General features: G+C 44.6%; 53 protein-coding genes and 1 other annotated feature (2 of these 54 running past the window's edge). Of the genes, 39 read left to right on the plus strand and 14 right to left on the minus strand.

Annotated elements, in window-relative coordinates:
* The 8 genes from ytrC to bceB form a co-directional block, all read left to right on the plus strand.
* On the plus strand, positions 1-940 hold the 3' portion of the coding sequence (gene ytrC / locus BLL41_RS04800) for an ABC transporter permease YtrC (protein WP_071576970.1). It extends 44 nt beyond the left edge of the window; the window shows 940 of its 984 coding nt (coding positions 45-984); its start codon lies beyond the left edge, outside the window; its stop codon occupies positions 938-940.
* Positions 941-969: 29 nt separating this feature from the next.
* Positions 970-1947, plus strand: coding sequence for an ABC transporter permease YtrD (gene ytrD / locus BLL41_RS04805; protein ID WP_071576971.1), 978 nt, complete (start codon positions 970-972; stop codon positions 1945-1947).
* A 14-nt stretch (positions 1948-1961) separates the two neighbouring features.
* Positions 1962-2657 (plus strand): ABC transporter ATP-binding protein YtrE, encoded by a 696-nt coding sequence (gene ytrE, locus BLL41_RS04810; RefSeq protein ID WP_047183063.1) that lies wholly within the window; start codon positions 1962-1964, stop codon positions 2655-2657.
* Positions 2647-3957 carry an ABC transporter permease YtrF gene (ytrF, locus tag BLL41_RS04815; RefSeq protein ID WP_015251399.1) on the plus strand — a complete coding sequence of 437 codons (1311 nt, stop codon included), beginning with the start codon at positions 2647-2649 and terminating at the stop codon, positions 3955-3957. The genes ytrE and ytrF overlap by 11 nt, the downstream gene beginning before the upstream one ends.
* A gap of 96 nt (positions 3958-4053) precedes the next feature.
* On the plus strand, positions 4054-4749 hold the full coding sequence (gene bceR / locus BLL41_RS04820; RefSeq protein WP_071576972.1) for a two-component response regulator BceR: 696 nt from the start codon (positions 4054-4056) through the stop codon (positions 4747-4749).
* Positions 4742-5746: a two-component sensor histidine kinase BceS gene (gene bceS, locus BLL41_RS04825; protein ID WP_071576973.1), complete on the plus strand. Its 1005-nt coding sequence runs from the start codon at positions 4742-4744 to the stop codon at positions 5744-5746. The genes bceR and bceS overlap by 8 nt, the downstream gene beginning before the upstream one ends.
* A gap of 101 nt (positions 5747-5847) precedes the next feature.
* Positions 5848-6609, plus strand: a complete 762-nt coding sequence (bceA, locus tag BLL41_RS04830) for a bacitracin ABC transporter ATP-binding protein BceA (RefSeq protein WP_003229137.1) — start codon at positions 5848-5850, stop codon at positions 6607-6609.
* Entirely contained in the window at positions 6599-8539 is a 1941-nt protein-coding gene (bceB, locus tag BLL41_RS04835) for a bacitracin ABC transporter permease BceB (protein ID WP_071576974.1), read from the plus strand. Before bceA ends, bceB begins: the two co-directional genes overlap by 11 nt.
* 36 nt (positions 8540-8575) lie before the next feature.
* Here bceB and BLL41_RS04840 read toward each other — a convergent pair whose 3' ends face one another.
* Entirely contained in the window at positions 8576-9322 is a 747-nt protein-coding gene (locus tag BLL41_RS04840) for an LMBR1 domain-containing protein (RefSeq protein ID WP_071576975.1), read from the minus strand.
* Positions 9323-9510: 188 nt separating this feature from the next.
* Between BLL41_RS04840 and BLL41_RS04845 the strand changes: the two genes are divergently transcribed.
* On the plus strand, positions 9511-10704 hold the full coding sequence (locus BLL41_RS04845) for an MDR family MFS transporter (protein WP_071576976.1): 1194 nt from the start codon (positions 9511-9513) through the stop codon (positions 10702-10704).
* Positions 10705-10735: 31 nt separating this feature from the next.
* On the opposite strand, the gene ytvA is transcribed toward BLL41_RS04845, so the two are convergent.
* Positions 10736-11521: a YtvA family blue-light photoreceptor gene (ytvA, locus tag BLL41_RS04850; protein WP_071576977.1), complete on the minus strand. Its 786-nt coding sequence runs from the start codon at positions 11519-11521 to the stop codon at positions 10736-10738.
* Between the two features lie 402 nt (positions 11522-11923).
* Here ytvA and BLL41_RS04855 point away from each other — a divergent pair, with 402 nt between their 5' ends.
* From BLL41_RS04855 to BLL41_RS04865, 3 genes are all read left to right on the plus strand, one after another.
* Entirely contained in the window at positions 11924-12259 is a 336-nt protein-coding gene (locus BLL41_RS04855; RefSeq protein ID WP_003246114.1) for a DUF4257 domain-containing protein, read from the plus strand.
* A 102-nt stretch (positions 12260-12361) separates the two neighbouring features.
* Positions 12362-12576 (plus strand) — a binding site (T-box leader).
* Between the two features lie 109 nt (positions 12577-12685).
* Positions 12686-15100, plus strand: a complete 2415-nt coding sequence (gene leuS / locus BLL41_RS04860; protein WP_071576978.1) for a leucine--tRNA ligase — start codon at positions 12686-12688, stop codon at positions 15098-15100.
* 116 nt (positions 15101-15216) lie between these two features.
* The gene (locus tag BLL41_RS04865) at positions 15217-15528 is read left to right on the plus strand and encodes a rhodanese-like domain-containing protein (RefSeq protein ID WP_071576979.1); all 312 of its coding nucleotides are present in this window, start codon (positions 15217-15219) and stop codon (positions 15526-15528) included.
* A gap of 21 nt (positions 15529-15549) precedes the next feature.
* Here the strand turns inward: BLL41_RS04865 and melA are convergent, their stop codons facing one another.
* Genes melA through BLL41_RS04890 form a run of 5 tightly spaced genes read right to left on the minus strand, consistent with a single transcriptional unit; the run spans position 15550 to position 20947 of the window.
* A complete protein-coding gene (melA, locus tag BLL41_RS04870) occupies positions 15550-16848 on the minus strand; it encodes an alpha-galactosidase MelA (protein ID WP_071576980.1) in 1299 nt (432 codons plus the stop codon).
* 19 nt (positions 16849-16867) lie between these two features.
* Entirely contained in the window at positions 16868-17698 is an 831-nt protein-coding gene (locus BLL41_RS04875; RefSeq protein WP_071576981.1) for a carbohydrate ABC transporter permease, read from the minus strand.
* On the minus strand, positions 17695-18606 hold the full coding sequence (locus BLL41_RS04880) for a carbohydrate ABC transporter permease (RefSeq protein WP_071576982.1): 912 nt from the start codon (positions 18604-18606) through the stop codon (positions 17695-17697). Before BLL41_RS04880 ends, BLL41_RS04875 begins: the two co-directional genes overlap by 4 nt.
* Positions 18599-19879 carry an ABC transporter substrate-binding protein gene (locus BLL41_RS04885; protein WP_071576983.1) on the minus strand — a complete coding sequence of 427 codons (1281 nt, stop codon included), beginning with the start codon at positions 19877-19879 and terminating at the stop codon, positions 18599-18601. The genes BLL41_RS04880 and BLL41_RS04885 overlap by 8 nt, the downstream gene beginning before the upstream one ends.
* Before the next feature lie 33 nt (positions 19880-19912).
* A complete protein-coding gene (locus tag BLL41_RS04890) occupies positions 19913-20947 on the minus strand; it encodes a LacI family DNA-binding transcriptional regulator (protein ID WP_071576984.1) in 1035 nt (344 codons plus the stop codon).
* Positions 20948-21164: 217 nt separating this feature from the next.
* Here BLL41_RS04890 and BLL41_RS04895 point away from each other — a divergent pair, with 217 nt between their 5' ends.
* The 10 genes from BLL41_RS04895 (at position 21165) to BLL41_RS04940 (ending at position 31925) form a co-directional block, all read left to right on the plus strand.
* On the plus strand, positions 21165-22064 hold the full coding sequence (locus tag BLL41_RS04895; protein ID WP_071576985.1) for a dienelactone hydrolase family protein: 900 nt from the start codon (positions 21165-21167) through the stop codon (positions 22062-22064).
* A gap of 205 nt (positions 22065-22269) precedes the next feature.
* Positions 22270-23046, plus strand: coding sequence for a 6-carboxyhexanoate--CoA ligase (gene bioW / locus BLL41_RS04900; protein WP_071576986.1), 777 nt, complete (start codon positions 22270-22272; stop codon positions 23044-23046).
* Positions 23036-24382 carry an adenosylmethionine--8-amino-7-oxononanoate transaminase gene (gene bioA / locus BLL41_RS04905; RefSeq protein WP_071576987.1) on the plus strand — a complete coding sequence of 449 codons (1347 nt, stop codon included), beginning with the start codon at positions 23036-23038 and terminating at the stop codon, positions 24380-24382. The genes bioW and bioA overlap by 11 nt, the downstream gene beginning before the upstream one ends.
* Entirely contained in the window at positions 24372-25541 is a 1170-nt protein-coding gene (gene bioF, locus BLL41_RS04910; protein WP_071576988.1) for an 8-amino-7-oxononanoate synthase, read from the plus strand. Before bioA ends, bioF begins: the two co-directional genes overlap by 11 nt.
* The gene (bioD, locus tag BLL41_RS04915) at positions 25538-26233 is read left to right on the plus strand and encodes a dethiobiotin synthase (RefSeq protein WP_071576989.1); all 696 of its coding nucleotides are present in this window, start codon (positions 25538-25540) and stop codon (positions 26231-26233) included. Before bioF ends, bioD begins: the two co-directional genes overlap by 4 nt.
* Positions 26234-26235: 2 nt before the next feature.
* A complete protein-coding gene (gene bioB, locus BLL41_RS04920; RefSeq protein ID WP_071576990.1) occupies positions 26236-27243 on the plus strand; it encodes a biotin synthase BioB in 1008 nt (335 codons plus the stop codon).
* A 68-nt stretch (positions 27244-27311) separates the two neighbouring features.
* A complete protein-coding gene (gene bioI / locus BLL41_RS04925; protein ID WP_071576991.1) occupies positions 27312-28499 on the plus strand; it encodes a biotin biosynthesis cytochrome P450 in 1188 nt (395 codons plus the stop codon).
* A 77-nt stretch (positions 28500-28576) separates the two neighbouring features.
* Positions 28577-29338 carry an NAD-dependent epimerase/dehydratase family protein gene (locus BLL41_RS04930; RefSeq protein ID WP_071576992.1) on the plus strand — a complete coding sequence of 254 codons (762 nt, stop codon included), beginning with the start codon at positions 28577-28579 and terminating at the stop codon, positions 29336-29338.
* A gap of 206 nt (positions 29339-29544) precedes the next feature.
* Entirely contained in the window at positions 29545-30405 is an 861-nt protein-coding gene (locus tag BLL41_RS04935) for a carbohydrate ABC transporter permease (protein WP_083427948.1), read from the plus strand.
* A 23-nt stretch (positions 30406-30428) separates the two neighbouring features.
* On the plus strand, positions 30429-31925 hold the full coding sequence (locus tag BLL41_RS04940; protein WP_071576994.1) for an extracellular solute-binding protein: 1497 nt from the start codon (positions 30429-30431) through the stop codon (positions 31923-31925).
* A 40-nt stretch (positions 31926-31965) separates the two neighbouring features.
* On the opposite strand, the gene BLL41_RS04945 is transcribed toward BLL41_RS04940, so the two are convergent.
* Positions 31966-34281 carry a helix-turn-helix domain-containing protein gene (locus tag BLL41_RS04945; RefSeq protein WP_071576995.1) on the minus strand — a complete coding sequence of 772 codons (2316 nt, stop codon included), beginning with the start codon at positions 34279-34281 and terminating at the stop codon, positions 31966-31968.
* 214 nt (positions 34282-34495) lie between these two features.
* Between BLL41_RS04945 and rmgP the strand changes: the two genes are divergently transcribed.
* From rmgP to BLL41_RS04975, 6 genes are all read left to right on the plus strand, one after another.
* Positions 34496-35461 (plus strand): polygalacturonan/rhamnogalacturonan ABC transporter permease, encoded by a 966-nt coding sequence (gene rmgP, locus BLL41_RS04950; RefSeq protein WP_014665041.1) that lies wholly within the window; start codon positions 34496-34498, stop codon positions 35459-35461.
* Positions 35462-35468: 7 nt separating this feature from the next.
* Positions 35469-36590 carry an unsaturated rhamnogalacturonyl hydrolase gene (gene rmgQ / locus BLL41_RS04955; RefSeq protein ID WP_141770188.1) on the plus strand — a complete coding sequence of 374 codons (1122 nt, stop codon included), beginning with the start codon at positions 35469-35471 and terminating at the stop codon, positions 36588-36590.
* Complete coding sequence (gene rmgS / locus BLL41_RS04960; protein ID WP_083427937.1) at positions 36587-37090, plus strand: rhamnogalaturonan transport/degradation protein RmgS; 504 nt, start codon at positions 36587-36589, stop codon at positions 37088-37090. The genes rmgQ and rmgS overlap by 4 nt, the downstream gene beginning before the upstream one ends.
* A 14-nt stretch (positions 37091-37104) precedes the next feature.
* Complete coding sequence (locus BLL41_RS04965; RefSeq protein WP_071576998.1) at positions 37105-38391, plus strand: Gfo/Idh/MocA family protein; 1287 nt, start codon at positions 37105-37107, stop codon at positions 38389-38391.
* Between the two features lie 20 nt (positions 38392-38411).
* Positions 38412-39080 carry a YesL family protein gene (locus tag BLL41_RS04970; protein WP_071576999.1) on the plus strand — a complete coding sequence of 223 codons (669 nt, stop codon included), beginning with the start codon at positions 38412-38414 and terminating at the stop codon, positions 39078-39080.
* A gap of 66 nt (positions 39081-39146) precedes the next feature.
* Positions 39147-39329 (plus strand): sporulation protein Cse60, encoded by a 183-nt coding sequence (locus tag BLL41_RS04975; protein WP_003223398.1) that lies wholly within the window; start codon positions 39147-39149, stop codon positions 39327-39329.
* Positions 39330-39367: 38 nt separating this feature from the next.
* On the opposite strand, the gene opuD is transcribed toward BLL41_RS04975, so the two are convergent.
* A complete protein-coding gene (gene opuD / locus BLL41_RS04980; RefSeq protein WP_014665036.1) occupies positions 39368-40903 on the minus strand; it encodes a glycine betaine transporter OpuD in 1536 nt (511 codons plus the stop codon).
* Between the two features lie 189 nt (positions 40904-41092).
* A complete protein-coding gene (locus BLL41_RS04985; protein ID WP_071577000.1) occupies positions 41093-42355 on the minus strand; it encodes a BaiN/RdsA family NAD(P)/FAD-dependent oxidoreductase in 1263 nt (420 codons plus the stop codon).
* A gap of 200 nt (positions 42356-42555) precedes the next feature.
* Here BLL41_RS04985 and murJ point away from each other — a divergent pair, with 200 nt between their 5' ends.
* Together murJ and BLL41_RS04995 are read left to right on the plus strand one after the other, a co-directional pair.
* Complete coding sequence (murJ, locus tag BLL41_RS04990; protein WP_071577001.1) at positions 42556-44190, plus strand: lipid II flippase MurJ; 1635 nt, start codon at positions 42556-42558, stop codon at positions 44188-44190.
* A 67-nt stretch (positions 44191-44257) separates the two neighbouring features.
* On the plus strand, positions 44258-44977 hold the full coding sequence (locus BLL41_RS04995) for a pseudouridine synthase (protein ID WP_071577002.1): 720 nt from the start codon (positions 44258-44260) through the stop codon (positions 44975-44977).
* Positions 44978-45096: 119 nt separating this feature from the next.
* On the opposite strand, the gene BLL41_RS05000 is transcribed toward BLL41_RS04995, so the two are convergent.
* Positions 45097-45318, minus strand: coding sequence for a DeoR family transcriptional regulator (locus BLL41_RS05000; protein ID WP_003152337.1), 222 nt, complete (start codon positions 45316-45318; stop codon positions 45097-45099).
* Between the two features lie 289 nt (positions 45319-45607).
* Between BLL41_RS05000 and BLL41_RS05005 the strand changes: the two genes are divergently transcribed.
* Positions 45608-46318: an ABC transporter ATP-binding protein gene (locus BLL41_RS05005; protein ID WP_071577003.1), complete on the plus strand. Its 711-nt coding sequence runs from the start codon at positions 45608-45610 to the stop codon at positions 46316-46318.
* Entirely contained in the window at positions 46315-47472 is a 1158-nt protein-coding gene (locus BLL41_RS05010; protein ID WP_071577004.1) for an ABC transporter permease, read from the plus strand. Before BLL41_RS05005 ends, BLL41_RS05010 begins: the two co-directional genes overlap by 4 nt.
* A gap of 39 nt (positions 47473-47511) precedes the next feature.
* Here the strand turns inward: BLL41_RS05010 and pbuO are convergent, their stop codons facing one another.
* Complete coding sequence (gene pbuO / locus BLL41_RS05015) at positions 47512-48810, minus strand: hypoxanthine/guanine permease PbuO (RefSeq protein ID WP_071577005.1); 1299 nt, start codon at positions 48808-48810, stop codon at positions 47512-47514.
* A 96-nt stretch (positions 48811-48906) separates the two neighbouring features.
* Here pbuO and pepV point away from each other — a divergent pair, with 96 nt between their 5' ends.
* Positions 48907-50298, plus strand: a complete 1392-nt coding sequence (gene pepV / locus BLL41_RS05020) for a dipeptidase PepV (RefSeq protein ID WP_071577006.1) — start codon at positions 48907-48909, stop codon at positions 50296-50298.
* A 33-nt stretch (positions 50299-50331) separates the two neighbouring features.
* On the opposite strand, the gene cysK is transcribed toward pepV, so the two are convergent.
* The gene (cysK, locus tag BLL41_RS05025) at positions 50332-51267 is read right to left on the minus strand and encodes a cysteine synthase A (RefSeq protein ID WP_014477688.1); all 936 of its coding nucleotides are present in this window, start codon (positions 51265-51267) and stop codon (positions 50332-50334) included.
* 148 nt (positions 51268-51415) lie between these two features.
* Between cysK and thpR the strand changes: the two genes are divergently transcribed.
* The 5 genes from thpR (at position 51416) to BLL41_RS05050 (ending at position 57044) form a co-directional block, all read left to right on the plus strand.
* Entirely contained in the window at positions 51416-51967 is a 552-nt protein-coding gene (gene thpR / locus BLL41_RS05030) for an RNA 2',3'-cyclic phosphodiesterase (protein WP_071577007.1), read from the plus strand.
* 25 nt (positions 51968-51992) lie between these two features.
* Entirely contained in the window at positions 51993-52907 is a 915-nt protein-coding gene (locus BLL41_RS05035) for a hypothetical protein (protein WP_071577008.1), read from the plus strand.
* A 48-nt stretch (positions 52908-52955) separates the two neighbouring features.
* Entirely contained in the window at positions 52956-53885 is a 930-nt protein-coding gene (locus BLL41_RS05040; RefSeq protein ID WP_071577009.1) for a YegS/Rv2252/BmrU family lipid kinase, read from the plus strand.
* Between the two features lie 25 nt (positions 53886-53910).
* Complete coding sequence (gene pulA / locus BLL41_RS05045) at positions 53911-56067, plus strand: type I pullulanase (RefSeq protein ID WP_071577010.1); 2157 nt, start codon at positions 53911-53913, stop codon at positions 56065-56067.
* Between the two features lie 179 nt (positions 56068-56246).
* The gene (locus BLL41_RS05050) at positions 56247-57044 is read left to right on the plus strand and encodes a phosphotransferase family protein (protein WP_071577267.1); all 798 of its coding nucleotides are present in this window, start codon (positions 56247-56249) and stop codon (positions 57042-57044) included.
* Here BLL41_RS05050 and BLL41_RS05055 read toward each other — a convergent pair whose 3' ends face one another.
* Positions 57045-57323 carry a YtzH-like family protein gene (locus tag BLL41_RS05055; RefSeq protein WP_003237926.1) on the minus strand — a complete coding sequence of 93 codons (279 nt, stop codon included), beginning with the start codon at positions 57321-57323 and terminating at the stop codon, positions 57045-57047.
* A 206-nt stretch (positions 57324-57529) separates the two neighbouring features.
* On the opposite strand from BLL41_RS05055, the gene trmB reads away from it, so the two are divergent.
* Positions 57530-57671, plus strand: partial view of a tRNA (guanosine(46)-N7)-methyltransferase TrmB gene (gene trmB, locus BLL41_RS05060; RefSeq protein WP_071577011.1) — the beginning only. Its footprint extends 500 nt past the window's final position; only the first 142 of its 642 coding nucleotides appear in the window; its start codon is at positions 57530-57532; its stop codon lies beyond the right edge, outside the window.

Here is a 57671-nt window from a genome sequence, read left to right on the forward strand (position 1 = left end):
AGTGGTGATTTTGTTAAGTATTGCATTTTTAGTGCTGGCCAATCCGCTTTCTATTGTTAATACGTATTTGTCTTATCAAGGGTGTCTGGCTCAAGAGACGCAATATTGTGAGTTTATTGTGAATTTTCATAGGAGCAATCTAATAGATATCAACTGGGTGCCGGGGGTCATTTTGGCGGTCTGCTTCCTGGGAATGGAGCGTTCGAAAGGCACGATGGATTTTATATTAAGCCTCCCGTATAACAGAAGCCAAATTTTCCAGACGAAATTTTGGTTAGGCGGTTTTGTGATTGTGTTGTCACAACTGATTGGTTTTTTACTTGCTTGGCTGCTGATTCTTGTTTACCAACCTGAGCATGTCTACTATTTTGAGCACAGCAGTGTTGGAGTAATCGTGATTAGCTTTATGGCTTACTCACTTGTGATGGCCGCCGGAGCGTTAACTGGAAATGCTTTTGCCCAGTTATTAACGGCATTTGCTACTGCGGTATTGCCATATTTAATTGTTGCATTGCCGGTTGGTAACATGGAAGTTATTTTTGGTGTGAATTTATGGGAAATGTTCCCTTCAGCTGAGGGTTATTTTAAACTGACAAACAATTTATACTATCTTGTTCCCCTTGTTTATGTTGCAAATGATTGGCTTATCGATAGTAAATATATTTTATTGATTCCAGCCGCTATGAGCATTCTGTTTTACTTTATTGGCTTTATAAGCTTTAAAAAGCACCCAAGTGAACGAAACGGATCCTTTTTCCTGTGGAACAGATTAGATCGTCCGGTACAAATTCTGGTTATCGCTTTTGGTATTCTTGGATTTGGTTTGTTTGGATATTCTGCCGGCCAATCCATTATTGGTTATATTTTAGGAATGATTATTGGGGCAGTTGTTGGATTCTTTGTGAGCTACTTCGCTATTTATAAGAAAACAAAAGTGTAAGAAATGCCTTAGGTTTGGAGGGAAGTGAGTTGCCGGATTCCGGACTGTTTTATAAAGAGTGGAAGCAAAATAAAGCTCTGCTAACCACCGTTTTTTTCGTATTAATGCTCAGCAATCCTTTTACAGTTTTAAATACGTACATCTCATATCAAGGCTGCGTCGATCATCAGAACGATTGGGTCGGAAACTGCGTATTTTCGATTAACTATTTAAACGGCACATTTATCTCATTTTTTTGGATTTGGGGAGTCGTTTTGGCAGTCAGCCAGCTTGGAATTGAACGTAGCAAGAGCTTCTTTGATTTTACATTAAGCCTTCCATATACACGAGGGCAGATATTTCATGCGAAGTTCCTTATTGGCGGAATGGTGATTGTGGTGCCGCAGCTCATAGGTTATGTTTTGTCTGTTTTGCTGATCATGCTTTTGAAGCCAGATCAGGCCGTTTATTTTCACAATTACAGCCTTGGAATGATCATTGTCAGCATGCTGGCTTATTCGCTTGTTATGGCAGGAGGAGCTCTGACAGGCAATATTTTTGCACAGCTTTTGGTCTCATTTACCGTGGCCATTTCGCCATTTTTACTCATCAGCCTGCCTGCGATCAACCTCGAGATCCTTTTTGGCGGATCAATTGATTTTATCCATGGTCCAATACCTAAATGGGTGCAGTATTTCATTCCGATAATCTATGTAGACTCGAAATGGGCTGAGAATTCACCATATTATTTAGTGATTCCGGCTATCATGACTATCATCTTCTACATCATCGGCTATGTTAGTTTTGTCAAACTGTCTAATGAAAGAAACGGGTACTTCTTCTTATGGAAGCCGCTTGACCGTCCGGTGCAGATCATCGTTATTATCATAGGAATCATGGGCTTTGGGTACTTTGGATTTTCTGCCAGCGAGAGCTTTGCAGGCTATCTCATTGGCATGGCTGCAGGCGCGGTAATCGGTTTCTTGATTAGTTATTTTGCGATTTATAAAAAAACGAAACTTTTGTAAGGGAGAGAGAACATATGATAGATGTTCAGCATATCGACCATTCTTTCAAGATCGGAAAAAAGGGCCGTGAGAATGAAGTTCCAGTATTGAAGGATGTTTCATTACGTGTGGCAAAAGGGGAAATCGCCTGTATTGTCGGACGAAGCGGATCAGGAAAATCAACGCTTCTGAATTTAATATCCGGCTACATATCACCGACAAAAGGGCGGATTGTCATTAATGGCACTGATGTGACGGGGTTTAATGAAAAGGAATGGGCGCAATTTCGGCTTGACCATTTCGGGTTTATTTTCCAAAGCTTTCAGCTCATCCCGGGTTTAACGACGTATGAGAATGTGGAAATGCCGCTGGCGTTAAAAGGAATCAAGCCATCTGAGCGGAAGCAAAAGGTGCAGGACATGCTGAAACGTGTCGGTCTGGAAAACCACGCCGCTCATTATCCGAATGAACTGTCAGGCGGCCAGCAGCAGCGTGTCAGTATTGCTCGAGCGTTGATTTTAAATCCTTCGATTATTTTAGCGGATGAGCCGACGGGAAGCCTTGATTCAGAAACGGAACATGAAGTGCTGGAATTGATTCAGCAGCTGAATCGCGAGCGTGGCATTACATTTGTGATCATTACTCACGATGATGAAGTCGCTTCTATCGGGCATTCAAAATTTCAGCTCCATGATGGTGTGCTAAAAGGGGGAATTACCGTTGAGGTTTAAGGATCAGGTTCATTTTATCAGAAGAAATATGAAGAAAAACAGGCTTCGCGTCTTTATGACGATTCTTGCGACAACAATGGCGTGTGCGTTTTTGGTTGTGCTGTCGTCGGTTGGATTTGGGATTCAAAAGACGATTACAGATATGACAATGAGCCAGCAGATTGTAACGAAAGTCAGTGTAATGGGCAAGGAAGGGGACAAGCCTATTAAAAAAGCTGATTTAGAGAAGTACGATCACGTAAGGTCAGTTGTAGAAAGAACACAAGTATATGAACCAAACAAAGCTACTTTAGGCAATCGCACAAATGAAAGCTCAAATCTCATTTTTACTAATATGAATGATGAATTAAAGGCCAATATGGAATTGGAAAAGGGAAGAGTCGCAAAGTCGGAAAATGAAATCGTAGTAGGATACGACTTCGCAAAGAGATTATTGACGAAAAAAGAATCGGAAGAATATAACAAAAAAATCGAAGAGGCAAAAGGCAATCCAGAAGATATAAAAGAACCAAAGGGCTATACAAAAGACATTCTGAACAAAACAATTGAACTAAGTGTATCGAAGACAGATCCTAAAACAGGGGATGTTACAAAAACAAAAACATATGACTTTAAAATTGTCGGTATTACAAAAAAACCATCTCAAGACTGGATGGAGGACTCAAACATTTTCATCAGTGATCAATTCAAAAAAGATTTTTCGGAATTCTTAGATTTCAAAGGCGGAAATGTTGAAACGAACATTGGCGTTTTTGCTGATAAGTTTGAGAATGTGGAACAGCTGACAAATGATCTAACAGATGACGGGTATTATGTCACATCAGTGACTACCGAACTTGAGGGAGCCAACACCTTCTTCATGGTCTTCAAAATCGGACTGATCTTTGTCGGATGTATCGCGGTTATCATTTCTGCGATAGGTATTTTTAACACAATGACGATGGCGGTGACAGAGAGAACGCAAGAGATCGGCATTATGAAAGCGATTGGGGCGAGTCCGTCTATCATTCGTCGAATGTTCCTGATGGAAAGCGCGTATATCGGAATTTTAGGCTGTGTGATTGGAATTATCATTTCCTACGGCGTTAGCTATCTTGTCAACCTGGCCGTTCCGATGATTCTCGCGGCAACAAGCGGAAGCGATGCGGGCGATTTGAATTACACATTCTCCTATATCCCGGCAAGCCTTGTGATCATTGCCGTTGTGATTTGCGGAGGGGTTGCGGTGATTTCCGGAATGAACCCGGCGAGAAAAGCAACCAAAACCAACGTGCTGACAGCGTTGAGAAGAGAATTATAATGCGAACGAGCCGGCTGAGACAGCCGGCTTTTTCTATAGCGCATGATAGCGTTTTGCTATACACTTGATAAAAAAGGAAAAAGTGCGGTGAGTCGATTGTTTAAACTTTTGCTGATTGAAGATGATGAATCGCTTTTTCATGAAATCAAGGATCGTTTAACGGGATGGTCCTATGATGTATACGGCATTCAGGATTTCAGTCAGGTGCTGCAGGAATTTGCGGCGGTTAATCCTGATTGTGTCATTATTGATGTACAGCTTCCTAAATTTGACGGTTTTCATTGGTGCCGGCTGATCCGCTCCCGGTCAAATGTTCCGATTCTCTTTTTATCCTCCCGGGATCATCCTGCTGATATGGTGATGTCCATGCAGCTCGGGGCAGATGACTTTATTCAAAAGCCATTTCATTTCGATGTGCTGATCGCGAAAATCCAAGCGATGTTCCGGCGTGTGCACCATTATAATACGGTGCCGAGTACGATTAAAACGTGGTGCGGCGCTGCTGTAGACGCGGAGCAAAACCTCGTCAGCAATGACAAAGGATCTGTTGAACTGACCAAAAATGAAATGTTCATTCTAAAACAATTAATAGAGCAAAAAAACAAGATCGTCAGCCGGGAAGAGCTGATCAGAAGCTTGTGGAACGATGAGCGTTTTGTTAGTGATAATACGCTGACCGTCAATGTCAATCGCCTGCGAAAAAAACTGGACGTCCTGCAGCTTGGTGCATATATCGAGACAAAGGTGGGCCAGGGCTACATCGCGAAGGAAGAGGACAAGTTCTATGATTAAAGCATTCCTTATCGAAAGGCGGAGCTGGATTGCCGCGTTTTTGTTTCAGCAGGCTTTAATGCTGGTCGTAGCTTTTGTTGATCCTTCCATATCATTTGGAAATGTTCTTTATATGGTGTATTTGTGCATCTTGTTTTTTGTTATATTCCTATGGTTCCGCTATCGGAAAGAAACCGCGTTTTATAAAAGCCTGAAAACATGGGAAAACAATCTCGATGTGACTGCCATAAATGAACCGGAAACGCCATTTGAAGCAATCGTTGAAAGAAGCATTACCGGGCAAACGGAACACTTGAAGCAAACTGCAACACAGCACCGCTTAGCATTGGAAAATGAAAAAGATGAGCTGATGGCATGGATTCATGAGGTCAAAACCCCATTAACAGCGATGCATTTAATCATTGATAGAATGGAAGAAAAAGCTTTGAAATCCCAGCTGTCATATGAATGGCTGCGTATTCACCTGCTTCTTGATCAGCAGCTTCATCAAAAACGAATTTCATTTATTGAAAACGATCTGTCTGTAGAATTTATTCAGCTACAGCCTTTGATTTTCAAGGAAATCAAAGATTTACAATCGTGGTGTATCCAAAAAGGGGTCGGTTTTGACATACAGCTTGAGGCCGAAGAAGTGCTGAGTGATGCAAAATGGCTGGCGTTTATCATCAGGCAGCTGCTGACAAATGCGGTGAAATACAGCGAAGCCTCTGAAATTGAGATCAAAAGCTTTCATAAAGGGGAACAGACGCAGCTCCAAGTGAAAGACTGTGGCAGGGGCATTGATCCAAAAGATGTACCGCGTATTTTTGATAAAGGGTTTACATCCACAACAGATCACCATAATCAAGCGTCCACTGGCATGGGGCTGTACTTGGTGAAAAAAGCAGCGGCGCCGTTATTGATTCATATTGATGTTGAGTCGGAGTTCGGTGCGGGGACAGCTTTTACATTAACCTTCCCGAAACGGAATCAATTTGAACGGGTCATAAGCGTGTGACGAAAATGTCACATGCTTTTCTTTTTTGTTCGCCGTATCGAAGGAAAAGCCCGGCATTCCTTTTTATAATGAGATTATCCAATATAAAGGAGACTGCGTAAATGGTGATTTTAGAAGCGAATAAAATTCGAAAAAGTTATGGAAACAAGCTGAATAAACAGGAAGTGCTGAAGGGCATCGATATTCACATTGAAAAGGGGGAATTCGTCAGTATTATGGGTGCTTCCGGGTCAGGAAAAACCACTTTGCTCAACGTTCTGTCCTCAATCGATCAGGTCAGTCACGGAACCATTCATATTAATGGAAATGACATGACGGCTATGAAGGAAAAGCAGCTGGCTGAATTCAGAAAACAGCATTTAGGGTTTATCTTTCAGGATTACAATTTGTTAGACACATTGACAGTGAAAGAAAATATCCTTCTGCCATTATCAATCACGAAACTGTCAAAAAAGGAAGCCAATCGCAAGTTTGAGGAAGTTGCAAAGGAACTGGGAATATATGAATTGCGGGATAAATACCCGAATGAAATTTCCGGCGGCCAGAAGCAGAGAACATCCGCCGGAAGAGCGTTTATTCATGACCCGAGCATTATTTTCGCTGATGAGCCGACCGGTGCGCTCGATTCGAAATCGGCCTCCGATTTATTAAACAAGCTGAGCCAGCTCAACCAAAAACGCAACGCCACGATTATAATGGTTACCCATGATCCCGTCGCGGCCAGCTACTGTGGCAGAGTCATTTTTATTAAGGACGGGCAGATGTATACACAGCTGAATAAAGGGGGCCAGGACAGGCAGACGTTTTTCCAGGATATTATGAAAACGCAAGGCGTGTTAGGCGGGGTGCAGCATGAACATTAATCAGCTCATCCTGCGAAATTTGAAAAAGAATCTCCGAAATTACTATTTGTATGTGTTTGCGCTCATCTTTAGCGTGGCGCTTTATTTCGCCTTTGTCACGCTGCAGTATGATCCAGCAATTAACGAAGTGAAGGCTTCGATCAAGGGAGCTGCAGCTATTAAAACCGCTTCGATTTTGCTTGTGGCTGTGGTGGCGATCTTCATTTTATATGCCAATACGATTTTTATTAAGAGACGGAGTAAAGAAATCGGGCTGTTTCAATTAATTGGAATGACAAAACATAAAATTTTTCGCATCTTAAGTGCAGAAAATGTCATGCTGTATTTCGGTTCATTAGCGATCGGGGTAGTGGCCGGGTTTTCGATATCGAAGCTGGTCCTGATGATTCTGTTCAAAATTGTCGATGTCAAAGCGGATGCGAAGCTGCATTTTTCCGAGCAGGCCTTGAGCCAAACGGTCATTGTGTTTTGCGGCATTTACCTTTTGATCATGATCATGAATTATACGTTTATCAAAAAACAGAGTATTTTATCTTTGTTTAAAGTAACGTCCTCCACTGAAGATAAAGTGAAAAGAATATCATTTTTCCAAATGCTGTTGGGCGCTTTAGGCATCGTGCTGATTTTGACAGGATACTATGTGTCTTCTGAGCTGTTTGGCGGAAAATTCAAGACCATTAATGAACTGTTTGGTGCGATGAGCTTCATCCTCGGGAGCGTCATTATCGGGACGTTTTTGTTTTATAAAGGTTCGGTTACATTTATCTCGAACATCATTCGAAAAAGCAAGGGTGGCTACTTAAATATTTCTGAGGTCCTGTCACTATCGTCAATCATGTTCAGAATGAAATCGAACGCTTTGCTGCTGACGATTATTACAACGGTTTCAGCGCTCGCAATCGGGCTGTTATCTCTTGCTTACATCTCGTATTACTCGTCAGAAAAGACCGCTGAACAAAATGTAGCGGCTGATTTTTCATTCATGAATGAGAAAGATGCCAAGTTATTTGAAAACAGTTTGAGTGAAAGCAACATCTCGTTTATTAAAAAAGTAACCCCTGTCCTGCAAGCAAATGTTGACATTGCAAATATCATGGATGGAACTCCGAAAGAGATGCAGGGCGATCCCAGCAATATGCAGCTTGCTGTTGTTAGCGACAAAGATGTAAAAGGAGATGATGTAGCGGCTGGAGAAGCCGTTTTCTCAGGATACACCGACTTGCTGCAAAAAATAATGGTTTTCAAGGACTCTGGTGTTATTAAAGTCAAAAGCAAGCATGAGACGCAACCATTAAAATATAAAGGATTAAGAGAAGAGTTTCTTGTATCCTACACGTTTACAAGCGGAGGCATGCCCACTGTCATTGTGGATGACAGCCTGTTTAAACAGCTGGACAAGGATAAAGACCCCCGCATTCAGCTGGCGCAATCTACATTTATCGGCATCAATGTGAAACATAAAGATCAAATGGAAACAGCAAATGAGCTTTTTCAACAGGTGAACAAGAAAAACGAGCATTTATCAAGACTGGATACAAGCGCTGCGCAAAAATCACTGTTTGGTATTGTGATGTTCATCGTCGGCTTCTTGGGGTTAACGTTCCTGATTACATCAGGTTGTATCCTTTATTTTAAACAAATGGGTGAAAGTGAAGATGAAAAACCGAGTTATACGATTTTAAGAAAACTCGGTTTTACGCAGGGCGACCTAATAAAGGGAATACGCATCAAACAAATGTACAACTTCGGCATTCCGCTCGTTGTCGGCCTCTTCCACAGTTACTTTGCCGTCCAATCCGGCTGGTTCTTATTCGGATCAGAGGTATGGGCGCCTATGATTATGGTGATGGTGTTATATACTGCGCTCTACTCCATTTTTGGTTTTCTGTCAGTTCTTTATTATAAGAAGGTCATTAAATCGTCGTTATGAAACAGAAAAAGCTCCAGACATTCTGGAGCTTTTTGTTTATCGTTTAGGCGCCCGGTAACCGGCGGCTTCAGCTTCTTCAACTGAGCAAAACATTTCAGCCGGATCGGTTGTCCGGTCATAGTATGTACTGCCTGGCGTGTGGTAGATGCCGTTTTTGCTTCCTTTGATATTACAGCCTTCTGCTTTGTCAGCTGTTTTGGTTTCATCACTTTTATTCGTATTGTTTGAAGAACTTCCAGTGTCTTCATGAGAACTTGCAGTTTGGCTTTCTGTCTCTTTTAATTGATTTTGAAGCTTTGTTTTATCTTGTCGGAGTGTTTCATTTTCAGCCTTTGCCGTTTTTGCATCTTCTTTGAGCTGCTTTTGATTTTCTTGAAGCTCTTTAATCTCAGCTTTTAATGATTTCTGAGTCTTCTTTAGTTCGCTATTTTCGTTTTTAAGCTTCTCAAGCTTGTCTTGATCTTCTTTGTTGTCTTTTAATTTCTTTGCTTCAGAGCTGACAGATTTATATTCTTTCTCAAGTTCTTCGTGCTCTTTTGTGAGGCTTTTATATTCGGCGTTTAGCGCTGAATATTTTTTCTCGGCATTTGCTGCGGCAGCATCAGGTTCTGACAATCCTGCCCCGGTGAAGAGCAGCACCAGGCCTCCTATCAAAAGCGGCCAAAAAAGTCTTTTAGAGAAACGTTTTTCTTTTTTCAAAACATATCTGGCGAGGTGATACAATCCGTAGCCAAGCGAAATGAGACACGCAAGAAAACCTAAAAATGCTAATACCATTTCCATAATATGACCCCTTTTTCTATTTATTTTACATTTTTTGAACCATATTTGTTAGATTTTTTCACGCTCATCAGTTGAAAAATGTGAGATAGACAGATAGAATGAATGTGCTATGATTATTGGATTCGTACGGAGCCGTTTTAGGTTTCGTTTTTTTCATGAGCTTTTTTAGGGAAGAAAGGGGGATGAGTATGCCGCGTGCTCTTAAAATATTAGTTATTGGAATGTTTATCAATGTGACGGGTGCTTCTTTTTTATGGCCGCTGAATACGATTTATATCCATAATCATTTGGGAAAGTCGTTAACAGTAGCCGGACTTGTCCTGATGCTGAATTCCGGCGCCAGTGTAGCTGGAAATTTATGCGGCGGTTTTTTGTTTGATAAAATAGGCGGCTTTAAATCGATTATGCTTGGGATTGCGATTACGTTAGCAAGCCTGATGGGCCTTGTCTTTTTTCATGATTGGCCGGCCTATATTGTGCTGCTGACGATTGTGGGCTTTGGCTCCGGTGTTGTTTTTCCGGCCAGCTACGCAATGGCAGGATCGGTATGGCCTGAAGGGGGAAGGAAGGCATTTAATGCGATATACGTCGCGCAAAACGCGGGTGTGGCCGTCGGTTCAGCGCTTGGCGGTGTCGTGGCATCTTTCTCGTTTTCATATGTATTTTTGGCGAATGCCGTATTGTATCTGGTCTTTTTCTTTATCGTATATTTCGGATTTCGAAATATTCAGACGGGAGATGCGTCCCAAACATCTGTGCTTGATTACGATGCTGTGAACAGCAAAGCAAAATTTGCCGCCCTCATCATTTTAAGCGGAGGCTATGTACTCGGATGGCTGGCTTATTCTCAGTGGTCAACCACAATTGCTTCGTACACACAAAGCATTGGAATATCTCTTTCCTTATACAGTGTGCTGTGGACGGTTAACGGAATTCTCATTGTGCTCGGCCAGCCGCTCGTCAGTTTTGTTGTGAAAAAATGGGCCGAGTCGCTTAAAGCGCAAATGGTCATCGGCTTTATCATTTTTATTGTGTCTTTCAGCATGCTGCTGACTGCAAAGCAATTTCCGATGTTTCTCGCTGCGATGGTGATCCTGACGATCGGAGAAATGCTTGTTTGGCCTGCTGTGCCGACAATTGCCAATCAGCTTGCCCCTAAAGGGAAAGAAGGCTTTTATCAAGGCTTTGTCAACAGTGCGGCGACAGGCGGCAGAATGATTGGTCCCCTATTCGGAGGAGTGCTTGTCGATCATTACGGCATTAAGGCTCTTGTTTTATCTCTGTTGGTATTGCTGCTGATCAGTATTGCCACAACGCTTCTATATGACAAACGGCTAAAATCAGCTAAAGAAACAAATAAGCAGGCATCAATCTCTTCATAATAAAAGATCCCGCCGGATGAGCGGGATCTTTTTACATAATCGGAAGCACTTTAACGGCATCCTTTACATTTGAATATGTTTTCAGCGACGAAAAATTGGCATCCAGTTTATTCATTTTCATGGCCAATTCAGGCTTAATGCCGGTAATGATTAACTCAGTTCCGGTCAATTTCAGCAAATGGCTCAGCTTGAAAATTTGGTCAGCCGTTTGTTCGTTCACTTGGGCCAATCCGGATAAATCAATGATCAAATAATCATCTTTGGATGTTGATAAGATATTCGTCAATGTGCAAACGATGGAATTAAATCGCTCCTCTGTCAGGTTTCCGACTAGCGGAAGAGCCGAAATGCCATTGCGAATCGGGACAATAGGAGTTGAAAGTGCAGTAATTTCCGTGAGGGAATCCTCGAGAAGCTTTTCATATTCTTTTTGCTTGGTGATATCATTCTGAATTCCGACAAAATACGTTTTATCCTCTATTTCCATTGGATCAATATTTAATTCATTCCAGAACATCGTTCCATCTTTTTTGTAGTTTTGGATCTGAACGGTGACCGGTTCTTTATTTTGTAAAGCGGTTCTGATGTTGTCTACTTCAGCGGGGTCTGTGTGTCTCCCCTGTAAGAAGCGGCAGTTCTTACCTAAAATTTCCTCGGCCTCGTAGCCGGTCATTTGAACAAAGCCTTGGTTTACGTAGACAATAGGATTATCTTCAAGTGCAGGATCTGTAATTACCACACCGACTCGCGCGTGATCAAGCGCTTTTTTGATGACTTCCAGCTGTCCTGGTATCCCAAATGATTGAAAACTAGCCATATAAATCCCCCTTAGGCCGTCAGCTTGCTATGCGAAAGCCTGATATTCCCCTTTTTAAAATGAATTCTACAGTAACCGTAGCACAACACATGTTCTGATTCAAGCAAGTGCAGTTTGTTGTTTGTCATTAGGGCTTGTCCTCGTATACACTAAAAATAAGAACAGAGTTTGAACATATGAACGGAAAGGTTTCTACATGCTAAATAGGTGACTAGGTCAATGTCACTGGGTGAAAAATGAATCCAATGCATCAAGCTTACCGATCATGTGTTCACATATAATGGAAGAAACAAGCTTTTTACAGATTTGCCGGTATGTAGATATCGAAAATCATCGGAATCGTTTAAGGGGGCTGGATGGCCTGAAGTCGCTTTACGAAATAAGGGCTTTAGGAAGGTGATGATGAAGATGCTGCATCAGGTACTTATTGCTTGTGTAATTGGAGGAATCATGGGGATTCTCGGTCATGTGAAAAAGAGAGGCAGACTGGAGAAGCCCAGAATGACGAAGCGGTTTATCTACCTTGGATTTTTGGAAGATTGGTTTATCGGAATGACAGCTTCCATTTTACTTGTATTATCCGCTGACCCCGATTCAGGAATTCAACTTGTCATCTTATCTATTATCTCAGGCTACGGCGGTGAAGCTGTTCTCAGAAGTTTTGACTTTGTGAGAGAACTGAACAGCGGCGGCGAACCGGCCGAGTCCAAACGCCAAACCAAAACTCCACCCGAATAATTGTCCTCATTCTTCGCCCGTTCAGGGTACATTCCCATTGTATACAAACCTGCTTGCACTTATGAACAGAATTCTATAAAATACAGTTAGATTACGGTTGCGATAAGAACAATGAAGAGGAGCAGTAAGAAACAGATATTGTTGCAGAGAGTTGACGGCTGGTGAAAGTCAATCAAGTTTGTTTCCGAACTCACCTCAGAGTTGCAGCGGTGAAAAGCCGCTGACGCATAACTGCGTTAAAAGTATCAAGTGAGTGCGGTGTATGCCGCGCTAACGAGGGTGGTACCGCGGGAAAACGAAAGTCTCTCGTCCCTTTTAGGGATGAGGGAGTTTTTTTTAGTTTGGGAATATTCTGAATATAATCCTCTCCTTCCCGTCAATACTTGAACCATACACGCCGTATTCAATCAGAAGGAGGTTTTTACTTTGAGTTTTCAGCACAAAGAGATAGAAAAGAAATGGCAAACATATTGGCTTGAAAACAAAACATTTGCCACTCTTGATAATAATGAAAAACAAAAATTTTACGCGCTGGACATGTTTCCTTATCCGTCTGGAGCTGGGTTGCACGTCGGCCATCCCGAAGGATACACTGCAACGGATATTTTGTCCCGCATGAAGCGCATGCAGGGCTATGATGTCCTTCATCCAATGGGCTGGGACGCATTCGGCCTGCCGGCTGAACAATATGCGCTTGACACAGGGAACGATCCCGCTGTGTTTACGAAGCAGAATATTGATAATTTCCGCCGCCAAATTCAAGCGCTTGGCTTCTCATATGACTGGGATCGTGAAATCAATACGACTGACCCTGAATACTACAAATGGACGCAATGGATTTTCTTAAAGCTTTATGAAAAAGGCCTTGCTTACGTTGACGAAGTGCCTGTAAACTGGTGCCCTGCACTCGGTACGGTTCTTGCCAACGAAGAAGTCATTGACGGCAAGAGCGAACGCGGCGGCCATCCGGTAGAGAGACGCCCAATGAAGCAGTGGATGCTGAAAATCACAGCCTATGCGGACAGGCTCCTTGAAGACTTGGAAGAGCTTGATTGGCCGGAAAGCATTAAAGATATGCAGCGCAACTGGATCGGCCGTTCGGAGGGCGCTCACGTTCATTTTGCTATAGATGGACATGATGATTCCTTTACGGTGTTTACAACAAGACCAGATACGCTATTTGGCGCTACATACACTGTCCTTGCTCCGGAACACGCATTGGTGGAAAACATCACAACGGCTGAGCAAAAAGAAGCTGTTGAAGCTTATATCAAAGAAATTCAATCAAAGAGTGACCTTGAGCGTACGGATCTTGCAAAAACAAAGACAGGCGTATTCACAGGAGCGTATGCGATCAATCCTGTAAACGGAGAAAAACTGCCGATTTGGATTGCGGATTATGTGCTTGCATCATACGGAACAGGTGCTGTCATGGCGGTTCCTGGCCACGATGAGCGTGATTTTGAATTCGCCAAAACATTCGGCCTTCCGGTGAAGGAAGTCGTAAAAGGCGGGAACGTTGAGGAAGCAGCTTACACTGGCGACGGCGAGCATGTGAACTCTGATTTCTTGAACGGCCTTAACAAACAGGAAGCGATTGAGAAAGTGATCGCTTGGCTGGAAGAAACGAAAAACGGCGAGAAGAAAGTGACGTACCGCCTTCGCGACTGGCTCTTCAGCCGCCAGCGTTATTGGGGCGAGCCGATTCCGGTCATTCATTGGGAAGATGGAACGTCAACAGCTGTCCCGGAAGAGGAACTGCCGCTGATTTTGCCGAAAACGGATGAAATCAAACCGAGCGGAACGGGCGAATCACCGCTTGCGAACATTAAAGAGTGGGTGGAAGTCACAGACCCTGAGACAGGGAAAAAAGGTAGAAGAGAAACGAATACAATGCCGCAATGGGCGGGAAGCTGCTGGTATTTCTTGCGCTATATTGATCCGCACAATCCGGATCAGCTGGCATCACCAGAAAAATTGGAAAAATGGCTTCCGGTCGATATGTATATCGGCGGTGCAGAACATGCCGTGCTTCACCTTCTGTATGCCCGCTTCTGGCATAAGTTCCTTTATGATATCGGCGTAGTGCCGACGAAAGAACCGTTCCAAAAGCTGTACAATCAAGGAATGATTCTCGGCGAAAACAACGAAAAAATGAGTAAATCTAAAGGGAACGTTGTCAATCCTGACGAAATCGTGGCCTCTCATGGTGCTGATACGCTGAGATTGTACGAAATGTTCATGGGACCTCTTGATGCTTCAATCGCCTGGTCTGAATCAGGCTTAGACGGCGCGCGCCGCTTCCTTGACCGCGTATGGCGCCTGTTTGTTGAAGAAAACGGTGAGCTTAATGGCAAAATCGTTGAAGGCGCCGGTGAAACATTGGAGCGCGTGTATCATGAAACAGTTATGAAAGTCACAGACCATTATGAAGGCCTTCGTTTCAACACGGGTATTTCCCAGCTGATGGTCTTTATTAATGAAGCGTATAAAGCAACAGAATTGCCGAAAGAATATATGGAAGGCTTCGTGAAGCTTCTTTCTCCTGTCGCGCCACACTTAGCGGAAGAGCTTTGGGAGAAGCTTGGCCATTCCGGCACAATTGCCTATGAAGCTTGGCCTGTATATGATGAAACGAAACTTGTGGATGATGAAGTTGAAATCGTTGTTCAGCTGAACGGAAAAGTAAAAGCGAAATTACAGGTTCCTGCCGATGCAACGAAAGAACAGCTGGAACAGCTTGCTCAAGCAGATGAAAAGGTCAAAGAGCAGCTTGAAGGCAAAACGATCCGGAAAATCATTGCGGTGCCTGGCAAGCTTGTCAATATTGTGGCAAACTGAGCCTAGAAAAAAATCCCCTTTGTCAAAAGGGGATTTTTTTCATCAATCTCAGAATAGCAATCGTTCAGCTGACTTTGATATACTGAACATGATCACTGTGAATAGGAGTGTTTTCTTTGGATATAAAAGAAATCAGCACAGCCGCTTTGAAAGAAAAAATTGAGGCGGACGAAGAATTATATTTAATTGATGTCAGAGAAGATGAAGAGGTAGCGGAAGGCATGATCCCGCAAGCCGTTCATATTCGCATGGGGGATATTCCAGAAAAAATGGACACCCTTGATAAAGACAAAGAATACGTATTTATCTGCCGCTCAGGAATGCGCAGCATGAACGTTTGCAAGTACCTGGATGAGCAAGGCTTTAAAACAGTCAATGTTGAAGGCGGCATGATGGCCTGGGAAGGCGAAACAAAACCAAAAAACTAGGGGAGAGCGATCCCCTAGTTTTTATTTGTATTCCGGAAGCCAATCGCCGTGTGCTGCAAATAAATCGTCACACATGGAGATGATGTCTTTCATGGAAAGCTCCGCGCTTGTATGCGGATCAAGCATTGCAGCTTGGTAAACCGCTTCTTTTTTCCGTGTGACAGCCGCTTCGATTGTCATCAGCTGTGTATTAATATTCGTCCGGTTTAAGGCTGCAAGCTGCTCAGGCAGTTCTCCGGCGAAGCACGGTGTAATTTTTTTTCTGTCGGCGACGCATGTCACTTCCACAACCGCTTTTGAAGGAAGGTTGGTGATCAGTCCTGTATTCAAGACGTTTCCTCCGAAGGTGAATGGCTCGTTTGTTTCCATTGCTTCTATAATTCTTGAACCATATTCCTTTGAGCGTTCGTGCGTAAGATTTTTATTATTGACGATGTCATCCCGCATTTTCTCCCAATTTTCAATCTGCTTGACGCACCTTCTCGGATATTCGTCGAGTGGGATTTGCAGCTCGCTGATCAGTTCAGGGTAATTCCGTTTAATAAAGTACGGATGATACTCTGCGTTGTGTTCGGAGGATTCCGTGACATAATAGCCGAACTTATCCATTAATTCAAACCGCACCATATCATGATGCTTTGTTTTTTGTTTTTCTTTTGCTCTCCTTTTGATTTCTGGATACAAATCCGCACCGTCTTTTTTGACTTCCAAAAGCCAAGCCATATGATTGATGCCCGCAATGCGTTCCTCAATTCGGTCATGCTCCATTCCGAGAGCTTTAAATAAATCCTTCGTGCACACTTGAACACTGTGGCAGAGCCCGATTGTTTTGATATTGGTATAGCGGAGCATGGCGCCTGTAAGAGAAGCCATAGGATTTGTATAGTTTAAAAACCACGCATCAGGGCACATTTCCTCCATATCTCTTGCGATGTCAAATAGGATCGGGATTGTTCTGAGAGATCTGAATATCCCGCCGATGCCTACTGTGTCGGCGATCGTCTGGCGCAGCCCATACCGTTTAGGAATCTCGAAATCGATGACTGTGCTTGGTTTGTAACCTCCAACCTGTATCGCGTTGATGACATAGCCTGCGTTTTGCAAGGCGAGTTTTCTGTCATCATAGCTGTTGATCGCCACACTCGGGTTATAGCGGTCTCTTAGATTTTCGAGCATGAGTTGGGATTCCTGCAGGCGTTTGGGATCAATGTCGTAAAGCGCGAACTCAAACCCATTCAGTGCCTCTGTTAACAGGCAGTCTCCCAAAACATTTTTGGCGAAAATCGTGCTCCCTGCACCGATAAATGTAATCTTTTTCATATTGCTTCCTCCTTTAATGTTAACCCTTTACCGCTCCGGAAGACAGGCCGGCAATAAAGTATTTTTGCAGCGCCAAAAACAGAACAACCATTGGCAGCATTGCCATAAGCGCCGCTGCGGCAACTAAATGCAGGTTGTTGGCGTTTTCTCCGAAAAAACCCGCCATGGCTACTGTTAATGTCTGAACCTTTTGATCTTGTAAAAAGAAAATGGCAAATTGATAGTCGTTCCATATAAAAACACAAGAAATAATACAGATGGTCGCAGTGATCGGCTTCAGCAGAGGAAACACAATCGTAAAAAAGATTTTCAGCATCCCTGCGCCGTCAATTCTTGCGGCTTCTTCAAGCTCTTTTGGAATGGTCGATCGGATAAAGCCCGAATACAAGAATACGGTTAACGGCATGTAAGCCGCTGTATTGATCAAAATGGCGATGGCGTGTGTATTGACCATTCCGGCGTCCACGACCATTCGGTATAAAGGCACCATAGATGTTAACGGAGGGATGATCATAATCGAAATCAGCAAGGCAAAAACGGCTTTATTCAGTTTCGTTTCCCGACGGGCAAGCGGGTAGGCGGCAAGTGAGCCGAATATAATTAATAACAAGGCAGAAAAACCTGTGATGATCATGGTGTTCATAAAAGAGTTTCCTAGCGAAGCGCGCTCCCACGCCTCTGAAAAATTGTGAAAGGAGATGCCGGCTGGAAATAACCATTTCGAACTGTAGTCTCCTTTTGCTTTCAATGAAGTAGTCAGCAGAATATAAAAGGGAATAAAATGCGCACAGGCTACAATGGCGGCAAGAAGCGTAATGATCCGCGTGTTTTTTGAACGGGCGGCTCTCATGACATTTCCGTCTCCTTTCTTTTAAAGTACGCAAGCGCGCAAAAGCTGATGATCAAAATGACAAATGCCATAAATATGCCTTGTGTTGCAGCATAGCCGGCATCCTGCCGTTTGAAATACAAATCATACATAAATGTGGACATGGATTGCGACGCATTTCCGGGGCCGCCCGCGGTGAGCGCAATGATGACGTCAAACAGCTTTAAGCCTCCGATAATGTTGATGACCATATTAATGGTAATAGAGGGCATTAACAGCGGCAGCGTGATGGTGAAAAACTGCTGGCCTTTTTTCGCGCCATCCATTTGCGCCGCTTCATAGTAATCTTTCGGAATGCTTTGCAGACCGGCTAAGTAGACAACCATAGCGATCCCGACATATTGATAGGTGTTAATCATGACAATGATCCATGGATTGAGCGATGGACTGGCGAGCGCATTGATCGGGCTAATGCCGAAGACACCGAGCAAATCGTTGAGCGCGCCTCCGTCATAGGAGAAGAAAAAGTACCAAATGTAGCCCATAATGAGCGGGCTGATCATCACCGGCAAATAGACAATTGTTCTTGTTAGCGCTTTCGTTTTGATGCTTTGATTCAAGAGCAGAGCGTACAGAAGACCGACCACATTTTGAAAAAAAGTGCTGCCAAGCCCATAAAGCAGGGTGTTTTTTAAGATGTGCCACGTGTCAGGGTCAGAAAACAGCCTTTCATATTGCGCGAATCCTACCCATTGGTAGACTTGTGAAAAGCCGTTCCAGTTTGTAAAGGTAATCAATGTGCCTTTCACAAACGGATATATCATAAAGACCAGAACGGAGAGCAAAGCAGGAATGTACATCCACCAAAGTGAGGACTGCTTTTTTGGCTTAACCTGTTTCACATGAACGTCTCTTGCGATCTCACTCATTGTTTTCAGCCCCCTGTGTTTCTGATTGCTCCCGAAGTCGTTTATATTCTCTTCCCAGCTTCTTCGAAATGTCTTGAGGCGCCAAAATGTCAGCCGTAAGCTCCTGTCCGACCGTGCCCAGGACATCCCACATTCCGTTTGGCAAGTATAAACGGTCGAAGTAAGGCTCAACTTTGACATTTTGATAATGCTCATAATCATTTGCGTAGAAAATATCAGCCTTCACATTGGTCAGCCCTGAAGGAAGCGATGTGGCCTCAGCCATTTGTTTGGCATTGGCCGGGCGGGCCATAAATGCGATAAATTCTTTTGCCTCTTTTAAGTGAGGCGAATCTTTCCATGCTGCAAGCGTGTAACGTTCACCGCCGATCCATATTGGGTCATCACCGGGGTGTATGGCAGGTGTCGGGATAATGCCGACCTTGACGTTCGGATTGATCTGGGCAACGTCTTGGCCGAGTGTGCCGCCTTGCATTGTAAAGGCGATTTTGTTTTGGGCCATTAATTCAATAAGCTGTGATTTTTTTGCCGTGACGGCGTCGATGTTCATCAATTTTTCTTTCTGCATTTGTTTGAGGATTTCTGATAAATAAGTGAATTTACTCCATTGAAAAGTGCCGTTGATGAGCTGTTTTTTTTCATTATGGATAGGATCTGTGATGAGAAGAGGTGTAGCGAATTGGTCGTAATATTGAGCGAATGAGCTTTTGTCATAGCCGGCAAACCAGAAGGGCACGATCTTTCCCTTGCTCTTTTCTTTAATTGTTCTCAGCGCTTTGATAAAGTCATCCATGGTTTCAGGCGGGGAAATGCCGTAACGGTCTAAAACATTGCGGTTATACGCCAGACCGTCTTTTGCCTGATTGATCGGATAGGCATACACCTTTCCGCTTTTATTTTTGAGGATGCTGTTTAAATTGGGATCGAGATCTTGAGTCCATTCCATCTCCCGGAGATCCGCTGTATATTCTCCGTACCTGATTTTCCCCCAGCCATGTGTATCGAATAGATCAGGCAAATCATTGGCCGCCATTCTGACACGCATCATATTTTCATAGTCATTGCCTGGGAAATGAAGGCTGACACGAATGTCACTGTGTTCCTTTTCGAATACTGCCGCCAGTTTTCTGAACGTATCTCTTTCACTGTCGGTTGACATTGTGGAATAAATGGTTAACGTCTTTTTTGCGGTATCTGCTGAGCTTTTCTCTGCTGAGCATCCGGGCAGAATAAGCAGAATAAGAGAGAGAAATAAAACAAAAGTGTGTTTCATCTTTTCCTCCTTATCATCGTGATGAATATTTGCTTATGTCACCTCCTTAGCTGTACATCCGCAGCTTTGTCTTACGATTAATGTTGTGGGCAGGGTGACATGGTGAGGAAGGGTTCGTCCATTAAGACGGTCAAGCAGCAGTTTTACGCCTGTCCGGCCCATTTCCTCTGTGTATACCTTCACCGTCGTTAAAGGCGTGCTGGCAAATTCAGCTTCCTCAATCCCGTTAAAGCTTACGATTGCAGTATCCCGCGGCACTTGCAGCCCGGCTTCCTGGAGCGCTTTTAATGCACCGATCGCCATGGAATCGCTGGCAATAAAGAATGCTTCCGGCAAATGACCTTGAGCGATTGCTTTCTTCATCAGGCGATAGCCCTCACGCATGCTGTATTCTCCAATCAGCACATGCTCAGGCTGGGGGGCGGCTGACTCCAAAAAAGCGGTGAGGCGTTTGTCTTCAATGATTCTGCGAATGCTTTGGCCATCCTTCAGCGTATGCTCTTTTTCCTGTCCGCCAATGTAGCCTAACCGTTTGTAGCCTAAGTCGAAAAGGTGATCAATCGCCTGGCGTGAAGCCGATTCAAAATCGATGCCAATCGAATCGTATGCTTGCGGATCAGGAGAATGATTGATGAATACGGCATGCTCCAGCTTTCCGCTAATATGTTTAACCATTTCATCATGAACACGGCCGATGACAATGACACCATCCAATTCCCGAAAGATATGTTCCTGAAAGGAGCCGAGATGAATCGAGTTTGTAATAAAAATTTCCTGTTCAAAGCATTCCTTTTCAATGCCTTTGCGAATGGAAGAAAAATAAGGGTCCTGCCTTTCCTGATCAGGAGACAGACAGCTCAGCACGCCGATCAGCGGCTGGGCCCGCGGTTTTTGCCCACGGGCTTTCCGGCGTTTGGCAACGGTTTGATAACCAAGCTCTTCAGCAATATTGATGACTCTTTGTCTCGTTTCGCCCGCAACAGAAAGCGACTCATCTTCATTTAAAATTCTGGAAACAGTTGCGCTGGAAACATTAGCTTTTAAGGCGATATCTTTAATACGAACCATGGGAATCCCTCTCATCTATTTAGTAAAATATTAACTTGCCTGTTTTTGATAAATTGATACTATCATATAAAAGTAAGCGGTTACAATAATTATTTTCGGAATATTTAGCTATATTTACTAAATGTTTAGTAAATGATGTGATTTGTTTTGGAAAAATAAAGGGGAACCCGGATCTGTCTCGTAAATGTGAAGTAAGTGAATAAGGAGGGGTGATGGGATGAGAGCTGAAAGAAGAAAGCAACTGTTTCGATTGCTTGGTGATTTGCCTGACCGGGGGCCAATAAGTGTTGAGACATTACGTATTGAAGAAAGAGGAGAAAATATCGTTGAAACGCTCCTGCTCGATTTAAATGGACTTGAAAAGGTGCCCGCTTATTTTGTGAAGCCGAGGATAACAGAAGGACCGTGCCCAGCCGTATTGTTTCAGCATTCGCATGGGGGCCGGTATGACAGGGGAAAAAGTGAACTGATTGAGGGAGCGGATTATTTGAAAACGCCTTCTTATTTTAAGGAACTTACTTCTCTCGGATACGGCGTGCTTGCGATTGATCATTGGGGTTTTGGAGATCGGCGGGGAAAAGCGGAAAGCGAGATTTTTAAAGAAATGCTTCTGACCGGAAAAGTGATGTGGGGGATGATGATTTATGACAGTTTAAGAGCGTTAGATTATATGCAGTCACGCTCTGATATTCAGCTTGACAGGATCAGTACCATCGGCATGTCTATGGGAGGGTTGATGGCGTGGTGGACAGCGGCGCTCGATGACCGGATTAAGGTGTGTGTTGATTTGTGCAGCCAGGTAGATCATCACGTGCTGATCAAAACACAGAATCTTGACAGGCACGGCTTTTATTATTACGTCCCCTCGCTTGCAAAGCATTTTTCCGCATCGGAGATCCAAAGCCTGATCGCGCCGCGCCCGCACCTTAGTCTTGTTGGAATACACGATCGGTTAACGCCGGCCGAGGGCGTGGACAAAATCGAAAAAGAATTGACAGATGTCTATGCTGGACAGGGTGCTTCTGATTGCTACCGAGTGGTCCGTTCTGCTTCGGGACATTTCGAAACAGCAGTTATGAGGCATGAAGCTGTCCGGTTTTTGCAAAAGTGGCTGTGACTGTTATAAGAAATCGAAAAAGACCGTTTTATAAACGGTCTTTTTGTTTCCTTTTAACCAACTGCCATAAATCGATGCTTTCTTCTATTGACAGAAACAGGAGAGAATAATATATTCTAATTGTTAACCTTTAAATATAATTGGTTAACAATTAAAGCGAGAAGCACTACACGTTCTTCAGTTATCAGTGAAAGGGCGAGAAATGATGCAAGAAGAAACTTTTTATAGTGTCAGAATGAGGGCTTCTATGAATGGATCTCATGAAGACGGCGGAAAGCATATATCCGGCGGCGAACGGCTTATTCCTTTCTATGAGATGAAGCATACAGTCAATGCTTTATTAGAGAAAGGGTTATCCCATTCAAGAGGAAAACCTGATTTTATGCAAATTCAATTTGAAGAGGTACATGAATCGATAAAAATCATTCAGCCATTGCCTGTTCATACGAATAAAGTGAGCTGCTCGGAAGAAGGACAAAAGCTTGCCCGATTGTTATTGGAAAAAGAAGGCGTTTCACGAGACGTGATTGAAAAAGCATATGAACAAATCCCTGAATGGTCGAATGTCAGGGGTGCGGTGTTGTTTGATATTCACACAGGCAAGCGAATGGATAAAACAAAAGAAAAAGGGGTGCGGGTCTCCAGAATGGATTGGCCGGACGCTAATTTTGAAAAATGGGCGCTTCACAGTCACGTGCCAGCTCATTCAAGAATAAAAGAGGCCCTTGCGCTCGCTTCAAAGGTAAGCCGGCACCCGGCAGCCATTGCAGAATTATGCTGGTCGGATGATCCGGATTACATAACAGGCTATGTTGCGGGTAAGAAAATGGGCTATCAGCGTATTACAGAAATGAAAGAATATGGGGCTGAAGCGGGCTGCCGAGTCTTTTTTATTGATGGCTCCAAAGATGTAACCACGTACATACGTGATTTAGAGAAGCAGCCTATTTTAATAGAGTGGGAGGAAGATCATGACTCATGATTTAATAAAAAAAAGTAAAAAGCACCTCTGGCTGCCATTTACCCAAATGAAAGATTATGATGAAAACCCCTTAATCATCGAAAGCGGCACTGGAATCAAAGTCAAAGATATAAACGGCAAAGAATACTATGACGGCTTTTCTTCAGTTTGGCTAAATGTCCACGGGCATCGTAAAAAGGAATTAGATGATGCCATAAAAAAGCAGCTCGGAAAAATCGCGCACTCCACGTTATTAGGCATGACCAACGTTCCTGCAACTCAGCTTGCTGAAACATTAATCAACATCAGCCCAAAAAAGCTTACGCGGGTCTTTTATTCTGACAGCGGTGCAGAAGCGATGGAAATAGCCTTAAAAATGGCGTTTCAGTATTGGAAGAACATCGGGAAGCCCCAAAAACAAAAATTTATCGCCATGAAAAATGGGTATCACGGTGATACGATAGGCGCCGTCAGTGTCGGTTCAATTGAACTGTTCCACCACGTATACGGCCCGTTGATGTTCGAGAGTTACAAGGCTCCGATTCCTTATGTGTATCGCTCTGAAAGCGGTGATCCTGATGAGTGCCGTGATAAGTGCCTGAGAGAGCTCGAACAGCTGCTTGAGGAACATCACGAGGAAATTGCCGCGCTTTCCATCGAATCAATGGTACAAGGGGCTTCCGGTATGATCGTGATGCCGGAAGGATATTTGGCAGGGGTGCGCGAGCTGTGTACAACATACGATGTCTTAATGATCGTTGATGAAGTTGCTACAGGCTTTGGCCGTACAGGAAAAATGTTTGCGTGCGAGCACGAGAATGTCCAGCCTGATCTGATGGCTGCAGGTAAAGGCATTACAGGAGGCTATTTGCCAATTGCCGTTACGTTTGCCACTGAAGACATCTATAGGGCATTCTATGATGATTATGAAAACCTAAAAACCTTTTTCCATGGCCATTCCTATACAGGCAATCAGCTTGGATGTGCGGTTGCACTTGAAAATCTGGCATTATTTGAATCTGAAAACATTGTGGAACAAGTAGCGAAAAAAAGTGAACAGCTTCGTTTCCTTTTTCAAGATCTGTATGCTCTTCCTCACGTGGGGGATATTCGGCAGCTTGGATTTATGTGCGGTGCAGAGCTTGTTCAGTCGAAGGAAACCAAAGAGCCTTATCCGGCTGATCGGCGGGTTGGATACAAAGTTTCCTTAAAAATGCGAGAGCTGGGAATGCTGACAAGGCCGCTTGGGGACGTGATTGCATTTCTGCCTCCTCTCGCCAGTACAGCTGAAGAGCTCGCGGAAATGGTTGCCATTATGAAACAAGCGATCCATGAGGTTACGAGCCTTGAAGATTGATTCCTGGTTGAACAAGCGGTTAGACATAGTAAAGGAAGCCGGCGTACACCGTAACCTGCGGTCAATGGATGGAGCGCCGGTTCCAGAGAGGAACATTGATGGCGAGAATCAAACGGTCTGGTCCTCAAACAATTATTTAGGACTCGCAAGCGATAGACGTTTGATCGATGCAGCCCAAACTGCATTGCAGCGATTTGGGACAGGAAGCAGCGGCTCACGTTTAACGACAGGCAATTCAGTCTGGCATGAAAAGCTAGAAAAGAAGATTGCCTGCTTTAAACGGACAGAAGCTGCGCTATTGTTTTCGAGCGGTTATTTGGCCAATGTCGGTGTCCTTTCATCTTTGCCAGAAAAGGAAGATGTCATTTTAAGTGACAAGCTCAATCATGCAAGTATGATCGATGGCTGCCGCCTGTCTAAGGCTGATACAGTTGTTTATCGGCATATTGATATGAATGATCTTGAAAACAAGCTGAATGAAACGCAGCGTTATCAGCGCCGTTTTATCGTAACAGACGGAGTATTCAGCATGGATGGCACGATTGCTCCTCTTGACCAGATCATCTCGCTTGCGCAGCGCTATCATGCCTTCGTGGTCGTTGATGATGCCCACGCAACAGGAGTTTTGGGTGATTCCGGCCGAGGAACGAGTGAATATTTTGGTGTTTGTCCCGACATTGTGATCGGCACCTTAAGCAAGGCTGTTGGCGCGGAAGGAGGTTTTGCGGCAGGATCAGCGGTCTCCATCGACTTTTTGCTGAACCATGCCAGAACATTTATCTTTCAAACCGCTATTCCGCCAGCCAGCTGTGCGGCTGCTCACGAGGCTTTCAACATTATTGAAGCCAGCAGGGAAAAACGGCAGCTTTTATTTTCTTATATCAGCATGATCAGAACCAGTCTGAAGAATATGGGTTATGTCGTGAAAGGAGAACACACGCCGATTATTCCCGTGGTCATCGGCGATGCCCATAAAACGGTCATATTTTCTGAAAAGCTGCAGGGCAAGGGAATTTATGCTCCTGCCATTCGGCCGCCGACCGTTGCGCCAGGTGAAAGCCGGATTCGAATCACAATTACGTCGGATCACAGTACGGGTGATATTGATCATTTGCTGCAAACATTTCATTCAATCGGAAAGGAGCTGCACATCATTTGAGGGGTTTTTTTGTGACAGGAACAGATACAGAAGTGGGGAAAACGGTTATATCCAGCGGAATCGCCGCTTTATTGCGAGAACATAACAAAGATGTTGGGGTGTATAAACCATTTCTAAGCGGTATATCGCGCCATCATCCAGATAGTGATACCAGTCTGCTGAAAGACATGTCGCAGACCGGTCTCTCTCATGAAGACATTACGCCTTTTGCCTTCAAAGCACCCCTTGCACCATACGTTGCAGGGAAACTTGAGGGAAAGACTGTCACCATGGAAGAGGTTTTAAGCCATTGGGAGCGGATTAAAGAAAAACATGAATGCTTCATCGTAGAAGGTGCGGGCGGTATTTCTGTGCCATTGGGAGAGGATTATTTGGTCAGTCATGTCATAAAAGCGTTACAGCTTCCCATGATTATTGTGGCGCGTCCTCGCCTTGGAACTATTAATCATACCTTTTTAACTGTCAAATATGCAGAAAGCATGGGGCTTCCAATCGCCGGAATTATCATCAATGGAATCAGTGACTCTCCTGATCAAGATGAAAAAACCAATCCTGAGATGATTGAACGCTTATGCGGCGTGCCGGTTTTAGGGATTACGCCAAAGCTTGCCAACGTGACGAAAGAAACGGTTCTACATATGGTAAAAGACCATATCAATCTATCATTACTGATGAATCAAGTGGGGGTATGAGAATGAATCAATGGATGGAACTCGCAGACCGGGTGCTGGCTGGAGCAGAAGTGACTGACGAAGAGGCGCTTTCAATATTAAACTGTCCGGATGAAGATATTTTGCTATTAATGCACGGGGCTTTTCACATCAGAAAACACTTTTACGGAAAAAAAGTAAAGCTCAATATGATTATGAATGCGAAATCAGGACTCTGCCCGGAAAACTGCGGCTATTGTTCACAGTCTGCCATTTCGAAAGCGCCAATTGAGTCTTACCGGATGGTGAATAAGGAAACGCTGCTTGAAGGCGCAAAGCGGGCGCACGATCTGAATATCGGCACATATTGTATCGTGGCAAGCGGCAGAGGGCCGTCCAACAGAGAAGTAGATCAGGTCGCAGATGCGGTACAGGAAATTAAAGAGACGTATGGATTGAAGGTTTGTGCGTGCCTCGGACTGTTAAAGCCAGAGCAGGCGAAGCGGCTCAAAGATGCAGGAGTAGACCGTTATAATCATAATTTGAATACCTCGCAGAGAAACCATTCAAACATCACGACCTCACATACATACGATGACAGAGTCAATACGGTTGAAATCGCCAAAGAATCGGGACTGTCTCCGTGTTCAGGCGCCATTATCGGGATGAAGGAGACGAAACAGGATGTCATTGACATCGCCAAAAGCTTAAAGGCTCTTGACGCGGATTCCATTCCGGTGAATTTTTTGCATGCGATTGATGGCACGCCATTAGAAGGCGTCAACGAATTAAACCCGCTGTATTGTTTAAAAGTGCTGGCGCTGTTTCGTTTTATCAATCCATCAAAAGAAATTCGCATTTCCGGAGGGAGAGAGGTCAATCTCCGCTCATTGCAGCCATTAGGGCTTTATGCCGCAAACTCTATTTTTGTCGGAGACTACTTAACAACTGCCGGGCAAGAGGAGACGGAGGATCATAAAATGCTGAGTGATTTAGGCTTTGAAGTTGAATCAGTCGAAGAAATGAAGGCCAGTTTAAGCGCGAAAAGCTGAAAGAATCAATAAAAGCAATCGGTGTAATGTCGATTGCTTTTATTTTTGAACAGAAAGGAGAAGATCACATGACAATTGCATCTTTACATGCATCTTCTGAGTTTTTGAAAAACCCATATTCTTTTTACGACACATTGCGAGCTGTTCATCCTATATATAAAGGGAGTTTCTTAAAATATCCGGGCTGGTATGTCACAGGATATGAAGAAACGGCAGCTATTTTGAAAGATGCGAGATTCAAAGTCCGAACACCGCTGCCTGAAAGATCAACCAAATATCAGGACCTTACACATGTGCAAAGTCAAATGATGCTGTTTCAAGATCAGCCTGATCATAGACGATTGCGGACGCTTGCCAGCGGAGCGTTTACGCCGCGAACGGCAGAGTGTTATCGGCCGTACATCATTGAAGCTGTTCACCAGTTGCTCGATCAGGTGCAAGGTGAAAAAAAGATGGAGGTCATTTCGGACTTTGCTTTTCCTTTAGCAAGCTTCGTCATCGCTCACATTATAGGTGTACCGGAGGAAGATCGGGAGCAATTAAAGGAATGGGCTGCGAGTCTCATTCAAACGATTGATTTTACCCGGTCAAGAAAGGGATTAACAGAGGGCAATCATATTGCTGTACAGGCTATGGCATATTTCAGAGAGCTGATTCAAAAGCGAAAACACCACCCTCAACAGGATATGATCAGCATGCTCTTGAAGGGGAAAGAAAAGGATAAGCTGACGGAAGAAGAAGCAGCATCTACGTGCATATTGCTGGCGATCGCCGGACATGAGACAACGGTCAATCTCATCAGCAATTCAGTCCTTTGTCTGCTGCAACATCCAGAACAGCTTTTGAAACTGAGAGAAAATCCAGATCTTATTGGTACAGCAGTAGAGGAATCTCTGCGATATGAAAGCCCCACGCAAATGACAGCCAGAGTTGCGGCAGAGGATATTGACATCAGCGGGGTGACAATCCGTCAAGGAGAACAAGTCTATCTTTTGTTAGGGGCGGCTAATCGAGATCCAAGCATATTCACACACCCCGATGTCTTCGATATTACGAGAAGCCCTAATCCGCATCTTTCATTCGGGCATGGCCATCATGTTTGTTTAGGATCCTCGTTGGCACGATTAGAAGCGCAAATTGCGATTAACACCCTTCTGCAGCGAATGCCCAGCCTGAAGCTCGCAGATTCTGAATGGCAATATCGGCCGCTTTTTGGATTTCGGGCGCTTGAAGAGCTGCGGGTGATTTTTGAATAAACCAAAGCATGTGAGGGCCAAAAAAAGTGTCAGCCCCGCCGAAATTGGGCAATCTATAAAAAAGGGGAGTGAACACAGTGAAAAAAGTGCTAATTGCCGGCGGAAATGGTGTGGTTGGGAGACTGCTTGCTGAAGGGCTTATTTCAGATTATGAAGTGACAGTGCTTGATAAAGATCATTTCGATGGCACAGCCTCTTTCATTCAGGCTGACGCCGCAAATTACGAGGATCTCTTGAAGAAGATTCCGAAAGATACCGATGTGATCTTAAATTTACTGGCTGTCAAAATCAAATACGATGTCATGGACATCGCTGAGTTTGAAAAAATGACGGATGTTTTCTATAGGGCAAGCTATTATCTGTGCCGTGCGGCAGCGGAGCTCGGCATTCAAAAGCTCGTGTTCGCCAGCAGCAATCATGTCACAGATGTATACGAAAAAGACGGGCACTCGCTCCTAGGACGGGAAATCACAACAAGCGATTATCCGCTGTCAAAAAACTTGTACGGTGTATTAAAGCTGACCTCTGAACAGATCGGCCATTTGTTTTATTTGGAAAATAAGCTATCAGTAATCAACCTTCGAATCGGAACAGTCGTCACAGATGAAATGGATACGCTGCATGAAAAAGAACGGACGAAAAAGACACTGCTTTCTCACCCCGATCTGCTGTCGATTTTCAAAGCCGCCATTGAGACCAATATCCGGTACGGCACTTATTACGCCGTCTCTGATAATCCGGGCCGGCCATGGTCCATTGAATCTGCCGTGAATGAACTTGGGTTTTCACCACAAATCAATACGGCCGAACTTCTGAACGAGGAGGAGAACGGAGCATAATCATTTTCTAAGATTATGCTCTTTTTCTTTTGTTATCGGTCTCAATTCGTGACAGCCTCCGCCCGGCCGGGGACTCTGTTCAAATGATTATAGACATGGCAATCACAGATTTGCTACATTTTAGACACGATATCGTCACATGCTGCAGCTTGTTTAGGAAAGAATGATAACGCTTACAAAGGGAGGTGGGAGCTATCTCACATTCACTGAAAAACCGTCTGTTTGATATGTTGATTTATGGTTTCTTGCTGATGTTCGCTTTAATATGCGTACTTCCGTTCATTCATGTCATCGCAGCATCCTTCGCCACAGTAGAAGAAGTCGTGTCGAAAAAATTTATTTTAATACCGACCACTTTTTCGCTAGATGCTTATCGCTACATTTTTTCAACAGATATTATTTATAAGAGTTTGCTTGTTTCTGTGTTTGTGACGGTGATAGGCACTGCGGTCAGCATGTTTCTTTCATCATTGATGGCTTACGGGTTATCCCGCCGTGATTTAATCGGACGGCAGCCGCTCATGTTTCTTGTTGTATTTACGATGCTGTTCAGCGGCGGCATGATTCCGACTTTTCTTGTGGTCAAATCGCTTGGATTGCTCGATTCTTACTGGGCGCTCATTTTGCCAACAGCCATTAATGCTTTTAACCTGATCATTCTGAAAAACTTCTTTCAAAATATCCCGGCAAGCTTGGAAGAGTCCGCGAAAATCGATGGATGCAATGACCTGGGCATTTTCTTTAAAATCGTGCTGCCGTTGTCTCTGCCTGCGATCGCGACGATTTCACTATTTTATGCGGTCACGTATTGGAACACGTATATGACAGCGATCTTGTACCTAAATGATTCAGCAAAATGGCCGATCCAGGTACTTCTGCGTCAAATCGTCATTGTATCAAGCGGCATGCAGGGGGATATGTCAGAGATGGGCTCGGGCAGCCCGCCGCCTGAGCAAACGATTAAAATGGCGGTCATAGTGGTGGCGACTATCCCGGTTCTGCTTGTCTATCCGTTTATACAAAAGCATTTTGCAAAAGGAGCTTTACTGGGATCTGTTAAAGGATAAAAAATATGAAACGGAGGGGTACGATGGGAAACAAATGGAAGGTGCTTTTCATGGTGCTTGTACTGGCACTCGGCGGAGTGCTGGCAGGCTGTAAAGGGGCTGATCAGTCTGCGGCTGAAGGCAAAGCTGACTCGGATTCAAAGGTAAAGCTGTCTTGGATGGCGATTTTGTATCACCAGCAGCCGCCGAAAGACAGGGCGATTAAAGAAATTGAAAAGCTCACAAATACAGAACTCGACATCACCTGGGTTCCAGACGCGGTGAAAGAAGACAGGCTGAATGCGGCGCTTGCAGCGGGCAATCTTCCACAAATCGTGACGATCCAGGATATTAAAAATTCGTCAGTCATGAATGCCTTCCGGTCAGGAATGTTCTGGGAAATCGGTGATTATATCAAGGATTATCCCAACTTAAACAAAATGAACAAACTCATTAATAAAAATGTGACAATTGACGGCAAGCTCTACGGGATATACAGAGAGCGCCCGCTTTCCAGACAGGGGATCGTCATTCGGAAGGACTGGTTGGACAATTTAAATTTGAAAACCCCGAAAACGTTGGATGAGCTTTATGAAGTGGCCAAAGCATTTACGGAGGACGACCCGGACAAGGATGGGAAAGATGATACGTTCGGGCTGGCAGACCGTAATGACTTAATTTATGGCGCATTTAAAACGATTGGCTCGTATGAAGGCATGCCGACAGATTGGAAGGAATCGGGCGGCAAATTCACACCTGATTTCATGACACAGGAATACAAAGACACGATGAACTATATGAAAAAGCTGCGTGATAACGGGTATATGAATAAGGATTTTCCCGTCACAAGCAAAACCCAGCAGCAGGAGTTGTTTTCTCAGGGAAAAGCCGGCATTTATATTGGCAATATGGTAGATGCGGTCAATCTGCGCGACCATGCCTCTGATAAATCGATGAAGCTCGAGATCATCAACCGCATAAAAGGCCCAGATGGGAAAGAGCGGGTATGGGCATCAGGAGGCCATAACGGCGTGTTTGCTTTCCCGAAAACGAGTGTGAAAACGGAAGCTGAACTTAAACGGATCTTGGCGTTTTTTGACCGAATTGCCGAAGAAGATGTCTATAGCCTGATGACTTATGGCATTGACGGCGTTCATTACAACAAAGGTGAGGACAAAACGTTCACACGCAAAGAAAGCCAGGTAAAAGACTGGCAGACTGATATTCAGCCGCTGTCCGCCTTAATTGCCATTGATAAAGCCTACTTAAAAAACACTGGAGATCCGCTTCGGACGGCGTACGAGGAGCTGACCGAGGACAATGAAAAGATTATCGTCTCAAACCCAGCTGAAAGCCTGTATTCCGCGGCGGAGTCGGAACGGGGTGATGAACTGAAGAAAATCATTGATGACGCGACCTACAAATATATGATTGGAGACATCACAGAAAGCCAGTTCGATAAAGAAGTGGAAAAATGGGAGTCAAGCGGAGGAAAACAAATTATTCAGGAATACGAAGAAGCGTTTAAACAAGCAAAATAACATTGGAAAAACCCAAAACCGCTTGCGTGTTTTGGGTTTTTTACATGCTTCTTTTTTGCTGGCGGTAGTTTCCTGGTGTAATCCCCTCCAGCTTTTTAAAAGACCTGATAAAATTTTGCGAGTTTTTATATTTCAGTTTTTCGGCAATGTCTTTGACCGCCATGTCGGTTTCGGCAAGCCAGCTTTTCGCCATATGATGTCGGTAGCTTGAGACATACTCGCTGAATGAAATACCCATTTCTTTTTTGAAAATGCTGCTTAAATAGTTTGGGTTGTAATGGAGCCTGCGTGCGATTTCATCCAGTGTCAACTCAGATTCAAACTCATGGTGGATGATATGAATGATGTTGTCGGAAATATTTTTGTACTGGGCATCCGCGCGGGCGTTCACTTTGTCTGTCATCGGATCAATAAACTCATTTTTGAGCCAGTTTTCGGTATCCTCGAACGTTTTCAGCTCGAAAATCTGGTCATACAGCATTTTGTTTTCTTCAAGCTCAAACAATTCGATCCCGAGCACATGCATCAGCTCAATCACATGGTTCAAAAAACGGGCGATGGCGATTTGAAATTGATACGGGTTGGTGTTCTGGGTGAAAATGGCTTGCAAAATCGCGTGCAGGCATTTATCCGCTTTCTCCTTGTCTCCTGCTTTGACGGCATCGAACAGTTCATGCTGAAGCTGCTTGGGAAAATGGGTTTTGAAGGTTTTTTTCTGGTCTAGGTCTTCATAAAAGATAATCGATTTGTTTTCTGCTTTGAGCCGGTATTTCAACGCTTCTGAACCTTCAGCATAGGCTGTTTTCGCCTTTGTCAGCGCATCAAACGGCTGGCTGATGCCGATGCTGACAGACAGCTGCAGCTCAGCTTCCGCTTTTTCCTGAATCATCCTTGCAGTCTCATTCAGCTCAGCCATGAATTCCTCTTTTGTCCCGCTTTGATTGATCAAAATCGTTGCCTGCTGCTTGTCCACCACGGCGGGTGCAAGATGTTTGTCCGTCGGGATGCTGCGCTCAATCAGGCTGTTGACGGCAAACAAAAGCAGATCCATATCTTTTTTCTCATAAGGTGTATGATTCAGTGTGTCAATTTGGAGCACAAGCAGGGCAAGGTGCTGCCAATTTTGCTTTAAGCCGAGGCTCTCAAAGCGGTTATTAACCTCCTCATCCGTCAGTTTTCCAAGCATAAGCCTGACCATAAAATATTGCTGCAGGTGAGTGGCTTGCTGCTTCATCGTTTCTTCAAGGTCATCATTTCTGTCCTTCAGCTGCTTAAAGCTCTGTTCAATTAACTCAAATTCATTTTGAGGAGGCTGTTTCTCTTGTATGGCACCATGCCTTGCAAATGATTCGTAAAGCACCCTGATCGGCTTGTAAAAATGGCGGGAGCCCAGCCAAGAGAACAACAATGAAAGCGTTAACAAAATGAGGCATACAGTAAAAGTGATCCAGCCTATTGACTTGGCTTCTTTTTTTAGCTCAGGCAGGGAAACGAGAGAAAAATAAGTCCATGTATTATAGTCAGATTTTTGATAGGTGACTTTATAATGAATCCGGTCAATAACTGTTTCAAACTGACCGCTATTGGCGGTTTGCGCCAGCACTTTTTGGACAAAGTCGTCGTTATGAAGAGATTCACCGACGTCAGACATGTTGTTATGAAGGATGATGCGCCCTTTTTCATCAATGATAAACAGGTTGTTGGCATTTGAATAGTCAGGCATATTTTTGACGAGCGAACAGCTTGGGATGCTTGCGGCGGCCAATCCCTTTGTATTTGTGCTGTTCAAAGGGAGCTGCTTAATTAAATTGATATTGTAGCGGCAGTTTTCTGCTGTGCCTTCTTTGGTTGAAATCAAATGATTGTTTTCCTCAAGCGTCCAATATGAGCGGCTCGCTTTATGTTTCGTGTACGCTGAGGCTGCTTCATGAAGAGTGTCTGTATTCAAACGGTACAAACCGGAATTGTTCATGTACCATTTTTTCGTATAACTGACTAACGTCATGTTGGACAGGTCAGTATCAAAGCTTTGCAGATAATTGAGCTCTTGGTACACTTGGTTATAGATTTGAAATTGGTCTGAGTGCAAAGGCTCGGACAATGTGCGAAGGAGAGGCGGCGAACTCACATAGTGGGTTAAAGAGTGATCGACGGTTTTTAAAATATGCTCGATGCTTTGCTGGGTCTGCTGGAGTGTGTCGAATTTTTCCTCCGAAACGTTGGAAATAGCCGTTTTCTGAGAGTGCTCGTACGAAAACAATCCGACCAAAATAACCGGAATGGTGCTGAGCAGGCAGAAAAACGTGATCAGTTTGTAGTAAAACTTGTATTGGCTTCTTTTCATAAAACCCCCCATTTCCTAAATCCACTTCACCTTAATACAATTAATCCAAAGATTGATAGATATTGTCAATAATCATTTTCTAATATCGGTGTCTTTTTTTCAGGTGGAACGGCTGAACCATTGATCATAAAGGGATAAAACAGGATGTGAGCATATGATTGTAGACGGACTTTTGCCTGCTGCGCTACAGTGAATGCAAGAACCTGTGAAAGGAGGCTAGGAAAAAATGAAAACAGCAGAAGCGCAAGCGCCGGCTGTTGATGCAGTCATTTTTAAAAAAGAAAAAAGAAAGCGCTTACTAAGTAAGCTGATCCAGCAAAAATATTTGTACTTGATGATTTTGCCGGGGTGTATTTATTTTTTGCTTTTTAAGTATGTCCCGATGTGGGGGATTGTGATTGCATTTCAGGATTATCAGCCATTTCTCGGCATTTTGGGCAGTGAGTGGGTCGGGCTGAAACATTTTATCAGGCTGTTTACTGAGCCTACATTTTTTCTCTTGTTAAAAAATACGCTCGTGTTATTTGCGTTGAACCTGGCCATATTTTTCCCGGTGCCGATTTTGCTGGCGCTTCTATTGAACGAAGTGCGGATTGCTCTCTTTAAAAAATTTGTTCAGACGCTGATTTATATCCCGCATTTTATGTCTTGGGTCATTGTGGTATCGCTATCGTTTGTGCTTTTAACGGTAGACGGAGGCTTGATTAATGAACTGATTGTGTTTTTTGGCGGTGAAAAAATCAATTTTCTGCTGAACGAAGAATGGTTCAGGCCCCTGTATATTCTTCAGGTTATCTGGAGGGAAGCTGGATGGTCGACGATCATTTATCTGGCGGCCATTACAGCGGTTGACCCTCAGCTGTATGAAGCGGCGAAAATGGACGGAGCGGGACGGCTGCGGCAAATGTGGCATATTACGCTGCCCGCCATTAAAAGCGTTATCGTCGTTTTGCTGATTTTGAAAATCGGAGACACGCTGGAGCTTGGCTTCGAGCATGTGTATTTGCTGTTAAATGCAACTAATAGGGAAGTAGCGGAAATTTTTGATACGTACGTTTATACTGCCGGGCTGAAACAGGGCCAATTCAGCTACAGTACAGCAGTCGGCGTATTTAAAGCGGCAGTCGGGCTGATTTTGGTCATGCTTGCGAATCGTTTGGCGAAGAAATTTGGCGAGGAAGGAATTTATTAGGAAAGGGATGGGATCAATGGATCAATCAACCGCTGTAAAATCGCCTCTTACGTACGCGGAGGCATTGGCAAAAACGATTATGAACACGTACACAGTCGAGGAGCTGCCGCCTGCAAACCGCTGGCATTACCATCAAGGTGTTTTCTTATGCGGTGTATTGCGGTTATGGGAAGCAACCGGGGAAAAGCGGTATTTTGAATATGCGAAGGCTTATGCAGATCTCTTAATCGATGATTATGGCAATCTATTATTTAGAAGAGATGAGCTGGACGCTATTCAAGCAGGTCTCATTCTTTTTCCATTATACGAGCAGACGAAGGATGAGCGGTATGTCAAAGCGGCAAAAAGGCTCCGCGGTTTATATAGAACATTGAACCGGACGTCTGAGGATGGTTTTTGGCACAAAGACGGTTATCCTTACCAAATGTGGCTTGACGGCTTATACATGGGGGGGCCGTTCGCACTGAAATACGCGAATCTGAAGCAGGAGCCGGAGCTGTTTAATCAGGTCGTGCTGCAGGAGTCATTGATGAGAAAGCATACGAAGGATTCAAAAACCGGACTCTTTTATCACGCCTGGGATGAAGCGAAAAAAATGCCTTGGGCCAATGAAGAGACAGGCTGTTCACCGGAATTTTGGGCACGTTCCATCGGCTGGTATGTCATGTCTCTAGCTGACATGATTGAAGAGCTGCCGAAGAAGCATCCAAGCCGTCATGTGTGGAAAAAAACGCTGCAGGACATGATGGAAAGCATCTGCCGCTATCAAGACAAGGAGACAGGGCTATGGTACCAGATCGTTGATAAGGGAGACAGGTCTGATAACTGGCTGGAAAGCTCAGGATCCTGCCTGTACATGTACGCACTTGCGAAAGGAATCAATAAAGGCTATCTAGACAGGGCTTACGAAACAATACTAATAAAAGCGTATCAAGGCTTGATTCAGCATAAAACTGAAACAACAGAAGACGGTGCGTTTCTCGTCAAAGACATATGTGTCGGAACGTCAGCCGGCTTCTATGACTATTATGTCAGCCGCGAAAAAAGCACAAACGACCTGCACGGAGCCGGAGCGTTTATTTTGGCCATGACAGAGCTGGAGCCTCTTTTTAGGTCAGCGGGGAAATGACAAAAAGGATACGTACGGCTTTGTGGCTAATCGTCTTAGTGCTCTTTTTGGCATCATGCTCAAGCAGGCCGGACGGAATGCATGTCATTCTCTTTTCTGATATGAAGGCTGGCGTACAGGAAAAAATAAAAATGGCCGCTGAGCAGAATGCCGGGAAGGTCGAGATCTTTCCAGCTTTTCCAGAAAAACTGCTGACGGAAATTACAGCTCATGAGGGAGATGTTTTCATCGTGCCTGAAGACATGTTTCAAGCTTACGATGATCCGGAAAATTTTCAGCCGTTAAACGGATGGCCTCCTGAAAAAACATCTCCTTATACGACTGTTAATAAAAAAACAGGAGAGAAAACAATCTATGCCGTTCAGATCGAAAAAGGGGAAAAACAGCTGAACGGCTATTCTTTTCGATTGAATCGCGATATGGCGGCGTTTATCCCTGTGTATGCTGAAAAAACAGAGGAAGCGCTGCAGCTGATTTCCCAACTAACTGAAGCCCGATAGAGGTGAGAATAATATTGAAGAACATCGTCTTTTGCGGATTGAGCAGCAGAGCTCTCAGTATGTTTATCAAACCGCTGATGGAGCGGTTTTCAACTCATTATGAGATTACTGGATTGCTGGATGCCGATCCGAAACGTTTTGCCGTTTGCAAGGAGAAATTTCCCGAATTGGCCCACGTTCCCGAGTTTAACGAAGATGCTTTTGACGAGATGATGCGCGTGTCAAAACCTGATATCGTCATTGTGGCAGGCAGGGACGATACGCATGTCACATATATTCTAAAAAGCCTTCAGTGGAATACGGATGTGATTACTGAAAAACCAATGGTGACAACAGTGCAGGATGCGAATCGGGTGCTTGAAGCGGAGGCCAAAAGCGAAGGAAAAGTCACCGTCGCGTTTAACTATCGCTACAGCCCGTTTCATCGAAAAATCAAAGAAATGATTCTGGAAGGAAAAATAGGCAGGATCACTTCCGTTGATTTAAATTGGTATATTGATACGTATCATGGCGCCAGTTATTTTAAACGCTGGAACCGGTCGAGACCATTTTCCGGAGGTCTTTCGGTTCATAAATCAACGCATCATTTCGATCTCGTCAATTGGTGGCTCGGGCAAAATCCGGAGGAGGTATTTGCTTATGGCGCCTTGAATTACTATGGGCCGGACAGTGAGTGGAACCCCTTGCCGGAAGAAGACGGGCGTTTTTGCGGGACGTGCCGGGTCAAAGAAAAGTGCCATTACTATTCTAGGTGGCATCCCCGTTCCTCCAAAGCTTCTGTAAAGGATGATCATCTCCAAGCAGGAGACCAGTCCAGCTTATATACTGCATACAGGCCTGACGCGTGTATTTTTGACGAAGAAATTGACATCGAGGATACGTACGTGGCGACAGTCAAATATGATGGCGGTGCACTATTAAGCTATTCGATTTTATTTTCGGCCCCGTATGAGGGCTACCGGCTGACGATCAACGGCACAAAAGGGCGGATCGAATCAAATGAATTTCACGAACCTTCCAGAATTCCGTTTGCTTTTCCTGAGCAGACAATCGAATACTATCCGCTTTTTGAATCAAAGCAGACGATACAAGTAGTCAAAAATGAGGGCGGGCATGGCGGAGGAGATCCACTTTTGCTTGAGGATCTTTTTTTAGGGAAAGACCCGCTTCGCCGCTATGATATTTTAGCCGGAGCTGAAGCCGGAGCCTACTCCATCGCGGTTGGTGAGGGAATGTGGCGCTCGGTTGCCGAAAAGAGGCCGATCGGGATTAAAGAGCTTTTTCAGATGCAGAATGTATAGTGCAAAAAGGAGGGGCCGCCATGGAACATGATGGTTCACTGGGGCGGATGCTGCGCTTTTGCGAATGGATCATGAGATTCGCGTATACAAACTTGCTGTGGCTGTTGTTTGTATTGCTCGGTCTCGGTGTGTTTGGCATCATGCCTGCGACCGCGGCTTTATTCGCTGTCATGCGGAAGTGGGTTCAAGGGCAGGACAACGTTTCGGTACTAAAAACGTTTTGGCGGGAATACAAGGCTGAGTTTTTTCGTTCAAATCTGATTGGCGCTGTATTGGCGATCATCGGATTGATCATTTATATCGATTTGGCCTTTATTTATCCGAGCCATTTCCTTCTGCATGTTCTGCGCTTCGCCATTATGATTTTTGGTTTTTTGTTCGTATCCATGCTTTTTTATGTGTTTCCGCTGCTTGTCCATTTTGACTGGAAAAAACGTCTGTATGTGAAGTTTTCGCTCTTGCTCAGTGTGGCGTATTTGCAATATACGCTTGCTATGCTTGCACTGACTGTTGCTCTCTTTTTCTTGCTTGCGTACCTGCCCGGCATTGTCCCTTTTTTCAGCGTCAGCCTGATTAGCTACTGTCATATGCGAATGGTTTATGCCGTACTGTTGAAAGTGGAGAACCTAGACGGTGTGCCTCAGAAGAAACACCATACAAAGGAAGCTTTTTATCCGGAGACGAGGTGATCATATTTCTCTATCATAAGGCTGTTCCAAACGGAATAGATTGATAGAGAAAGGAGAGCGGATAAGATGCTGAAGGTGGCAGTATTTGATGAAGAACATGAAAAAGACTTACAGACGGAAATCAATTCATTTTTAAAAGGGATATCGGAGGAGCAGCTGATTGATATCAAATATACGGTTTCGGCGGCGTGCGATCCGGACGGTGAGCAGCTTTACTGTTTTTCCGCCCTTATTCTATACCGCAAATAAAAAAAGATCTTCCCGCGTGCGCGGAAAGATCTTTTTTGTTAATATGCCTTTTTCACTCTTGGACTTCTCGGTTTGTCGATTTTCTCCGCTCTTTTGATCTCTCTTCGTTCCTTTGATAGCGATTTATAGAGAGCGGCAATCATCAGCAGGATGACGATAGAAAACGGCAGCGCTGCCAGAATGGCTGTGTTTTGCAAAGCGGAAAGACCGCCGGAATACAAGAGGACAGCAGCCATGGCAGATTGAATGATGCCCCAGCTGAATTTTACCGAATTGGCTGGGTTCAATGAGCCGTAGGTCGTCTGCATGCCGAGCACAAATGTTGCAGAGTCAGCAGATGTAATAAAGAATACAGCGATCAGGATTAGTGACAAAATAGATGTCACCATCGCCAGCGGATAATGGTCAAGTGTTCCAAACAGCATCGTTTCCGTTGACAGCTTCGCTACATTGAATGTGCCGTTCTGCTGAAGATCCATAGCCGATACGCCAAAGATAGAGAACCATAAGAACGCGAGAATACATGGTGTTACTAAGACACCGATCAAAAATTCACGGATCGTCCGTCCTCTGGATACCCGGGCGATGAAAATGCCGACAAATGGAGACCAGGAAATCCACCATGCCCAATAGAAAATCGTCCAGCCGTTAATCCATTCGCGTTTTTCAGGATCGTACGGTGTCAGTCTGAAGCTCATTTGCACGATGTTTTGAATATACTGTCCGATAGAATCTGTAAATGAGTTCATAATCAGTACGGTAGGCCCAACAAATAGCACAAACAGCATTAACAGTCCAGCTAATACCATGTTGGTGTTGCTCAAATACTTAATGCCTTTTCCGAGTCCGCTCCACGCAGAAATCAAGAAAAGCACAGTAACAATGGCAATCAAAATAAATTGAACGAGAAAGTTATTTGGGATGCCAAATAAGTAACTCAATCCGCCGTTAATTTGAGTCGCTCCGATACCAAGGCTTGTGGCTACTCCGACGACTGTGGCAAAAACAGCAATACAGTCAATTAATTTGCCGATCGGACCGTTAACTTTATCGCCTAAAATCGGTGACAGCGTGCTGCTGATTAATCCTGGAGCGCCTTTTCGGAATTGGAAATAGGCAATGCATAATGCCACGACGGCATAAATGGCCCAAGCGTGCAGACCCCAGTGGAAAAACGTATAGCGGAGTGCATCTCTAAAGGCTTGGGGGGTTTCTGTTTCACCTGATGGAGAGCTAATTGCGTAATGGCTGATCGGTTCAGCCGCACCGTAGAATACCAAGCCGATTCCCATGCCTGCGCTGAACAGCATGGCGAACCATGATAATAACCCGAATTCCGGTTTTTCATCGGGCCTTCCGAGTTTAATTTTGCCGATCGGGCTGAAAATCAAAAAGAGACAGAACCCGACAAACAATGAGACAACTAAAAGATAATACCAACCAAACGTATTGGTGATAAATGCTTGTGCAGATTGGGATACGTTTTGCAGGCTGTCTGGAGAAACAACGCCCCATAATACAGCAGCAGCTGTGATCACAATCACAATCCAAAATACACTAGATATATTTTTCAAATATTCTCACCCTCTAAATTTTTTGTGTACGCCTATATATGCTCGCAGGCTTAGTATGGTCGTACGCTGGCAGATCATTCCTCTCTTAAAATTACCCCGCAATCAGGTGAAACAAAACAAGTCCCACCCTACCATGAATACGGAGAATTTTCAAATGTTCAGCGTTTTGTAAAAATTTGAAAAGGCTGGTCAGGAGCGGGCAAAGCGACCGGCATTGAGCCCCGCAAGCCTTCCTGTTACAAGGGCGGAGGTGATATTGTATCCTCCTGTGTAGCCGTGGATATCCAAAATTTCTCCGCAAAAGTAAAGCCCCTCCATTTTTTTAGAGGCCATCTTTTTCGGGTCGATTTCTTTTACAGATACCCCGCCTCCCGTGACAAATGCCTTATCAAGCGACAGTGTGCCATTTGCGAGAACAGTAAACTGCTTGCAGTCCTTTACAAATTGTCTGAAAGGGTCCTTTGGCAGCTCAGAAAACGATACGTTCGGAGAGATGCCGTTTTTTTCAAGCAGGAATAGGAGGTAGCGCTCCTGCATCCAGGGCTTCAGCACGTTTTTAATGGCTTTTTTCGGTGCTTCCTTCAGTTCTTTAAACATCTTTTGGAAAAGCGTTTCTTCATTGATATCCGGATATAAGTCAATTCTGAGCGGAACTTGGGGCTGTTTTTTCAGCTCTTTCACGACAAATTGGCTGCATCTGAGAATGGCAGGTCCCGAGAGGCCGAAATGGGTAAACAGCATGTCCATTTTATGTGTGATGATTGGTTTGCCTTTTTTATTTAACACACTGACGGCTACATCTCTTAGTGATAAGCCCTGAAGTGTTTTTTGCTTAATGAACGGTTCGCCAGAAGTAACGGGTACCTCTGTCGGAAACAGCTCTGTTATGGTATGGCCTGCGGCTTCAGCCCATTCATAGCCGTCTCCCGTGCTTCCGGTATGAGGCACACTTTTACCGCCGACAGCGATAATGACAGCCTGGCTATGGATCATTTCGCCATTATTCGTCACAATCCCTGCCGCCTGTCCATCTTTATATATAACAGATTTAATTTTCTCGTTCGTTCTGATTGTTACACGGAGCTGCTTCAGCCTGTTTAACAGCGCGTCAACAACACTTTGGGCTTTGTCGGTCACAGGAAACATCCGGCCGTGATCCTCTTCCTTTAATTGAATGCCGAGGTTTTCAAAAAACTTGATAATATCTTCATTATTAAATTCAGAAAACGCGCTGTATAAAAAACGCCCGTTGCCGGGGATGTGCTTAATAATTTCTTCCACAGGAAGGCGGTTTGTCACATTGCAGCGGCCGCCCCCGGAAATCGCGAGTTTCCGCCCTAATTTATTTCCTTTATCTATCAGCAAAACGCCAGCGCCTTGCTCCCCTGCTGCAATCGCAGCCATCAAGCCTGAAGGGCCTCCGCCGATTACGATTACGTCATATTGTTTCATCTTATCATCAACTTTCTTTTCGTTTCGTATGCGGACACCCGTCCGCAGTACTATTATAGCGAAAGAAAGCCGCTCCTTAAACGTCTTTTACCGCGAATACGAATGTTCACAGGATTGCTTTTGTATTTATTACCGTCTAAATGCCCAGTTGTGGTAAAATAGAAAAGTTGAATCTTCGTAGAAAATGGTGATGAAGAAACATGTCAAGCAAACTGTTAAGAGGCACGTTTGTGTTAACGCTCGGTACATATATATCGCGGATTCTGGGAATGGTCTATTTAATTCCCTTCAGCATTATGGTTGGGGCGACAGGCGGTGCATTATTTCAATACGGATACAACCAATACACTTTATTTTTGAATATTGCTACGATGGGCTTTCCGGCCGCTGTTTCTAAATTTGTGTCCAAATATAATTCCAAAGGGGATTATGAGACAAGCAGAAAAATGCTCAAGGCGGGCATGTCGGTTATGCTCGTTACAGGAATGATAGCCTTTTTCATTCTGTATCTATCCGCTCCGATGTTTGCGGAAATATCGCTGGGAGGCAAGGATAATAACGGCCTGACAATTGATCATGTTGTTTATGTCATCCGCATGGTCAGCTTAGCGCTTTTGGTCGTACCGATTATGAGTCTTGTCCGCGGATTCTTCCAAGGGCACCAAATGATGGGTCCGACAGCTGTTTCCCAAGTCGTTGAACAGATTGTCCGTATCATCTTTCTATTGAGTGCGACATTCCTGATTTTGAAGGTTTTCAACGGCGGCCTTGTCATCGCTGTCGGCTATGCGACCTTCGCTGCGCTGATCGGTGCCTTCGGAGGGCTGGTCGTGCTGTATATTTATTGGAACAAACGGAAGGGCAGCCTGCTGGCGATGATGCCGAATACGGGCCCGACAGCAAACTTAAGCTACAAGAAAATGTTTTTCGAGCTGTTCAGCTATGCCGCTCCGTACGTTTTTGTCGGACTAGCCATCCCTTTGTATAACTATATTGATACAAATACGTTTAACAAAGCGATGATTGAAGCGGGCCATCAAGCCATCAGCCAGGACATGCTGGCGATTCTAACCCTGTATGTGCAGAAGCTCGTGATGATCCCGGTTTCCCTTGCAACTGCTTTCGGACTGACATTAATTCCAACGATTACTGAATCGTTTACAAGCGGAAACTATAAGCTGTTAAATCAGCAGATTAATCAAACGATGCAGACGATCCTGTTTTTAATTATTCCGGCTGTTGTCGGGATCTCTCTATTGTCAGGACCGACGTATACGTTCTTTTACGGGTCAGAGAGCCTTCATCCTGAACTGGGGGCAAACATTCTGCTTTGGTATTCGCCAGTCGCGATTCTATTCTCTTTGTTTACAGTCAACGCAGCCATTCTGCAGGGCATCAATAAGCAAAAATTTGCGGTTGTCAGCCTTGTGATCGGTGTCGTGATCAAGCTTGTGCTGAATGTTCCGCTAATCAAGCTGATGCAGGCTGACGGAGCGATTTTAGCGACGGCTCTTGGATATATTGCTTCACTTTTATATGGATTTATCATGATTAAGCGCCATGCAGGCTATTCGTATAAGATACTGGTTAAACGAACTGTTTTGATGCTGGTCTTATCAGCTATTATGGGTATTGCCGTGAAAATCGTACAGTGGGTATTAAGCTTCTTTATTTCCTATCAGGATGGCCAGTTGCAAGCTGCGATTGTTGTGGTGATTGCGGCCGCTGTTGGCGGTGTTGTTTACCTGTATTGCGGTTACCGGTTAGGATTTTTGCAGAAAATTTTAGGCCGTCGTTTGCCGGGTTTCTTAAAGAAAGGCAGACATGCGGGCTGATAACAAGATATGATGAAACAGAGGGCTCGCATGCTGCGGGCTTTCTTTTATAAAGGAGAGATTGGGAATGAGACTTGATAAGCTGCTTGCCAACAGCGGGTATGGTTCCAGAAAAGAAGTCAAAGCCGTTGTGAAGGCGGGAGCCGTTATGATCGACGGCAAACCGGCCAAAGATGTAAAGGCGCACGTTGATCCTGATACACAGGAGGTTACCGTATACGGAGAACCGGTTGATTACCGCGAGTTCATTTATCTTATGATGAATAAACCGCAGGGCGTGCTGTCGGCAACTGAGGACAGCCGGCAGCAAACAGTGATCGATCTGCTGACGCCGGAGGAGATGAGATTTGAGCCATTTCCCGCCGGCAGGCTTGATAAAGATACAGAGGGCTTTTTGCTGCTAACAAATGATGGCCAGCTCGCACATCGGCTCCTTTCTCCTAAAAAGCATGTTCCAAAAACGTATGAAGTCCATTTAAAATCACAGATTTCACCGGAAGACATTTCCGATTTGGAAACGGGTGTCTACATAGAAGGCGGCTATAAAACAAAGCCGGCAAAAGCGGAAATCAAAACAAACGACAATGGCAATACTGTAATATACCTGACAATTACCGAAGGAAAATACCATCAAGTCAAGCAGATGGCAAAGGCTGTCGGCAATGAAGTGGTTTATCTGAAGCGGCTTTCGATGGGGCGCGTTTCCCTGGATCCCGCTCTGGCACCCGGAGAATACCGGGAGCTTACAGAGGAAGAACTTCATTGGCTCAATGAACCGCAAGCATGAAAAAAACCCCGCATAAGAATGCGGGGTTTTATTTATAAGCGCGCAAAAACAAGGCTCAGAAGTTTCTTCGCCCTGTATCTATCGGACCGCTCACAGGCGGCCCTATGTAATTTTTCAATTTATGAGGTAATCTTTACTTTCTTTCTCGTTGTCTCCCACTTGCCACGGCTTGGACTATGAACAAGATCATTATATGCCAACACATTTAAGTCTCTTTGAATCGTTCTAGGTGTAATGCCGAATTCGTCAACCAGTTCCTGCGTTGTCACAAGACCTTTTTCTTGGATAAACATGTAAACTGATTTGATTCGAGTTAGCATACGGTTTGTTGAAGGTTTCAAAAAACCACTCCCTATCATAAGATCGGATGGACTTGACTAACCACAACTCACGACTATCAACTGCGTACGAAATAGCAACAAAGGCAGACATCTGTAATTGTTAAAATAATTCGCCCTCATTATACACGATATTGCAGTAATGAATCTAGGGATAACTCCTATTAATTTTTTCCAATTCGCGTTGGGCAGCCATCCTTGTTGGATTACTATGTATTTCGGCTCAATATTATTATGCTTAAAGAAACTTTTTTTATTCTGTTTCGTAGTAAATTTTGGAGGTGGGTGAGTTTTGACAAATTTACTTGAAGCTTCAATAGAACAGGCGGGGTATACAAGCCGTAAAAAAGTGCTCACCGATGTTTTTCTGGAAGTCGGAAAAGGGGAACTGGTCGGGCTGATCGGAGCTAACGGCGCCGGAAAAAGCACCGCAATGAAGGCGATACTCGGACTCTCAGAAGATTTTAAAGGGCAAATTGCCTGGAACGACTGTTCATTTGCATATATTCCGGAGCATCCGTCCTTCTATGAAGAACTGACGCTGTGGGAGCATTTGGATCTGATCAGCACACTCCACGGCATTGAAGAGAGTGAATTTGCACAACGGGCCCAAAGCCTGCTGCAGATTTTTTCGCTTGATCATGTCAGGCATGAGCTGCCTGTCACTTTTTCAAAAGGCATGCAGCAAAAACTGATGCTTATCCAGGCTTTTCTCTCTAAGCCGGATATGTATGTGATTGATGAACCGTTTATCGGCCTTGATCCGATATCGACGAAACGTTTTGTGGACATGCTTAAAGCTGAAAAAGAACGGGGAGCCGGAATTCTCATGTGTACACACGTGCTCGATACCGCGGAAAAAATCTGTGACCGCTTTTACATGATTGAGAAAGGTTCTTTATTTCTCCAAGGCACGTTAAAAGATATTCAGGAACAGACCGGATTAGAGGGGCAGTCATTGCTTGACTGTTTTTATAAGGCAGTTCAAGGTGATCGGCAATGAATGGGCGTACGCTCTTTTTTCGAAGGATGTTTGACTATTATAAGTATCAGTTTAAGGTATTGCATGCGGTCATTGACTGGACAGTCGCTCTCTATATCGTTTTGCCGGCGCTTGCTTTTGTTGTCTACCAGTATATTGATTTGATGAACGGAAGAGGCCTTCTTTATGAGTGGTCTGAAGTGGCTGAATGGAGATGGCTGTATGCTGTGTGCGTTTTGATCATGTGCACAGGCTCGATCCATACGTTTTTAATGGAAGCGGACAAAGTGTTTTTACTGCAAAAGAAAGAAATAATCTATCAGTTAAAACGGTATGCGCTTTTGTATTCTTTTTTGGTCACTCTGGCCAAATGGCTGCTGCTCTTTTTCATTGTTTTTCCTTTAATCAGTTATTCTGTTCACATCACATTGGCAGAAAGCACTGCTCTATTATGTTACTTATTTGGCCTTCATACATTCTTTTTATCCTCAAAGCAAGACAGGATCAGAAAGCCTCGTTCTATTTCGAGATGGATTGCTGATATTCTTGTCAGAGTTGTTCTTTTCTCTGGTTCTGCTATCTTGATTGTTTTGACTGAGTGGCGCTTGCTTGTGCTTTTTGGCATTTTATTTTTGCTTTTCTCTGTCGCCCGCAGTTTGAAAAAGACAGCCTCGTTTACGGCTTTTGAAGCTGAGGTGACTGAAGAGAAAAAAAGAAGGCTTGCCCTTGCAGGACTTGTGATGATGATGAGCCAAGAGGCGGGAATGCCAAAAGTAAAAGACAGGATGAGAAGAAAACCGTTATTATACCGAAATTCAAAAAGGATATTTAAAAGACGAACGATCTGCACAGGATATAAGGAATTGTTTTTTAAAGTCATGCTAAGGAATGGTGAGTATGCGAGGCAGATGTACATGCTATTGTCAGCTTTCACCGTTCTAATATTTGTTTCCCCGATTTGGCTGAAGGTGACTGCGCTGCTGGTATATACAGGTGTTTGCCGTTATATCCTGACGCTTATTTTTGACAAGGTCATGGATGCCCCTTTTTTAATTGGCACCGATATGGAAAGTGATGAATATTACCGGGCCAGAAAAAGCTGTATCAACACGCTGCACTATGCGTTTGCCGCCTGCTGTTTTTTTGCGGCCGCCGTCTCTTTATTATTCACATAAAAAACCCAAACGGCTGATCGTTTGGGTTTTCTCTATGTGTTATAAAATAAACAGCTGGATGAAAAACAGTATGGCGAAAACGATAACGAGCGGATGAATCTCTCTCCATTTTCCCCGTGCCGCTTTTACAATCGGATACGAAATAAAGCCAAGCGCGATTCCTGTTGAAATGCTTGATGTCAAAGGCATAGCCAAAATGACGAGAAACGCTGGGAATGCTTCATCCATCTCTTTCCAGTTCATGTTGGAAACTGAGCCCATCATCAGACTGCCTACAATAATCAAAGCAGGCGAGGTGATGGCGGCTATGCCGGACAAGGCGCTGACAAGCGGACTGAAAAACATTGAAGCCGCAAACATCACCGCCACAGTCAAAGCCGTAAGCCCCGTTCTTCCCCCGGCTGCGACGCCTGCGGAAGATTCGATAAATGCCGTCGTCGGGCTTGTGCCGAACACAGCTCCTACTGTCGTCGCGGTTGAATCAGCAAGCAGCGCTTTTCGCACGTTCGGCAGCTTGTTGTTCTTCATCAGCCCGGCTTGCTCTGCTACTCCAATCATTGTGCCTGTCGTATCAAAAATGGTGACCAATAGAAAAGAAAAGACGACAGCGTACAGGCCGTGATGAATGACGTCGCCAAAAGCGGTAAATGGATTTGAGATCATCAATCCTTCCGGCAAATGAGGAAACGACATAAATCCTTTTGGAAAATGGAGCTGTCCGGTAAAAAAGGCGATCAAAGCGGTAGCTGCCATTCCAATAAATAAAGCGCCGCTTACATTCAGCACCATTAAGACCACACTGATCAAAAGGCCGACGAGTGTTAGAATGACACCCGGTGAATGCAGATTGCCGAGAGTAACCAGATTTGATTCATCAGCTGCCACAATTCCCGCTTGACGCAAACCGATAAAAGCAATAAACAGCCCGATGCCTGTTGTGATCCCGTATTTTAAATTGTTTGGAATCGCTTCTATAAGTTGTTTTCTTAAAGGCGTTAACGATAGAATAATGAAGAGAACCCCTGCTGTAAATACTGCACTGAAAGCTGTTGCGTATGTGATGCCGCCATCGCTTGCGCTTACGACATGAAAAGCTAAATAAGCGTTCAAGCCCATGCCGGGCGCAATAGCAATCGGATAATTTGCTGCCAGGGCCATCCACAGCGTTCCGACAATGGAGGCAATGATCGTTGCGGTGAAAACCTGGTCGAAAGGAACGCCGGCGTTAGCCAGAATGACCGGATTGACCACGACGATATAGACCATTGTGAAAAAGGTCGTCAGCCCTGCTATGATTTCTTGCTTTATGGATGTTTGCTGCTCTTTTAGATGAAACATAGTATCCTCCAATTACGAACGTTTTAACAAAACACCATTAATATTATTCGTTTTATTTGGTTTTTGCAAGTCATTTCTTGCGGAAAGGGGATCATTATGAACTGGGAAGTTGAAGTGATCAGAAGAAAAGAGGATTTAATTCGTGATACGCAGGAATTTTTGAGAATCAACAGTGTCATGGACGAAACAACCGCCGGACCCGGCAAACCGTTTGGAGAAGGGGTAAACGCCAGCCTGACTTCACTGCTGGAGCTTGGAGAAAAAGAAGGCTTTACAACAAAAAATCTTGATGGCTTCGCAGGTCATATTGAATGGGGCGAGGGCGATGACATTGTCGGCGTACTTTGCCATGTTGACGTCGTGCCTCCGGGAGACGGGTGGACGAGTGATCCGTTTTCAGCTGAAATCCGTAACGGGCGGATTTATGCAAGAGGCGCCATTGATGACAAAGGCCCGACAATGGCAGCATTCTACGCGCTGAAAATCGTAAAAGACATGAATTTGCCGCTGTCCAAGCGAATCAGAATGATTATCGGAACAGATGAAGAAAGCGATTGGAGATGCGTAGAGCATTACTTCAAGCATGAAGAAATGCCAACAATGGGCTTTGCGCCTGACGCCGATTTTCCGATTATTAACGCGGAAAAAGGGATTATTGATGCTTCTTTACTGATCCCGCATGTCTCAAACCAAGCCGAGCCAAAGGCAGTGCTTGTCTCGTTTCAGTCAGGCCTTCGTTTGAACATGGTGCCTGACGCTGCTGAAGCCGTCATTGAAGGGCCGAAAAAAGAAGAGATTCTGTCTTCATTTCAAGACATGCTCCGCACGACGGATCAAAAAGGAGAAGCTGAAATAGAGAACGGACAGCTCATTTTGCGTATGTACGGGCTTTCCTGCCATGCGATGGAACCGAACAATGGGATCAATGCCGGTATTTTATTGTGCGAATTTCTGCAGCAGACTGAGCTTGACGATGCAGGACTGCGGTTTGTGCAAGTGGTGACAGACAAATTCTCAGGTGATACAAGAGGAAAGAAACTGAACATCGACTGTGAGGATGAAATCAGCGGTGAGCTGACATTAAACGTCGGAACACTGCGCTATAAAGAAGGGCACGGAGGCGAGCTCGGGATCAATATCCGCTATCCTGTGACAGCAGAAAGCAAAGCGATCCGCAATGCATTCGAAAGCGCATCTGAATTTGAGCTGGGCGAATTCAAAGACAGCAAGCCGCATCACGTGTCAGCAGATCATCCGTTAGTCAAAACCCTGCAAAAGGTTTATGAAGGCCAGCTGGGTAAAAAAGCTGACTTAATCTCAATCGGCGGGGGGACGTATGCCAGATCTCTAAAAGCCGGTGTCGCGTTCGGCCCGCTGTTCCCCGGACGCCCTGACAGCGCACATCAAAAGGATGAATATATTGAAATTGATGACCTGCTGAGATCGACAGCGTTATATGCGCAGGCCATTTACGAGCTTGCAAAATAAAAGGACCGGCTTCTGCTGAAGCCAGTCCTTTTTTTAAATAAATGACCATAAATCAGTTGATAAGTACCGTTCTCCTGTATCTGCTGTCATGCAGACCACAACTTTGTCAGGAGAGAGGCGTTTCGCTGTTTCGATTGCCGCGAAGCAGGCAGCGCCTGATGAAGGGCCGACAAGAATTCCTTCTTCAGCAGCAAGCCGTCTTGTCGTCGTATATGCGTCTTCATCAGAGATTTTGATAATTTCATCATAAACGTCTTCATTTAAAATCGGCGGTATAAAGCCTGGGCTCGTTCCTACAAGTTTATGTGCGCCAGGTTTTCCGCCGGATAATACAGGCGAACCCGCTGGCTCAACAACATGAACCGTGATATCCGGAAAAAGCTCTTTGAGCGCCTCACCTGTTCCGGTAATGGTTCCGCCCGTTCCAGAGGAGGCTACAAAAGCGCCGAGCGGTTTTCCGATTTCCTCTATTGCCCGGGCAATTTCAGGCGCCGTTGTTTTCCGGTGCGCATCAGGATTGGCAGTGTTATCGAACTGCATTGGAATGTAGCTGTTCGGAATTTGTTCGGCAAGCTCCTTCGCTTTTTTAATGCTGCCCGGCATTCTTTCCTCTCCGGGAGTTAATACAACCTCTGCGCCGTAAGCTTTAAGCAGGTTGATCCGTTCCTTCGTCATCGTATCAGGCATCACTAAGATTGCTTTATATCCGCGTGCTGCCGCATTCATAGCAAGCCCGATTCCGGTATTTCCGCTTGTCGGCTCTATAATAACTGATCCCGGCTTGAGTAAACCGTTTTGTTCAGCTTCTATGATCATCTGATAAGCTGCTCTGTCTTTCACACTGCCGCTCGGATTGAAAAATTCAAGCTTTAAATAGACTTGTGCCGCATTTTCCGGCTGAAGCCGATTCAATCTCACTAGCGGTGTATCTCCTATCAGATCAGCTGTGTTTTCAACGATTTTCAACATTGTCATTCCTTTCTGAATAAAACAAGTGTCATATAATATCCTAACATAATAAACGTTTGTGCGAGAGTGTTTTCATACACTGTTCCTCTATCCGCACAGCCTCTTTATTGATAAAATAATAGCTGTTAAAGAAGGGAGTGTCAGACGGATGCCAGATATACGGCCTCATTATTTCATCGGCGTTCCCATACCTGAGGGGATTGCAAAGCCGATCTACCAGGCTGCGAAAAACGAACCGGTATTAACGTTTCAAAAATGGGTGCACCCGCTTGACTATCATATCACGTTAATTTTTCTCGGAGCGGCGGATGAGACACAAATAAAGAAGCTTGAAGGTTCGCTAGCAGAGATTGCTTCAGAAATTGACCCATTTTCAATTGAGTTTGGCAAGATAGATGTATTCGGCGACCGCAGAAGGCCGCGCGTTTTACATCTGGAGCCAAAGAAAAACAAAACGCTAGAAAGGCTGAGGGAACATACGAAGCAGGCTGTACTTCAGGCCGGCTTTCAAGTGGAAAAAAGACCATATCATCCTCATATGACGCTCGCAAGAAAATGGACAGGCGAAGAAGGATTTCCGGCTCATGTTCCGTTTGAAAGCGGCGAGGTTTCGATGATGGCTGAACGATTTTCGCTCTTTCAAATACACTTGAACCAATCACCAAAATACGAGGAAATATTCAAATTTCATTTATCTTAATTCATTGCGGAGTGGAGAAACAAACATGGCACAAATCATCAAAATTCATGATTATATATCGAGATATGAGCTTGATCCGTACCATTATATCAACCAGTTTGTACGGCTGAAAAAAGAGCGCTGGCTTTCACTGGTAGAAGCGGCGGAACGCCAGCAAGAAGAAAGGCAAGCCAGTGCTGAAGAACCGGAACCGGTGCAGAAACGAAAAAAATTTTCATTGAAAAGAAGAAAAGAAGAGATAAAAGCCGATATACAAGAAGAGAGACACCAATGGTTTGAGGACGAAGAAGATATTCATGTAAGGCTCCCGAAGAGCAGGGTGGCGCTTGCTTCTTTTTATAAAAGACATTTATATGATTTTCAGCTCAAATGGGCAAGCTCTACTCTTTCAGAAATATCTCAACTCTCAAACCAGGTGAAGCAGGACCGCATTTTGCGTTATCTGACCCAGCAGCTGCCCGATTCTTATTTTATTATGTATAAGCCTGTGCTGAGAATTCAGCAGGCGGCGGTTGAATTAAGCATTGTGATTATTTCTCCTCTGGAAATTTATTGCGTTTCTATTTTAGAGGCCGAGGAAGACAGTGTCTACATAGGGTCTAAAAATCGTTTTTGGGACAAGAAAACAGCCTCTCAGACTGCATCAGTGTTAAATCCGGGGCTGAGCCTGTTTCGCACGGATTCTGTTGTGTCAAAGATCGTAAAGGAAAAACAGGCCGAGATTCCGGTTCGAAAATTGCTTCTGAGCAGAACGTCGTACATCGATTACCCTGAGCCGCCATACGGCTTAGAAATTGCGGATAAGCGGAACGCGGAAGAATGGATTGAGCGGCAGAAGAAAAACACTGCTCCGATCAAACACCATCAGGTAAAGGCTGCGAAGGCTCTATTGTCTTACTGCATGTCTGACTCCTATCGCAGACAAGAGTGGCTGGAGTAAAAGAGAACGATTTGAGCGGTTTTCTCATAACATAAGCAGGTGAGAAAGATGAGCCATTGGTTTTTTATTATTAATCCGACAGCAGGTCATCGAAACGGCCTGCGTGTTTGGAAGTCCATTCAAAAAGAATTGATCAAACGAAAGGTTGAGCACCGTTCATTTTTAACTGAACATCCGGGACACGCCGAGGTGCTCGCCAGACAGATTTCAACGATACAGGAATATAAGCTGAAGCGCTTGATCGTCATTGGCGGAGACGGAACCATGCATGAAGTTGTCAACGGGCTGAAGGATGTAGACGATATTGAACTGAGCTTTGTGCCGGCGGGAGCGTATAATGATTTCTCGCGAGGATTTTCAATTAAAAAAATCGATCTAATACAGGAAATTAAGAAGGTAAAGCGTCCGTTAACAAGAACCTTTCATTTAGGGAGCGTCAATTTCCTTCAGGATAAATCACAAGTTCTTTATTTTATGAATCATATCGGGATTGGGTTTGACGCATATGTCAATAAAAAGGCGATGGAATTTCCGTTGAGACGGATTTTTCTTTTTCTCCGCCTTCGATTTCTTGTGTATCCGCTTTCTCATTTGCACGCTTCGGCAACCTTTAAGCCGTTTACGTTAGCTTGTACGACAGAAGACGAGACGCGCGAATTTCATGATGTCTGGTTTGCCGTTGTATCCAACCATCCGTTTTACGGGGGAGGCATGAAGGCGGCGCCCCTAGCAAATCCGCGCGAGAAGACATTTGATATCGTAATCGTTGAAAACCAGCCGTTTTTGAAAAAATATTGGCTTTTATGTCTGATGGCATTTGGAAAACATACAAAAATGGATGGCGTTACGATGTTTAAAGCAAAAGACATTACGTTTTACACGAAGGACAAAATCCCGTTTCATGCTGACGGAGAAATCATGGGCACTACCCCGTTTCGTCTGGCATCTAGTCCTGCCCCCCTAAGGATCAAAACATAAACGTGTTTGGAGGAGAGAGCTTCCGATGGTCAGCATCCGCCGCAGCTTCGAAGCGTATGTCGATGACATGAATATCATTACCGTTCTGATTCCTGCTGAACAAAAAGAAATCATGACACCGCCGTTTCGGCTTGAGACAGAAACAACAGGTTTTCCTCTGGCTGTCAGGGAGGAATACTTCCTTGAAGCGAAATACAAGTACATCTGTGTATCCGACTATCCTGTGACATTTGGAAAAATCCATTGCGTCAGTGCATCCAGCGGCCACAAAACCGATCTCCAAATTGGCGCGGTCATCCGGACGGCTGCATTTGATGACGAATTTTATTATGACGGAGAGCTGGGCGCCGTTTATACTGCGGATCATACCGTATTTAAAGTATGGGCGCCTGCTGCAACCTCAGCTGCCGTCAAGCTTTCACACCCCAATAAAAGCGGGCGCACATTCCAAATGACTCGCTTGGAAAAGGGCGTCTATGCTGTTACGGTCATGGGTGACCTTCACGGGTACGAGTATGTGTTCTGCATCTGCAACAATTCAGAATGGATGGAAACCGTTGACCCGTATGCAAAGGCCGTGACAGTAAATGGAGAGAAGGGCGTCGTCTTGCGCCCGGATCAAATGAACTGGACTGCTCGGCTTAAACCATTCTCAAACCCTGTGGATGCCGTCATCTATGAAACGCACCTTCGCGACTTTTCCATCCATGAAAACAGCGGCATGATAAACAAGGGAAAATACTTAGCATTAACGGAAACTGATACACAAACCGCAAATGGCAGTTCTTCTGGACTGGCGTATATAAAAGAGCTCGGTGTTACACATGTGGAGCTACTGCCGGTGAACGATTTTGCCGGAGTTGATGAAGAGAAGCCGCTTGATGCTTATAATTGGGGATATAACCCGCTTCATTTCTTTGCCCCGGAGGGAAGCTTTTCCTCAAACCCTCATGATCCTCAAACGAGAAAAACAGAGCTGAAACAAATGATCAATACCCTGCATCAGCACGGTCTGCGAGTCATTCTGGATGTTGTTTTTAACCATGTGTATAATCGCGAGAATTCACCCTTTGAAAAAACAGTGCCCGGTTATTTTTTCCGGCACGACGAATTTGGGATGCCGTCAAACGGCACTGGCGTTGGCAATGATATTGCATCAGAAAGAAGGATGGCGAGAAAGTTCATTGCGGATTGCGTGGTCTATTGGCTTGAAGAATACAATGCCGACGGCTTCCGCTTCGATCTGCTCGGCATTTTAGATATTGATACCGTGCTTTATATGAAAGAGAAAGCAATTGCGGCAAAGCCCGGAATCCTGCTTTTTGGAGAAGGATGGGATCTGGCTACACCGCTGCCGCATGAACAGAAAGCTACTTTGGCGAACGCACCAAGAATGCCCGGTATCGGTTTTTTTAATGATGTGTTTCGTGACGCTGTAAAAGGGAACACCTTTCACCTCATGGCAGCAGGGTTTGCACTCGGCAGCGGTGAATCAGCGCAAGCTGTTATGCACGGGATTGCCGGCTCTTCCGGATGGAAGGCATTAGCACCGGTTGTTCCGGAACCAAGCCAGTCCATCAATTATGTTGAATCACATGACAATCACACCTTTTGGGATAAAATGAGCTTCGCGCTTCCTCAAGAAAATGACAGCCGAAAGAGAAGCAGGCAAAGGCTTGCGGCCGCGATTATTTTGCTAGCCCAAGGAGTGCCGTTTATTCACAGCGGCCAGGAATTTTTCCGGACGAAGCAGGGAGTGGAAAACAGCTATCAATCCAGTGACAGCATCAACCAGCTCGACTGGGATCGCCGTGAAACGTTCAAAGAAGATGTTGACTATATCCGCAGGCTGATCTCGCTGAGAAAAGCGCATCCCGCATTCCGTCTCAGGTCCGCTGCAGACATCCAGCGCCATATTGAATGTTTGACGCTAAAAGAACACTTTATCGCATACAGGCTTTATGATCTCGACGAGGTTGACGAATGGAAAGATATCATCGTTATCCATCATGCGAGTCCGGACGCTGTCGAGTGGAGGCTGCCAAACGATAAACCATATCGGCTTTTATGTGATCCATCAGGATTTCAGCAAGACCCGGCAGAAATTAAGAAAACGGTTGCAGTAAACGGCATCGGAACAGTTATCTTATATTTAGCATCAGATCTTAAGAGTTTTGCTTGACGAAGTTTGTGCTATAGCGCTAAAATTTAAAAGACGGCTATTGATTAGCATATGAGACTCTCAATAGCTGTCTTTTTTATTTTCATACGATTCGTACGAAAAAGGCGCTCGCTGGACAGACTAGTGACGATTCGCCTTTATTCTAAAATATTTTAAGAAATGATGGGTTGAACATTGATATGAACTGGTTGGGACAATTACTAGGTAGCGATTGGGAGATCTTCCCCGCCGGAGGAGCTACAGGAGATGCATATTATGCGAAACATAACGGGCAGCAGCTTTTTTTAAAACGTAATAGCTCACCTTTTTTAGCTGTTTTATCCGCCGAAGGCATTGTTCCGAAGCTGGTTTGGACAAAACGGATGGAAAATGGGGACGTCATTACGGCCCAGCACTGGATGACCGGCAGAGAGCTGAAGCCTAAAGACATGAGCGGACGGCCCGTTGCTGAATTGCTTCGTAAAATACACACATCAAAAGCCTTGCTGGACATGCTGAAGAGACTTGGAAAAGAACCGCTGAACCCGGGGGCTCTTTTGTCTCAGCTGAAGCAGGCTGTATTTGCTGTGCAGCAATCTTCGCCGCTGATTCAAGAAGGGATCAAGTATTTGGAAGAACACCTGCATGAAGTGCATTTCGGTGAGAAAGTCGTTTGCCATTGTGATGTCAATCATAATAACTGGCTATTGTCTGAAGACAACCAGCTGTATTTAATTGACTGGGACGGCGCCATGATCGCTGATCCGGCGATGGACCTCGGACCTTTGCTGTACCACTACGTCGAAAAGCCAGCTTGGGAGAGCTGGCTGAGCATGTACGGCATAGAGTTGACAGAAAGCCTTCGGTTGCGAATGGCTTGGTATGTGTTATCTGAAACAATCACTTTCATTGCCTGGCATAAAGCAAAAGGCAATGACAAGGAATTTCATGATTCAATGGAAGAACTGCATATCCTCATGAAGCGAATTGTTGACTAATCAGGAATACGAATCCATTTGCTCTACCCATTGAGACAGGCTGTTCTGATGCTCTTGTATGTGTGAGTCGATGGATTTGGACGATATTCCTGATTGGCTGTAGCGGTAAACATCCTCAAGCACGTTTTTGAAATTTGAATCAAGCTCGGTGTTTGCCATCAGTGATTTAATCACACGCTCAAGCTGCTCGTACTCTGCGACTGTTCCGCAGCAGTCCAATTGATGGTCAGTCAAGATATCCTTCAATAAATGAACTTGATGCTCATAATGTAAACCCATATCGGTACACATCCCTTCAGTATCATACGGGTTAAATTGTTCAAAACAGAGCGTTTTTATACATGTGAAAGGAGTGTTCCAGCAGACGGAACCCTCTTTTTTTATGCACTCGGCCTTAAGAGAGATACACTGGAAAAACGAGCTTGCGGGTCTTTTTAATTCGTGGTATGTTGTTAGTCGAAATAATAGATAGAGGTGTCAATCATATGAGAATGCGCCACAAGCCTTGGGCTGATGACTTTTTGGCTGAAAACGCAGATATTGCCATCAGCAACCCTGCTGATTATAAAGGGAAATGGAACACAGTGTTTGGCAACGACAATCCGATCCATATCGAGGTTGGTACAG

Source organism: Bacillus sp. FMQ74, assembly GCF_001875785.1.
GTDB lineage: Bacteria > Bacillota > Bacilli > Bacillales > Bacillaceae > Bacillus > Bacillus stercoris.

Coding starts and splice junctions, on each gene's coding strand:
- ytrE (WP_047183063.1), top strand. CDS start 1,962: ATGATAGATGTTCAGCATATCGACCATTCTTTCAAGATCGGAAAAAAG.
- bceS (WP_071576973.1), top strand. CDS start 4,742: ATGATTAAAGCATTCCTTATCGAAAGGCGGAGCTGGATTGCCGCGTTT.
- bceA (WP_003229137.1), top strand. CDS start 5,848: ATGGTGATTTTAGAAGCGAATAAAATTCGAAAAAGTTATGGAAACAAG.
- bceB (WP_071576974.1), top strand. CDS start 6,599: ATGAACATTAATCAGCTCATCCTGCGAAATTTGAAAAAGAATCTCCGA.
- BLL41_RS04840 (WP_071576975.1), bottom strand. CDS start 9,322: ATGGAAATGGTATTAGCATTTTTAGGTTTTCTTGCGTGTCTCATTTCG.
- BLL41_RS04845 (WP_071576976.1), top strand. CDS start 9,511: ATGCCGCGTGCTCTTAAAATATTAGTTATTGGAATGTTTATCAATGTG.
- ytvA (WP_071576977.1), bottom strand. CDS start 11,521: ATGGCTAGTTTTCAATCATTTGGGATACCAGGACAGCTGGAAGTCATC.
- BLL41_RS04855 (WP_003246114.1), top strand. CDS start 11,924: ATGAAGATGCTGCATCAGGTACTTATTGCTTGTGTAATTGGAGGAATC.
- melA (WP_071576980.1), bottom strand. CDS start 16,848: ATGAAAAAGATTACATTTATCGGTGCAGGGAGCACGATTTTCGCCAAA.
- BLL41_RS04875 (WP_071576981.1), bottom strand. CDS start 17,698: ATGAGAGCCGCCCGTTCAAAAAACACGCGGATCATTACGCTTCTTGCC.
- BLL41_RS04880 (WP_071576982.1), bottom strand. CDS start 18,606: ATGAGTGAGATCGCAAGAGACGTTCATGTGAAACAGGTTAAGCCAAAA.
- BLL41_RS04885 (WP_071576983.1), bottom strand. CDS start 19,879: ATGAAACACACTTTTGTTTTATTTCTCTCTCTTATTCTGCTTATTCTG.
- BLL41_RS04890 (WP_071576984.1), bottom strand. CDS start 20,947: ATGGTTCGTATTAAAGATATCGCCTTAAAAGCTAATGTTTCCAGCGCA.
- BLL41_RS04895 (WP_071576985.1), top strand. CDS start 21,165: ATGAGAGCTGAAAGAAGAAAGCAACTGTTTCGATTGCTTGGTGATTTG.
- bioW (WP_071576986.1), top strand. CDS start 22,270: ATGCAAGAAGAAACTTTTTATAGTGTCAGAATGAGGGCTTCTATGAAT.
- bioA (WP_071576987.1), top strand. CDS start 23,036: ATGACTCATGATTTAATAAAAAAAAGTAAAAAGCACCTCTGGCTGCCA.
- bioB (WP_071576990.1), top strand. CDS start 26,236: ATGAATCAATGGATGGAACTCGCAGACCGGGTGCTGGCTGGAGCAGAA.
- bioI (WP_071576991.1), top strand. CDS start 27,312: ATGACAATTGCATCTTTACATGCATCTTCTGAGTTTTTGAAAAACCCA.
- BLL41_RS04940 (WP_071576994.1), top strand. CDS start 30,429: ATGGGAAACAAATGGAAGGTGCTTTTCATGGTGCTTGTACTGGCACTC.
- BLL41_RS04945 (WP_071576995.1), bottom strand. CDS start 34,281: ATGGGGGGTTTTATGAAAAGAAGCCAATACAAGTTTTACTACAAACTG.
- rmgP (WP_014665041.1), top strand. CDS start 34,496: ATGAAAACAGCAGAAGCGCAAGCGCCGGCTGTTGATGCAGTCATTTTT.
- rmgQ (WP_141770188.1), top strand. CDS start 35,469: ATGGGATCAATGGATCAATCAACCGCTGTAAAATCGCCTCTTACGTAC.
- rmgS (WP_083427937.1), top strand. CDS start 36,587: ATGACAAAAAGGATACGTACGGCTTTGTGGCTAATCGTCTTAGTGCTC.
- BLL41_RS04970 (WP_071576999.1), top strand. CDS start 38,412: ATGGAACATGATGGTTCACTGGGGCGGATGCTGCGCTTTTGCGAATGG.
- BLL41_RS04975 (WP_003223398.1), top strand. CDS start 39,147: ATGCTGAAGGTGGCAGTATTTGATGAAGAACATGAAAAAGACTTACAG.
- BLL41_RS04985 (WP_071577000.1), bottom strand. CDS start 42,355: ATGAAACAATATGACGTAATCGTAATCGGCGGAGGCCCTTCAGGCTTG.
- murJ (WP_071577001.1), top strand. CDS start 42,556: ATGTCAAGCAAACTGTTAAGAGGCACGTTTGTGTTAACGCTCGGTACA.
- BLL41_RS04995 (WP_071577002.1), top strand. CDS start 44,258: ATGAGACTTGATAAGCTGCTTGCCAACAGCGGGTATGGTTCCAGAAAA.
- BLL41_RS05010 (WP_071577004.1), top strand. CDS start 46,315: ATGAATGGGCGTACGCTCTTTTTTCGAAGGATGTTTGACTATTATAAG.
- pbuO (WP_071577005.1), bottom strand. CDS start 48,810: ATGTTTCATCTAAAAGAGCAGCAAACATCCATAAAGCAAGAAATCATA.
- pepV (WP_071577006.1), top strand. CDS start 48,907: ATGAACTGGGAAGTTGAAGTGATCAGAAGAAAAGAGGATTTAATTCGT.
- cysK (WP_014477688.1), bottom strand. CDS start 51,267: ATGTTGAAAATCGTTGAAAACACAGCTGATCTGATAGGAGATACACCG.
- thpR (WP_071577007.1), top strand. CDS start 51,416: ATGCCAGATATACGGCCTCATTATTTCATCGGCGTTCCCATACCTGAG.
- BLL41_RS05035 (WP_071577008.1), top strand. CDS start 51,993: ATGGCACAAATCATCAAAATTCATGATTATATATCGAGATATGAGCTT.
- BLL41_RS05040 (WP_071577009.1), top strand. CDS start 52,956: ATGAGCCATTGGTTTTTTATTATTAATCCGACAGCAGGTCATCGAAAC.
- pulA (WP_071577010.1), top strand. CDS start 53,911: ATGGTCAGCATCCGCCGCAGCTTCGAAGCGTATGTCGATGACATGAAT.
- BLL41_RS05050 (WP_071577267.1), top strand. CDS start 56,247: ATGAACTGGTTGGGACAATTACTAGGTAGCGATTGGGAGATCTTCCCC.
- BLL41_RS05055 (WP_003237926.1), bottom strand. CDS start 57,323: ATGGGTTTACATTATGAGCATCAAGTTCATTTATTGAAGGATATCTTG.